This is a genomic window from Plantactinospora sonchi, assembly GCF_036422035.1.
Lineage (GTDB): Bacteria > Actinomycetota > Actinomycetes > Mycobacteriales > Micromonosporaceae > Plantactinospora > Plantactinospora sonchi.
The window spans coordinates 1-57,671 of the sequence record NZ_JAZGQK010000033.1 but is presented as its reverse complement, the minus strand read 5'-3'; the positions used below and the strand labels follow the sequence as shown (position 1 = coordinate 57,671).

General features: G+C 72.6%; 48 protein-coding genes and 1 pseudogene (1 of these 49 running past the window's edge). 20 read left to right on the top strand and 29 right to left on the bottom strand.

Annotation, left to right across the window (positions count from 1 at the left end):
- A pseudogene (locus tag V1633_RS31180) lies at positions 1-360 on the top strand (sensor histidine kinase); its annotated part reaches 786 nt to the left of the window's first position; the annotation flags it as partial.
- 219 nt (positions 361-579) lie between these two features.
- A complete protein-coding gene (locus tag V1633_RS31175; RefSeq protein WP_331217889.1) occupies positions 580-1,500 on the top strand; it encodes a phosphotransferase in 921 nt (306 codons plus the stop codon).
- A 76-nt stretch (positions 1,501-1,576) separates the two neighbouring features.
- On the opposite strand, the gene V1633_RS31170 is transcribed toward V1633_RS31175, so the two are convergent.
- Positions 1,577-2,467 (bottom strand): DUF2637 domain-containing protein, encoded by an 891-nt coding sequence (locus V1633_RS31170; RefSeq protein ID WP_331217888.1) that lies wholly within the window; start codon positions 2,465-2,467, stop codon positions 1,577-1,579.
- Positions 2,468-2,726: 259 nt separating this feature from the next.
- Between V1633_RS31170 and V1633_RS31165 the strand changes: the two genes are divergently transcribed.
- From V1633_RS31165 to V1633_RS31155, 3 genes are all read left to right on the top strand, one after another.
- Entirely contained in the window at positions 2,727-3,122 is a 396-nt protein-coding gene (locus tag V1633_RS31165; RefSeq protein ID WP_331217887.1) for a VOC family protein, read from the top strand.
- A 197-nt stretch (positions 3,123-3,319) separates the two neighbouring features.
- Positions 3,320-3,907, top strand: coding sequence for a GNAT family N-acetyltransferase (locus V1633_RS31160; RefSeq protein WP_331217886.1), 588 nt, complete (start codon positions 3,320-3,322; stop codon positions 3,905-3,907).
- A 72-nt stretch (positions 3,908-3,979) separates the two neighbouring features.
- Positions 3,980-4,549: a hypothetical protein gene (locus tag V1633_RS31155; RefSeq protein ID WP_331217885.1), complete on the top strand. Its 570-nt coding sequence runs from the start codon at positions 3,980-3,982 to the stop codon at positions 4,547-4,549.
- On the opposite strand, the gene V1633_RS31150 is transcribed toward V1633_RS31155, so the two are convergent.
- On the bottom strand, positions 4,503-5,369 hold the full coding sequence (locus tag V1633_RS31150) for an NAD(P)-dependent oxidoreductase (RefSeq protein WP_331217884.1): 867 nt from the start codon (positions 5,367-5,369) through the stop codon (positions 4,503-4,505). The genes V1633_RS31155 and V1633_RS31150 overlap by 47 nt on opposite strands.
- 196 nt (positions 5,370-5,565) lie before the next feature.
- On the opposite strand from V1633_RS31150, the gene V1633_RS31145 reads away from it, so the two are divergent.
- Positions 5,566-6,546 carry an ion transporter gene (locus V1633_RS31145; protein ID WP_331217883.1) on the top strand — a complete coding sequence of 327 codons (981 nt, stop codon included), beginning with the start codon at positions 5,566-5,568 and terminating at the stop codon, positions 6,544-6,546.
- Between the two features lie 174 nt (positions 6,547-6,720).
- On the opposite strand, the gene V1633_RS31140 is transcribed toward V1633_RS31145, so the two are convergent.
- The 4 genes from V1633_RS31140 to V1633_RS31125 all read right to left on the bottom strand — a co-directional run bounded on the left by V1633_RS31140 (position 6,721) and on the right by V1633_RS31125 (position 12,789).
- Positions 6,721-8,301: a pectate lyase family protein gene (locus V1633_RS31140; RefSeq protein ID WP_331217882.1), complete on the bottom strand. Its 1,581-nt coding sequence runs from the start codon at positions 8,299-8,301 to the stop codon at positions 6,721-6,723.
- A 177-nt stretch (positions 8,302-8,478) separates the two neighbouring features.
- A complete protein-coding gene (locus V1633_RS31135; RefSeq protein ID WP_331217881.1) occupies positions 8,479-9,276 on the bottom strand; it encodes a class I SAM-dependent methyltransferase in 798 nt (265 codons plus the stop codon).
- A 167-nt stretch (positions 9,277-9,443) separates the two neighbouring features.
- A complete protein-coding gene (locus V1633_RS31130; RefSeq protein ID WP_331217880.1) occupies positions 9,444-11,510 on the bottom strand; it encodes a 3-hydroxyacyl-CoA dehydrogenase NAD-binding domain-containing protein in 2,067 nt (688 codons plus the stop codon).
- Between the two features lie 55 nt (positions 11,511-11,565).
- Positions 11,566-12,789: a thiolase family protein gene (locus tag V1633_RS31125; RefSeq protein WP_331217879.1), complete on the bottom strand. Its 1,224-nt coding sequence runs from the start codon at positions 12,787-12,789 to the stop codon at positions 11,566-11,568.
- A gap of 234 nt (positions 12,790-13,023) precedes the next feature.
- Here V1633_RS31125 and galE point away from each other — a divergent pair, with 234 nt between their 5' ends.
- Positions 13,024-14,034, top strand: coding sequence for a UDP-glucose 4-epimerase GalE (gene galE, locus V1633_RS31120; protein ID WP_331217878.1), 1,011 nt, complete (start codon positions 13,024-13,026; stop codon positions 14,032-14,034).
- Between the two features lie 103 nt (positions 14,035-14,137).
- Here the strand turns inward: galE and V1633_RS31115 are convergent, their stop codons facing one another.
- The 3 genes from V1633_RS31115 to V1633_RS31105 form a co-directional block, all read right to left on the bottom strand.
- Positions 14,138-14,836, bottom strand: a complete 699-nt coding sequence (locus tag V1633_RS31115; protein ID WP_331217877.1) for an MBL fold metallo-hydrolase — start codon at positions 14,834-14,836, stop codon at positions 14,138-14,140.
- An 88-nt stretch (positions 14,837-14,924) separates the two neighbouring features.
- Positions 14,925-16,247, bottom strand: coding sequence for a ribonuclease D (locus V1633_RS31110; protein WP_331217876.1), 1,323 nt, complete (start codon positions 16,245-16,247; stop codon positions 14,925-14,927).
- A gap of 205 nt (positions 16,248-16,452) precedes the next feature.
- The gene (locus V1633_RS31105; protein ID WP_331217875.1) at positions 16,453-17,025 is read right to left on the bottom strand and encodes a DUF3000 domain-containing protein; all 573 of its coding nucleotides are present in this window, start codon (positions 17,023-17,025) and stop codon (positions 16,453-16,455) included.
- Positions 17,026-17,292: 267 nt separating this feature from the next.
- Here V1633_RS31105 and hemE point away from each other — a divergent pair, with 267 nt between their 5' ends.
- From hemE to hemQ, 3 genes are all read left to right on the top strand, one after another.
- Positions 17,293-18,375: a uroporphyrinogen decarboxylase gene (gene hemE, locus V1633_RS31100; RefSeq protein ID WP_331217874.1), complete on the top strand. Its 1,083-nt coding sequence runs from the start codon at positions 17,293-17,295 to the stop codon at positions 18,373-18,375.
- A gap of 96 nt (positions 18,376-18,471) precedes the next feature.
- Complete coding sequence (gene hemG / locus V1633_RS31095; RefSeq protein ID WP_331217873.1) at positions 18,472-19,914, top strand: protoporphyrinogen oxidase; 1,443 nt, start codon at positions 18,472-18,474, stop codon at positions 19,912-19,914.
- Positions 19,911-20,627, top strand: a complete 717-nt coding sequence (hemQ, locus tag V1633_RS31090; RefSeq protein WP_331217872.1) for a hydrogen peroxide-dependent heme synthase — start codon at positions 19,911-19,913, stop codon at positions 20,625-20,627. The genes hemG and hemQ overlap by 4 nt, the downstream gene beginning before the upstream one ends.
- A gap of 101 nt (positions 20,628-20,728) precedes the next feature.
- Here hemQ and V1633_RS31085 read toward each other — a convergent pair whose 3' ends face one another.
- The 3 genes from V1633_RS31085 to msrB are packed head-to-tail and all read right to left on the bottom strand — an operon-like array spanning position 20,729 to position 21,978.
- Positions 20,729-21,220 carry a GNAT family N-acetyltransferase gene (locus tag V1633_RS31085; protein ID WP_331217871.1) on the bottom strand — a complete coding sequence of 164 codons (492 nt, stop codon included), beginning with the start codon at positions 21,218-21,220 and terminating at the stop codon, positions 20,729-20,731.
- A gap of 28 nt (positions 21,221-21,248) precedes the next feature.
- Positions 21,249-21,509: a Prokaryotic metallothionein gene (locus tag V1633_RS31080; RefSeq protein ID WP_331217966.1), complete on the bottom strand. Its 261-nt coding sequence runs from the start codon at positions 21,507-21,509 to the stop codon at positions 21,249-21,251.
- A gap of 34 nt (positions 21,510-21,543) precedes the next feature.
- Positions 21,544-21,978 (bottom strand): peptide-methionine (R)-S-oxide reductase MsrB, encoded by a 435-nt coding sequence (gene msrB / locus V1633_RS31075; protein ID WP_331217870.1) that lies wholly within the window; start codon positions 21,976-21,978, stop codon positions 21,544-21,546.
- Positions 21,979-22,135: 157 nt separating this feature from the next.
- Between msrB and V1633_RS31070 the strand changes: the two genes are divergently transcribed.
- Together V1633_RS31070 and ligD are read left to right on the top strand one after the other, a co-directional pair.
- On the top strand, positions 22,136-22,615 hold the full coding sequence (locus tag V1633_RS31070) for a hypothetical protein (protein ID WP_331217869.1): 480 nt from the start codon (positions 22,136-22,138) through the stop codon (positions 22,613-22,615).
- A 107-nt stretch (positions 22,616-22,722) separates the two neighbouring features.
- Positions 22,723-23,760, top strand: coding sequence for a non-homologous end-joining DNA ligase (ligD, locus tag V1633_RS31065; RefSeq protein WP_331217868.1), 1,038 nt, complete (start codon positions 22,723-22,725; stop codon positions 23,758-23,760).
- A 58-nt stretch (positions 23,761-23,818) separates the two neighbouring features.
- On the opposite strand, the gene V1633_RS31060 is transcribed toward ligD, so the two are convergent.
- Positions 23,819-24,340, bottom strand: coding sequence for a GNAT family N-acetyltransferase (locus V1633_RS31060; protein ID WP_331217867.1), 522 nt, complete (start codon positions 24,338-24,340; stop codon positions 23,819-23,821).
- A 136-nt stretch (positions 24,341-24,476) separates the two neighbouring features.
- Between V1633_RS31060 and V1633_RS31055 the strand changes: the two genes are divergently transcribed.
- A complete protein-coding gene (locus V1633_RS31055) occupies positions 24,477-25,109 on the top strand; it encodes a hypothetical protein (protein ID WP_331217866.1) in 633 nt (210 codons plus the stop codon).
- A 444-nt stretch (positions 25,110-25,553) separates the two neighbouring features.
- Positions 25,554-27,299: a cellulose-binding domain-containing protein gene (locus V1633_RS31050; RefSeq protein ID WP_331217865.1), complete on the top strand. Its 1,746-nt coding sequence runs from the start codon at positions 25,554-25,556 to the stop codon at positions 27,297-27,299.
- 118 nt (positions 27,300-27,417) lie between these two features.
- Here the strand turns inward: V1633_RS31050 and V1633_RS31045 are convergent, their stop codons facing one another.
- On the bottom strand, positions 27,418-29,010 hold the full coding sequence (locus V1633_RS31045; RefSeq protein ID WP_407952134.1) for an alpha/beta hydrolase: 1,593 nt from the start codon (positions 29,008-29,010) through the stop codon (positions 27,418-27,420).
- A gap of 214 nt (positions 29,011-29,224) precedes the next feature.
- Positions 29,225-30,322, bottom strand: coding sequence for an ATP-dependent DNA ligase (locus V1633_RS31040; RefSeq protein ID WP_331217864.1), 1,098 nt, complete (start codon positions 30,320-30,322; stop codon positions 29,225-29,227).
- Between the two features lie 131 nt (positions 30,323-30,453).
- Between V1633_RS31040 and V1633_RS31035 the strand changes: the two genes are divergently transcribed.
- Positions 30,454-30,678 (top strand): hypothetical protein, encoded by a 225-nt coding sequence (locus V1633_RS31035; protein WP_331217863.1) that lies wholly within the window; start codon positions 30,454-30,456, stop codon positions 30,676-30,678.
- Positions 30,679-30,810: 132 nt separating this feature from the next.
- Here V1633_RS31035 and V1633_RS31030 read toward each other — a convergent pair whose 3' ends face one another.
- Both V1633_RS31030 and V1633_RS31025 read right to left on the bottom strand, forming a co-directional pair.
- Positions 30,811-31,014: a hypothetical protein gene (locus tag V1633_RS31030; protein WP_331217862.1), complete on the bottom strand. Its 204-nt coding sequence runs from the start codon at positions 31,012-31,014 to the stop codon at positions 30,811-30,813.
- Between the two features lie 214 nt (positions 31,015-31,228).
- Complete coding sequence (locus V1633_RS31025; protein ID WP_331217861.1) at positions 31,229-32,389, bottom strand: FAD-dependent monooxygenase; 1,161 nt, start codon at positions 32,387-32,389, stop codon at positions 31,229-31,231.
- Between the two features lie 98 nt (positions 32,390-32,487).
- Here V1633_RS31025 and V1633_RS31020 point away from each other — a divergent pair, with 98 nt between their 5' ends.
- Positions 32,488-33,165, top strand: coding sequence for a TetR/AcrR family transcriptional regulator (locus V1633_RS31020; RefSeq protein WP_331217860.1), 678 nt, complete (start codon positions 32,488-32,490; stop codon positions 33,163-33,165).
- 426 nt (positions 33,166-33,591) lie between these two features.
- Here the strand turns inward: V1633_RS31020 and V1633_RS31015 are convergent, their stop codons facing one another.
- The gene (locus V1633_RS31015) at positions 33,592-34,623 is read right to left on the bottom strand and encodes a glutathione S-transferase family protein (protein ID WP_331217859.1); all 1,032 of its coding nucleotides are present in this window, start codon (positions 34,621-34,623) and stop codon (positions 33,592-33,594) included.
- A 79-nt stretch (positions 34,624-34,702) separates the two neighbouring features.
- The gene (locus tag V1633_RS31010; RefSeq protein ID WP_331217858.1) at positions 34,703-35,521 is read right to left on the bottom strand and encodes an isocitrate lyase/PEP mutase family protein; all 819 of its coding nucleotides are present in this window, start codon (positions 35,519-35,521) and stop codon (positions 34,703-34,705) included.
- 114 nt (positions 35,522-35,635) lie between these two features.
- Here V1633_RS31010 and V1633_RS31005 point away from each other — a divergent pair, with 114 nt between their 5' ends.
- A complete protein-coding gene (locus V1633_RS31005; protein WP_331217857.1) occupies positions 35,636-36,637 on the top strand; it encodes an ArsR/SmtB family transcription factor in 1,002 nt (333 codons plus the stop codon).
- Positions 36,638-36,951: 314 nt separating this feature from the next.
- On the top strand, positions 36,952-41,361 hold the full coding sequence (locus V1633_RS31000) for a S8 family serine peptidase (RefSeq protein WP_331217856.1): 4,410 nt from the start codon (positions 36,952-36,954) through the stop codon (positions 41,359-41,361).
- 185 nt (positions 41,362-41,546) lie between these two features.
- On the opposite strand, the gene V1633_RS30995 is transcribed toward V1633_RS31000, so the two are convergent.
- From V1633_RS30995 to V1633_RS30950, 10 genes are all read right to left on the bottom strand, one after another.
- Positions 41,547-42,467 carry a DNA-3-methyladenine glycosylase family protein gene (locus tag V1633_RS30995; RefSeq protein WP_331217855.1) on the bottom strand — a complete coding sequence of 307 codons (921 nt, stop codon included), beginning with the start codon at positions 42,465-42,467 and terminating at the stop codon, positions 41,547-41,549.
- A 344-nt stretch (positions 42,468-42,811) separates the two neighbouring features.
- Positions 42,812-43,822 (bottom strand): Pecanex-like protein 1, encoded by a 1,011-nt coding sequence (locus V1633_RS30990; RefSeq protein ID WP_331217854.1) that lies wholly within the window; start codon positions 43,820-43,822, stop codon positions 42,812-42,814.
- Between the two features lie 1,285 nt (positions 43,823-45,107).
- Positions 45,108-45,854, bottom strand: a complete 747-nt coding sequence (locus V1633_RS30985; RefSeq protein ID WP_331217853.1) for a zf-HC2 domain-containing protein — start codon at positions 45,852-45,854, stop codon at positions 45,108-45,110.
- Positions 45,851-46,540, bottom strand: a complete 690-nt coding sequence (locus V1633_RS30980) for a sigma-70 family RNA polymerase sigma factor (RefSeq protein ID WP_331217964.1) — start codon at positions 46,538-46,540, stop codon at positions 45,851-45,853. Before V1633_RS30980 ends, V1633_RS30985 begins: the two co-directional genes overlap by 4 nt.
- A gap of 267 nt (positions 46,541-46,807) precedes the next feature.
- Positions 46,808-47,665 (bottom strand): spermidine synthase, encoded by an 858-nt coding sequence (locus tag V1633_RS30975; protein ID WP_331217852.1) that lies wholly within the window; start codon positions 47,663-47,665, stop codon positions 46,808-46,810.
- Positions 47,666-47,729: 64 nt separating this feature from the next.
- Complete coding sequence (locus V1633_RS30970; RefSeq protein WP_331217851.1) at positions 47,730-48,740, bottom strand: hypothetical protein; 1,011 nt, start codon at positions 48,738-48,740, stop codon at positions 47,730-47,732.
- Positions 48,737-51,220 (bottom strand): SMC family ATPase, encoded by a 2,484-nt coding sequence (locus V1633_RS30965; RefSeq protein WP_331217850.1) that lies wholly within the window; start codon positions 51,218-51,220, stop codon positions 48,737-48,739. Before V1633_RS30965 ends, V1633_RS30970 begins: the two co-directional genes overlap by 4 nt.
- Positions 51,220-52,365, bottom strand: a complete 1,146-nt coding sequence (locus tag V1633_RS30960; protein ID WP_331217849.1) for an exonuclease SbcCD subunit D — start codon at positions 52,363-52,365, stop codon at positions 51,220-51,222. The genes V1633_RS30965 and V1633_RS30960 overlap by 1 nt, the downstream gene beginning before the upstream one ends.
- Before the next feature lie 16 nt (positions 52,366-52,381).
- A complete protein-coding gene (locus V1633_RS30955) occupies positions 52,382-54,139 on the bottom strand; it encodes an ATP-binding protein (protein WP_331217848.1) in 1,758 nt (585 codons plus the stop codon).
- Positions 54,140-54,277: 138 nt separating this feature from the next.
- Positions 54,278-55,039, bottom strand: coding sequence for a pyrimidine reductase family protein (locus V1633_RS30950; RefSeq protein WP_331217847.1), 762 nt, complete (start codon positions 55,037-55,039; stop codon positions 54,278-54,280).
- Positions 55,040-55,188: 149 nt separating this feature from the next.
- Here V1633_RS30950 and V1633_RS30945 point away from each other — a divergent pair, with 149 nt between their 5' ends.
- A complete protein-coding gene (locus tag V1633_RS30945) occupies positions 55,189-55,734 on the top strand; it encodes a plasmid pRiA4b ORF-3 family protein (protein WP_331217846.1) in 546 nt (181 codons plus the stop codon).
- Between the two features lie 574 nt (positions 55,735-56,308).
- Positions 56,309-57,622, top strand: coding sequence for an extracellular solute-binding protein (locus V1633_RS30940; RefSeq protein ID WP_331217845.1), 1,314 nt, complete (start codon positions 56,309-56,311; stop codon positions 57,620-57,622).
- Positions 57,623-57,671: the final 49 nt, after the last annotated feature.

The following is a 57,671-nucleotide window of genomic DNA, read 5'->3' as shown; positions in this document are numbered from 1 at the left end:
GCGTTGGCGCCGGCCCCGGTCGTCGGCGATCCGGGGCTGCTGGAACGGCTGGCCGGCAACCTCGTCGAGAACGCGGTCCGCTACAACCATCTCAACGGCCGGATCTGGGTGCGGACCGGTTCGAACGCCGAGCAGGCGTGGCTGGTGGTCGGGAACACCGGTTTCGAGGTGGAGCAGGCGGACGTGCCGGGGCTCTTCGAGGCGTTCCGGCGCGGCGGCCGGGAGCGGACCGGCGCCCGGGGATCCGGTCTGGGACTGTCGATCGTCCGGGCCGTCTGCGACGCGCACGGCGGCACGGTCAGCGCCATCGCCCAGGACGGGGGCGGACTGGAGGTGACGGTGACGTTGCCGGCGGCCGAGGCCACCCCGGTGGTCGCCGCCTCGGCGGCGGTCACCGCCGTGCCGGCGGCGACGACCGTACCGGTGACCCCGACCGTACCGGCGGCCCCGGCCGCAGGTGCGCCCACCGCGACGCCCCAGGCATAGACGCCCGGCCTGCGGAAAGGTCTCGGTTCGCTCGCCCGGGTAGCCCCGGACCTGGCCTCCGGTGCGTCCGGTGCCTGTGGCACAGTCCTGAGCGTGCCGTTGGACGAGCTGCCGAACTGGTTACCGGCCTGGTGTCTTGACCATCTGGGTGGCGAACCCGTCGGCGTGCTGTTCCAGTCGCAACAGGTCTCGCTGGTGTTCGGTCTGCGGCTGGCCGACGGCAGGGACGTCGTGGTCAAGGCCCGCGCCGACGACGGCCGGGCCTCGTCGTGTGTCGCGGCGCAGGCCCGGCTGGCCGAGCGCGGTTTTTCGTGTGCCCGGCCGCTCACGCCGGTGGTCGGCGTCGGTGCACTGGCCGTGCACGCCGAGGAATTCCGGCCCGGAGGCGAGGTGTTGCACGGGAATTCGCCGGACATAGCCGTGCGCTGCGCGGAGGTGTTCGCCGGGCTGATGGGCGAACTTGCCGGCGTGAGCGTCGCCCCGCCGCTGCCGAATCCGCCTTGGGTGCGCTGGGACCACCTCGATTCCAGGGTGTGGCCGGCGATCGACTTTCTCGACAGCCGGGACCCGTCTGTCGTGCCCGAGCACCTTGTTGAGACAGCTGAGCGGGCCCGGGGGCGGCTGCTGGCGGCCGGCTTGCCGTGCGTGCTCGGCCACGCCGACTTCGAGGCGCAGAACCTGCGGTGGCAGGGCGGGCAGGTGTGGGCGGTGCACGACTGGGACAGCCTGGCGTGGCAACCGGAGGCGGCGCTGGTGGGAGCGGCGAGCGGGGCGTTCGCCAGTGCCGGGCCGCCGACACTGGCGCCGATCGAAAGCTCCGAGGCGTTCCTGGTGGCTTATCAAGACATTCGAGGGCGCTTGTTCACGGCCGTCGAGCTGGAGGTCGCGTGGGCGGCCAGCTTGTGGATGGCGGCGTACAACGCCCGGGAGATGGCACTGTGCGGCGGCGCCCCGGCGGGCGGCGATGCGCTGCGGGCGCAGGCAGCCGAACGCCTCCGCCGGGCCAATGCGTGACCGTTTGAAGTGGGCCGGCAGATCTCGGTCGCGGTGCTGCTCGCGCAGCCGGGGCGGCCCCGTCCTGCGTATCCCCTCAGGCGACCGGCTCCAGTTCGCGGACCTCACGACGGATCGCCCGGAGCCGGGCGGTGGTGATGCCCAACTCCTGGGCCACGTCGGCGTCGCTCGCCTCGGGCCGGTTCGCCTGGATCTCGGCGGCCAGGGCCGCCGTCTCGGTGATCGGCCGACGGGGTCGGGCAGCCGGTTTCGCCGACCGGCCGCTGGCCGAGGGCCGCTTCTGGGTCGCCCCGGTCGCGGCCCTCGGCGGCGCGGCGACCGGTCGTGCGGACCTCTCGGAGCTGACCACGACGGTCGTGTCCCCGGTGCCGGCGCCGATGGCCACGGCGGGTGGTGCCGGCGTGCCGGTCGCGGTTGACGCCGCGACGGGCGTCGCCCGGGTGGTCCTCCGGGCCACCTCCGACCCGGTCACCTCGGGCGCCCGTGCGGCCTGGCTGACCAGGTCGGCCTGCTCGGGCGACTGGGCCTGCTCGGCTTGGGCGGCCTGCTCGGTCGACTGGGCCTGCTCGGCCTGCGCGGCGGAGATCCGGCCACCCAACTCGACCAGGCAGATGCTGGCCACCACGATCAGGCCGTCGACGGAGAGCGGCAGGAGGTACGGCGAGGCGCCGGTCTCGCCGTACCGGGCGGCCACGCCGACCATGTGCCAGTACGACACCCAGGCGGCGATCCCGGCGATGGTGGCGGTGGCCACCCAACGGGCGACCGCCAGCGCTCGGCGGTGCACCGGCACCCGGGAGATCAGTTCCACGGTGAGCAGCAGGGCCAGCGGCGGCCACGCGGCGATCGGCTGGCTGATCGGGTTGTCCCGGGCGTGCAGGACGTTGGCGACCACCGAGGCGGCCACCCCGAGGGTCAGGGTGGCGCGGACGGCCCAGCGGACCCGGCGAAGCTGTGGGAGGGGCACTCGTCGCTCCTTGCCTGTCGTACGTCCTCTCGATCCCGGCCCACCGCCGGTCATCCCCACGGCCGGCTCTGGGGGAGCTTACGGCCCCGGCTGATCGGCCGGTAGGACGATGTTCACCGGCGGAGCGTCCGGTTCCACCGCCATCCACGGTGCGTCCCGGCGCCGATCACGGACAGCGTCGAAGCGACCGGAGACGCGGAGGGCGACGGCGGGTGAGCCGGTCCGGATGTGGGCTCGATCGATGTGCAAGGTTGGGCCCATGGTTTCGAGAGTGCGATGGATCGATGTCGACTGTGCCGACCCGTTCACGGTGGCGAGCTTCTGGGCCGAGGCCACCGGACTGCGTCACCATCCGGACAACCGGCCGGGGGAGGCGGAGTGCGTCTTGCTCTCGGGTGCGGACATCATCGAGGGCGGCATGCTCTTCCAGCGCGTCCCCGAGCCCAAGGTGACGAAGAACAGGGTGCACCTGGATCTGCAGCCGACCGACCGTACCCGTGACGAGGAGATCGAGCGGTTGCTGGGTCTGGGCGCGTCGCTGGTCGCCGATGAGCGGAACCCGGACGGCACGGGTTGGGCGGTGCTCGCCGACCCGGAGGGCAACGAATTCTGCGTGGAACGCAGTGCGGAGGAACGTGCCGCCACCGGCGGCTGACCGTAGGTGCGTACGCGGCATCGCCGACATCCTGGGTACGGCCCGTGCGACCGGCTCGACCCCGGCCGCCGCCCGCCACCTCGCCGAGCGGCGCATCCGGGACGGTCGACGCCCGGCCGCCGAGGGCCGGTGACCCCCGTGGACCGTGGCGCGGCGTCCGCGGAGGGCGGCCGTACCGCCATGAAAGGATCAAGACCATGGCGGGTCATCGGTTTGACAACGAAGAACTGCTGACCGCTCGGTTGTCCCTGCGACGTCCCACCCCGGCCGACATCGACGCGATCTACCGCATCCACCACGACCCGAAGGCGTGCGCGCACAACCCCGGTGACATGCTCGTCAGCCGTGGGGACGCCGCGGAGCGCTTCCACCGATGGCATCAGCACTGGCAGGACCACGGCTTCGGCTACTGGGTGGTCCACCCGCGCGCGGCCGGCGACGAGGAGTCGGTGCTCGGCTTCTGCGGGCTCAAGCTGATGCGTCTGGCCGGTCGGGACGTACTCAACCTCTTCTACCGCCTGGACCCGGCCGCCTGGGGCGACGGGGTGGCGACCGAGGCGGCGACCGCCGTCGTCGATTGGGCCACCGCAGAGATGGGTGGCCGGCCGATCATCGCCCGGGTCCGGCCGGCCAATGTCGCCTCCGCGACGGTCGCCGTCCGTTGCGGACTGCGACGCGCCCCGTACCTCGACGCCCAGGGGGAGGACGGCCTCGACTGGATTTTCACCAGGAACTGGTCGGTGGCCCCGGGGCCGTCGCCCGGCTCGCCCGGCAGCGCGGACTGACCGCAGCAACCCACGTCATCGCGCGTTGCGTAGGGTGCGGTGGATCGGACAGGTGTCGTCGGCCGTACTGCCGTGGCGATGGTGTTGGGGCTGGCAGGAATCGGGCTCGGCGGCTGTGGCAGGTTGGGCGACGTCGTCTCGGACATCGGTTCCGCCCGCGACTGCCACCCGGATTCGGAGACGGTCGCCGCGCTGCGTCAGGAGCCGGTGTTCACCCAGGCGCCGCCCGGCGCCGACCTGGCGGCTGCCGCCGAGACCGTCAGCTGTGGTTGGGAGGGTCCGGAGACCCCGAGTCTCGGGATGATCGACCGTGCGGTCACCGGTGCCGGTGCCGCCGACGAGGTGTCACGCTTCTACGCCGACCTCGCCCGCTCCAGCGGCTGGCGGGCGTACGACCCGGGCAGTCACGTCTTCGACGCCTCGAAATCGGACGGGACCGGCTGTACGTGGCGACTCCAGGTACTCGGCACCGCCGAGGAGACCTACCAGGTGCAGATCACCTACACGCCTCGGGATCTCCGGCCCACCTGTCTCCGAGGCGCCGTGAACCTCCCGGCGCACCGCGATCCCGGCCCGGGAAACCGGTCGCCGGGCCCTACCCGATCGTCGCGGTCAGTCCCTCGGCGCCGCGGCCGTCCGTGACGAGCGCTTCGATGCGCGCCGCCACGGCTGACAGCCCTCCGTCGCCGAGACGTCCGCCGGCCCGCAGCTCGATGAGGTGGCGGACCACCGTGAGGTGTTCGGTGAGATCGGCGGGGCCGGGAGGGTAGCTGGCGTCGTGCATCTCGGCGGCGGTGCGGGAAACCGCCGCGACCACGTGACCGAGCTGGGCGCCCGCCGGGTGGGCGAAGTCGGCGACGTCGATGCCGGCTCCCCGTACGGTGTCGAGGGCTCGCAGCAGGCCGAGTTGGGCGTCGTACCAGAGTCCGAAGAGGGCGAGATCCCAGATGGCGGCCGCCTCCGGCGCCTCCCCGACAAATCGTGGCGTGCTCAACAGCCGGAGGGTCGCCCGGTGCCGTTCGTAGGCGGGCCGGGAGCCGCTGTAGACGATCGTCGCGGCGTCGGTGCCGATCATCTCGGGGGAGGCCTGAATCCCCGCGTCGAGATATTCCGCGCCCAGGCTCGTGACACGTCGGGCCGTCAGTCGCGCGTCGTCGGCGGTGCCCGTGCACAGCACGATGATCGTCCGCCCGGCCAGGTCGATGTCGAGGTGGGCCAGGCACTGCCCGACCGCCGCGTAGTCCTTGAGGGTGAGCAGCACGAGCGGGCTGGACAGGGCCGCGTCGCGGACGGACCCCGCCTGCCGGGCCCCCGCGGCGACCAGTGCGGCGGAACGACCGGCGGTGCGGTTCCACACCACGACCTCGTGCCCGTCGGCGAGTAGCCGACGGGCCACCGCGCCGCCGATGGCTCCCGTGCCGATGACCGTGACCCGCGCTGCCGATCTCGTGACCTCCACCATGCCTGCATGATGAAACATCAACCATGCTTGAGGTCAACCGGGCGCCCGCACCGGCACTGCCGTTCCGCCGGCCGAGGGCGTCGCGGCTTACCGGGTACCAGCGCCGACCCGCCGGCGGTGCCCGCCCCGGCGCCCGGACGTGGGCCGCGAACTACGCTGGCCGCCGACAGTTGTCGTCCACAGGGGAGAGAACGGCGTGAGGGAGCTTCCGGCTGCCGTCGGGACACGGGTGGCGGGCTGGTGTACGCGGGTCGTCGAGGCGGACTGGTTCAACACCGCCTCCTTCGGCCTGATCATCGTCAACGCGGTGGTACTCGGGTTGGAGACGTACGACCGGGTGGTCGACCGGGCCGGCGGCGCGCTGTCGGCCGTCGAGTACGTCTGCTTCGCCGCGTTCGCGGTCGAGCTGGTGCTGCGGTTCGGCGCCCAGCTCACGACTCCCGGCCGGTTCTTCCGTGATGGTTGGAACGTCTTCGATCTGGTGATCGTCGCCGCCTCGCTGGTGCCCGGCGCCCGGGAGAACGTCACCCTGCTGCGGCTGCTCCGGCTGGCCCGTGTCGTCCGGGCGGTCCGGCTCTTTCCCGGCCTGCGGGTCATCATCGGCGGTGTGCTGCGCAGCCTGCCGGGGCTGGGCGGTTTCCTGATGGTCGCGACGCTGACCATCTACCTCTACGCGATGGTGGGCTGGATGACCTTCGGCGCCGCCTACCCGGAGCGGTACGGCACCGTCGGCCAGGCGATGCTCACCCTGTTCCTGCTGCTCTCGCTGGACGGCATCACCGACACCCTGGAGGCCGGCCGGCTGGTCTCGGAGTGGAGCATCCTCTACTACGCCTCGTACATCGTGGTGGCGTCGTACCTGTTGACGAACCTGCTGGTCGGCATCGTGCTGAAGGCGCTGGACGAGGCCCACCAGGCGGAACGCCCGACGCCGGGTGCGCCCGCCGTGCCGGCCCTCCCGCCGCCGCCGGACCCGGTGGTGCCGACGCGTGCGACGCCGCCCCCGCCTCCGCCGGCCGATCTCGCGGTCCGGCTGCGCGAGCTGCGCGCCGCGATGGACGCGTTGGAGGCCGAACTGGCCCGGCAGCACCAGGTGGGCGGTGCTGGTGCCCCCGGTCGGCCGGCCACCGGGCGGCGGTCGAAGGCCCAGCGCCGGGCGGCCAGGCTGCGCGCCTGAGCCCGGATGTCCCTTCCGGTCCTCAGCTCGGCCCACCGCTCTGACCTGGCGGCTGCGGCGTCCTGGCGCGGTGCGGCGAGCCTGGCTGTGTGCTGAGGCGGGTGACCGGCCGCGTCCGTCCGGGTGGGCCGGTCAGGCCGGCTCACCCGGGCGGACGGTAGGACCGCGACGTCACTACCCGGCGTACGTCTCGAACTCGGCGAGTCGGGGGGCGCCGTTGGAGCTGGTGATGTCAAACGTGATCTTGCGTAGTGTGGTCGACGGGAAGGTGATGACACCCGCCCCGCTGCCGGAGGTCAGCACGGCGCCGGTGTCGGCGTTGACGACCCGCCAGGACCCGATGCCGCCGGTGGAGCCGGACGCCTCCCTGATGTTGATCCTGGACACCGTGGTGGCGGAGTTCCACTTGATCGAGACGTAACCGGTCGAACCGGCCGGTGACCAGTAGGTGCCCATGTCGTCGTCCCGCACGTTGCCGTAACTCGTCCCGCTGGCCTTGCTGGAGCCGTCGGCGCCGGCCCCGAGGCTGAGGTTCGTCCCGCTGGGCGTGGTCGGGCTCGGCGTGGGGCTGGTCGGGCTCGGCGTGGTCGGCCGGGGTGTCGGGCTGGTCGGCCCGGTCGTCGGATTCTGCGGCACGCAGTTGCCGTTCGACACCTGCAGTCCCTTGTTGGCGCCGGCCGTCTGGCTGACGATGCTCGGCACGCAACTCGCCCCGTCGAGGCTGTACGAGTACGGGATGCTGACCGTGGTGTTGGACTGCGGGTTCGGGCCGGCGGGGTTGGTGTCGTCGCCGGGGGCGGACCAGGTCACGTTGTCGAAGATGTTGCCGCTGACCTGCCAGTAGCCGGCCTCGGAGGTGTAGAAGGTGCCCAGCACGTCCTTCGAGTTCCGGAAGTAGTTGTTGTCCACTCTCGCCCGGGCGCCGGCCCGGGAGTTGATGCCGGACTCGTGCAGGCTCACGTAGTGGTTGTTGTAGATGTGCGCGATGCCGCCACGCAGCAGCGGCGTACGGGAGTCGATGTTCTCGTACAGGTTGTGGTGGTAGGTGATGAAGCCGTTCGAGCGGTCGCTCTCACTCGACCCGACGAGGCCACCCCGGCCGGAGTTGCGCAGCGTGCTGTACGAGAGGGTGACGTACTGGACGTTGTCCTTCAGGTCGAAGAGGCCGTCGAAGCCCTCCGACTCCCCGCCCGACGCCTCCAGGGTGACGTGGTCGACCCAGACGTTGCGGACGGTGCTCTCCATACCGATGGCGTCACCGCCGTTGGACGTGGGTGAGCCCGACTTCTTGACGTTCCGGACGGTCACGTTCTGGATGATGATGTTGCTGGAATCGCGGATGTGGATGCCCAGTTGGTCGAAGACCGCCCCGCCGCCGACCCCGATGATCGTGACGTTGCTGATCTCCTTGAGCTCGATCCTGTCGGCGGCGGTGTTGCAACTGTCGCCCGACACCTTCGTGGTGTTGCCGTGGTTGATGGTCCCCGAGACCTCGATGATGATCGGGGTGCTGCTGCTGGCCCGGCCGCACAGCGCCGTGTGGATCGCGGTTCCGGTGGTGGCCCGCACGGTTTGCCCGCCCGCGCCGCCGGTGGTCCCACCGTTCTGGGTCGCGTACCCGGTGACGCCGCCGACCGCCGCGGATGCCGGTGACGTCGGCACCGCGACCACTAACGGCAGCGCCACCGCGATCGCGGCTCCGGTGGCCGCCGTGGCCAGTGCCGCCTGGACCCGCAGCGCGACTGGTCGTCTCATCTCGCCCCACCTTCGTTGTCGAATGGTGTGGCCGTACCGCCGGCATGCCGGTAGTGGCGTCGCTCGATATGAGCCCGCCTGACCACAGAACGAAACATTGATGAGACGCAATCGTAGGAAAGCGGTTTCCCAAAAAGCAACAGTTGATGTGTGCAGAATGTTTGCAGTGTGTGCGGCTCAGCCAGCCACCGCCGCGCCAGCGTTCTCGGCGGCGTCGCGTGACCTCTCCGGTCCACCAGCGAGCAGCGTGAACGTGTTCGGCAACTGTCCGCGCCAGGCCGCCGCCGAGACGTCGTCCGGTCGCCAGTAGGGCTCGGCGTACTCGGCCAGGTGCAGGACCGTCAGCCCGGCCGAGACCACCGCGTTGACCACGTCGCCGAGGGTCCACTGCCACTCGGTCGCGCCGCCGCCGGGAAAGGTGTCGTTGACGTGCGAGCGGGCGAAGTAGCCCCGGTCCGGGCGGATCCTTGGCCGGTCCTCGTCCCAGCTCCAGAGCGGCACCGCCGGATGCGACTCGTAGACGAAGAGGTGCCCTCCGGGACGGAGCAGCCGGGCGAGGTCCCGTGCCCAGGCGGCCAGGTCCGGCATCCAGATCAGCGCACCCTTGCCGGTGTAGACCAGGTCGGCGCAGCCGTCGCGCAGCGGCACACCGGGCAGCTCGGCGAGGACGTACCGGCAGGCGGCACCCAGCTCGTCCGCGCGGCGCCGGGCCGCGTCGACCGCGACCTCGCTGAAGTCGATGCCGGTGACGGACCGGGCCCCCGCCCGGACCAGGGCGATGTCGTCGAGACCGTGCCCGCTCTGCGGATGTACGACGACCGGTGCCGACCGCAGCAGCGGGCCGAGCAGCTCGCGTTCCCGGGGAAAGAGCGAGGTGCCGGCCCGGGCCTGCGCCAGAAGCTCCGGGTACTCGCGGTGGTGCTTCTCCGAGGCCTGCTCCCAGGCGGCCCGGTTACGCCTCGTCACGATGTCCATACGGTCCACCGTGGAGGGTCGGCCCCGGCCCCGTCCAGCGGGTTCCCGCGATCGCGGTGGTCAGACACCCCGTCCGGCGTGTGCGACGCACGCCGGCGGGGGCCTGACCACCGCGCCCGGGGGGGGGGGGCCACACCCCCGCGACCGGGTTGGGGGAAGGAGAAACGTCAGGCGGGCAGGGTGGCGATCCCCGGCGGCAGGAACCGGCGACCGGTGACCCGCTCCGAGGTGCCGGTCCGGTCCAGGTACGGGGTGATCCCGCCGAGGTGGAACGGCCAGCCGGCACCGAGGATCATGCAGAGGTCGATGTCCTGCGGTTCGGCGACCACACCCTCGTCGAGCATGAGCCGCGCCTCCTCGGCGAGCGCGTCCAGCGCGCGTTGCCGTACCTGCTCGGCGGTCAGCGGCGTGTCGCCGACGGCCAGCAGCTTGGCCACCTCGGGGTTGACCTGGTCGTCGACCAGCAGTGGCTGGCCGGACTCGGCGATCAGTCGCAGGTTCTCGCTGACCCCGAACCGGTCCGGGAAGGCGGCGTGCAGCGTGCCGCCGACGTGGTACGCCACCGCCGGCCCGACGAGTTGCAGCAGCGCCAGCGGCCGCATCGGCAGGCCGAGCGGGTCGAGCGCGGTGTCGGCGACCTCCGGCGGGGTGCCGGCGTCCACGGCGGCGAAGATCTCCCCGAGGAAGCGGGTGAGCAGCCGGTTCACCACGAAGGCCGGCGCGTCGGCGACCAGTACGCAGGACTTCCGCAACTCCTTGCCGACCGCGAACGCGGTGGCCAGGGTGGCCTCGTCGGTCCGCTCGCCCCGGACGATCTCCAGCAGCGGCAGCACCGCGACCGGGTTGAAGAAGTGGAAACCGACCACCCGCTCCGGGTGCTCCAGGTCGGCGGCCATCGCGGTGACCGACAGCGACGAGGTGTTGGTGGCGAGCACCGCCTCCGCGGGCACGATCTTCTCCAGCTCCGCCCAGACCTGCTTCTTCACCGCCAGGTCCTCGAAGACCGCCTCGATCACGAAGTCGGCGTCGGCGAAGACGCCCTTGTCGACCGAGCCGCTGACCAGGCCACGCAGCTTGGCGGCGGTGCCCTCGGCCAGCCGACCCTTGCCGACCAGCTTGTCGATCTCGGCGTGCACGTACGCCACGCCCTTGTCCACCCGGGCCTGGTCCAGGTCGGTCAGCACCACCGGCACCTGGAGCCGACGGACGAAGAGCAGCGCCAACTGCGAGGCCATCAGACCGGCCCCGACCACGCCGACCTTGGTCACCGGGCGGGCCAACGCCTTGTCCGGCGCGCCGGCCGGCCGCTTGGCCCGCCGCTGTACCAGGTCGAACGAGTAGAGACCACTGCGCAGCTCCGGACTGAAGATCAGATCGGCCAGTGCCTCGTCCTCAGCCGCCGTACCGGTGCCGAAATTGGCGTCCTTCGCGAGGGCCAGCAGGTCCAGCGCCCGGTACGCGGACGGGACCGCCCCGTGCAGCTTCTCGTCGAGCAGCTTGCGGGCGAAGTAGAGCACCCCGTCCCACATCTCCCGGTCCACCTCGGGCCGGGTCACCTCGACCTCACCCCGGACCACCCCGGCCGCCCACTCCAGCGAGCGCTCCAGGAAGTCCGCCGGCTCGAAGAGCGCGTCGGCGATGCCCAGTTCGGCGGCCTGCTTCGGCTTGAGCATCTTGTTCTGCATGAGCGGGTTCTGGATCACCACCTGGGCGGCCCCGGCGATCCCGATCAGGTTCGGCAGCAGTTGGGTGCCGCCCCAGCCGGGGACCAGTCCGAGGAACACCTCGGGCAGGGCGAGCGCGGCCGCACCGGCGGAGAGGGTCCGGTAGTGGCAGTGCAGCGCCAGTTCCAGGCCGCCGCCCATCGCCGCGCCGTTGACAAACGCGAACGTCGGCACGGCGCTGTCCCGCAGCCGGGCGAAGACCCGGTGACCGAGCCGGCCGATCTCCAGCGCCTGGTCCCGGTCCGCGATCAGCGGCAGCCCGGTCAGGTCGGCACCGACACTGAAGATGTACGGCTTGCCGGTCACCGCGACGAACGCCGGCTCGGCGGCGAGCGCGTCGGTGATCGCGGCGTCCAGACCGGCCAGCCCGGTCGGGCCGAAGGTGTTCGGCTTCCTGTGGTCGAAGCCGTTGTCGAGGGTGATCAGCGCGGCCGGCCGGTCCAGGCCGGGTACGTCCACCAGCCGCAGCAGCGCCTTCGTCACCACCTCGTTCGGGCTCTCCAGGCTCACTGTGCCACCGTCCGTTCGTGCCGCGGGGCTCGCAGAACCCGCTCACTGCTCGCACTCACTTGTCGTCATCCTCCCGCTGAGTCGGCTGGCTGGACTCCGTCCAGGCCGGGTTCTCCCAGATGACCGTGCCGCCCATGCCGATACCGATGCACATCGCGGTGATGCCGTACCGCACCTCGGGGTGCTCGGCGAACTGACGGGCGAGCTGGGTCATCAGCCGTACGCCGGAGGAGGCGAGCGGGTGGCCGATGGCGATCGCCCCGCCCCACTGGTTGACCCGGGGGTCGTCGTCCGCGATGCCGAAGTGGTCGAGGAAGGCGAGCACCTGCACCGCGAACGCCTCGTTCAGCTCGAACAGGCCGATGTCGTCGATGGTCAGCCCGGCGATCCGCAGCGCCTTCTCGGTGGACGGGATCGGGCCGAAGCCCATCACCTCCGGCTCCACCCCGACGAAGCCGTACGACACCAGCCGCATCGCGATCGGCAGCCCGAGTTCCCGGGCGACGTCCTCGGCGGCGAGCAGGCTGGCGGTGGCGCCGTCGTTGAGCCCGGCCGCGTTTCCGGCGGTCACCTTGCCGTGCGGGCGGAACGGGGTCTTCAGGGTGGCCAGTTTCTCCAGCGAGGTGTCCCGGGGCGCCTCGTCGGCGGTGGCCAGTCCCCAACCGGCCTCCGGGTCCCGGGTGGCGACCGGCACCAGATCGTCCTGCAGCTTGCCGTTGGCGTACGCCTTGGCGGTCTTGACCTGCGAGGCGAGCGCGTACGCGTCGGCCCGTTCCCGGGTGATGTGCGGGACCCGGTCGTGCAGGTTCTCCGCGGTCGAGCCCATCACCAGGGCGGACGGGTCGACCAGCTTCTCGGCCAGGATCCGGGGGTTCGGGTCGACACCCTCGCCCATCGGGTGCCGGCCCATGTGCTCGACACCACCGGCGATCGCCACGTCGTAGGCGCCCATGGCGATGCCGCCGGCGACCGTGGTGACCGCGGTCATCGCGCCCGCGCACATCCGGTCGATGGCGTAGCCCGGGACCGTTTTCGGCAGCCCGGCCAGCAGTGCGGCGGTACGGCCGATGGTGAGGCCCTGGTCGCCGATCTGGGTGGTGGCGGCGATCGCCACCTCGTCGACGCGCTCCGGCGGCAGCTGCGGGTTGCGCCGCAGCAGTTCGCGGATGCAGCGGATCACCAGGTCGTCGGCGCGGGTGTGCGCGTACATGCCACCCGCCTTGCCGAACGGGGTGCGGACGCCGTCGACGAAGACGACGTCCCGGACTTCACGGGGCACTGGAGCCTCCTTTTCGACCATGATCCGACCTTCGGTGCCGACGTACGGCACCACGGACCGGAGTACGGTCGCCGGCACGGGCGTGTACCCCGGATGCTACTAGCCGGTAACTAACGTCGGTCGCGCCGCCACTGTGGTCCGGGCCACACCGTCTCCGGCCGGACCATCGGGACGGTCCGGTAGGTTGACCGCGAAACGTGGACGGACCCCGGATGTGGGCGGAGAGGATCAGGCGTGAAGGTACTGGTTGCGGGAGGCGCCGGTTTCATCGGCAGCACGGTGGCGTCGGCCTGCCTGGACGCCGGCATCGAGCCGGTGATCCTGGACAATCTGGTCACCGGGCGGGTCGAGTTCACCCGGGGACGGATCTTCTACCAGGGCGACATCGCCGACGGGCCGCTGCTGGACCGGATCTTCGCCGAGCACCCGGAGATCGGCGCCGTGGTGCACGCGGCGGCGCTGATCGTCGTACCGGAGTCGGTGGCCGAGCCGCTGCGCTACTACCGGGAGAACGTCGCGAAGTCGATCGACTTCATCGAGCACCTGCTCCGCAACGGCGTACACCGCTACGTCTTCAGCTCGTCGGCCTCGATCTACCAGACCAACGAGGACTTCTCCGTCGACGAGGACTCGCCGCTCGCGCCGACCAGCCCGTACGCCCGTACCAAAGCGGTGATGGAGATGATCCTCGCCGACGCCGCGGCGGCCACCCCGTTGCGCGCGCTGTCGCTGCGCTACTTCAACCCGATCGGTGCCGACCCCGAGCTGCGGACCGGGCTGCAGACCGCACGTCCGACCCACGCCCTCGGCAAGATGATCGGCGCCTACGAGAACGGCGAGGAGTTCCTGATCACCGGGACGGACTGGCCCACCCGGGACGGCTCCGGCATCCGGGACTACGTACACGTCTGGGATCTGGCCCGGGCGCACGTGCAGGCGCTGCTGAAGTTCGACGAGGTCCTGCCCGCCGACGGCGACCGCTCGGTCGAGGTGATCAACCTCGGCACCGGTGAGGGGACCACCGTCCGGGAACTCGTCGCCGCCTTCACCGAGGCGGCCGGCCCGCTGCGGACCGGCGAGGCGCCGCCGCGTCCCGGCGACGGCGCCGGCTCGTTCACCCGCAGCACCCGGGCGCGCGCCCTGCTGGACTGGAAGCCGGAGTTCTCCGTCGCCGACGGCATCCGGCACTCGTTGGCCTGGGCCCGCAAGCGCACCGAGGTCCTCGGGCCCGACACCGCCGCGTAGGCCGGTACGCCGGGCGCCGACCGGAGGGGGGTCACCACCCGGCCCGGTCGGCGCCCGGACCGTTGCGGGGGTCGGTTCCCCGGCGGGCCACCCGGACCCGGGGTCACGTCGTGACGAGGGCAGCCGCCTCCCGCAGCCGCGCGGAGGCGTCACCGAGCACCGGCTCGCCGTGGCCGAAACAGGCCACCTCGACGTCGAGCTCGGCCAGTCGGCGCAGCGACTCCGCCGCCACCGCCCGATCGAGGTGGAACACGCCGAACATCACCTGTCCGCCGTGCTCGGCGGCGATGTCCCCGGTGAGGAGCACGCCGTGCTCGGGCAGGTGCAGGGCCAGACTCCCGTCGGTGTGCCCGGGCGTCGAGATCACCCGTGCGCCGCCGCCGAAGTCGAGCACGTCGCCGTCGCGTACCTCGTCGTCGACCCGGACCGGCGGGGCCGGGACCAGCCCGGCGGCGACCTGGGCGTGCAGGTCCCGCTCGAACGGCGTGAAGTTGGGCGGCGGCCCCGGTCGTTCACCGCGGACGACCGGGGCGTCCAGCGCGTGCGCGACGATTCGCACCGGACCCCACGAGGCCAGTTCGGCGGCCGAACCGGTGTGGTCGTCGTGGAAGTGGGTGAGCACCACGCGGTCGAGATTTCCCGGGGTCAGGCCGAGTTCGGCCAGTCCGGCGGCGATCGCCGGACCGGAACCGGCCTCGCCGGTGTCGACGAGCGTGACCGACGCACCGTCCCGCCAGGCGTAGGCCTGGTATCTGCCCAGCCGTAGCCGGTACAGGCCGGGCCGCAGTTCACTGATGATCATCTTTTCGACCCTACGGGCCGGGTGGGGTGGTATCGCGCCGTTTCGCCGTCAGGGGATCCGCTGACGGCGAAACGGCCACCCGTCCCGTTCAGGCCGACGGTTCGACCAGCGCCGTCGCCAGTTCGTCGGCGATCAGCCCCACCTGCCAGCCCCGGGCGCCGTAGCCGCGCAGCGTCTCGGCGACGGTCTCCGGGGTGATCTCCTCAGGCGGTATCCAGGCCAGCCGGCGGACCGAGTCCGGGGTGATCAGGTTCTCCGGCGGCAGGGTGTGTGCGGCGGCGATCCGGGTCACCACCTCCCGGCAGCGGGCCAGTCGGGCCGCCGCCACCGGATCCCGCTCCGCCCAGCGGTGCGGCGGAGGCGGACCGTCGACCGTCGGGGCGACCGGCAACGCGTCGTCGGGAAGCTGCCGTGCCTCGGCGAGCGCGTCCAGCCAGATCCGGGCGAGCCGGCGTACCGAACGGCCGCCGAAGCCGGGCAGCATCAGCAGGGTGCGTTCGTCCTTCGGATCCATCTCGGCCGCCGCGATGATCGCGGCGTCGGGCAGCACCCGACCGGGGGCGGAGTCGCGGCGGGCCGCGATCTCGTCCCGGGCGTACCAGATCGCCCGGACCCGGGCCTGGGCCCGCGCGCCCCGCACCCGGTGGATGCCCGAGGTACGTCGCCACGGGTCAGGACGCTGCCGCGCCGGCTGGGCGCCCCAGGCCACCAGGGCGGCGAACTCCTCGGCCGCCCACTTCTCCTTGCCCTGCCGCTCCAGTTCCAGCGCCAGCGCGTCCCGCAGGTCGGTGAGCATCTCGACGTCGAGCGCGGCGTAGGTCAGCCAGGACTCCGGCAGCGGCCGGCTGGACCAGTCGGCGGCCGAGTGGTGCTTCTCCAGGGTGAAGCCGAGTAGCTGTTCGGTCAGGGCGGCCAGACCGACCCGCTCGAATCCGGCCAGCCTGGCGGCCAGTTCGGTGTCGAAGAGCCGCCGTGGTCGCAGGCCGAGGTCGGCCAGGCAGGCGAGATCCTGGCTGGCGGCGTGCAGCACCCACTCGGCGTCGGCGATCGCCTCGTCGAGGGTGCTCAGGTCGCCGAGCGGCAGCGGATCGATCAGCGCCGTACCGGCACCGGCCCGGCGCAACTGCACCAGATAGGCCCGTTGGCTGTAGCGGTATCCGGAAGCGCGTTCGGCATCCACCGCGACCGGGCCGGTGCCGGTCGCGAAGCGGCCCACCACCTCGGCCAGACCAGCGGAGGTCTCGACGGGGGCAGGGGTGCCGTCGCGGGGTGTGAGCAGCGGTACGGGCCCGCCGGGCGTTGGGTCGGGCCCCACTGTCTCGGGCACCGGCGCGGGCGCCGGCAGGCTGTGTGGCTCGTCCCCTGCTCGGCGTTGCGCGGCCCGACGGCGCAGGGGTGGTTCGTCGGTCACCTGACAACCCTAGTCTTCGCCCGGATCGCCCCGACGCAGCCGGTCCGGCGTTTCGGGCCCACTGCGGCTCCTGGTGTCGGTGAAGCGATTGAGGCGATCTGCGGACGGTGACGGTGACGACACTCAGGTGGCCGTCGGCGGCCGGTCGGGTCGAACGGCGCCGGCCGGTCCCGGTGGTCCGGGCGGGTGCGACCGGGCGCCCGGGTCAGGCGGCGCCGGCCGGTCGGGAGTGCGGCAGTGCCGTGACGCCCGGCGGCGGAAGCCCGGCGGTGGAGGCCAGCAGGGTGCACCAGGCGAGCAGGTGCGCCCGCAGGTCGTCGTCGGTCGGGGTCCAGGAGGCGCGGATCTCGATGTCACCGGCGGCCGGCGGGCCGGCCAGATCGCCGAACCGGGTCGACATGGTCTGGGTCACCGTGCCGCCGATCGCCCGGTATCCGGCCTCCCGCGCCTCCAGGGCATCGGTCAGCCAGGTCCAGCCGACCCCGGGAAGCAGCGGATCGGCGGCCAGGTCGATCTCCAGTTCGGCGGTGACGTAGGTGACCAGCCGCAGGGTCCCCTCCCACGCCTCGTGGCCGGCCGGGTCGTGCAGCAGGATGAGCCGCCCGGTCGCCACCTCGTCGCCGTCGCGGTGCACCGTGGCGCTGAGCGCGAAGGCGTACGGGGCGAGCCGCTGCGGCGCCCCGACCTCCTCGAGGACGATCTCCTCGCGCGGCACCGCCGAGCGCAACCCCGCCACCGCACGGGCGAAGGTCTCGGGCTGCACGATCGGGGGGGCCATATCCGCAGCCTAAGCCGATCGTGGGCGCGGTGGGGGAGCGCCGCGCCGTAGTCGGGACCGTGACGGGGGAGCGGCGCGCCGTAATGCCGCCCCGGCAACCGCTCCGCCTAGCCCGGTCGGCACTGCCGCCGATCCGGCATCGGCCGGCCCGGCCGCCCCGCCACGGGTCGCGGTCGCCGGAGGTCGGTCCCGGCCGGTGAGCCGCCTACGCCACAAAACCCGGCGCTGCGCGACGCCCCTCCCGGCCCGCGTGGCACGATTGCGCCGATGAGCGCCACGAGTAAGGGCAATGCCGCCCGAGACGACAAACCGGCCGTGTCCGGGCCCGCCGATTCGCCGTTCGTCCGGGCCTGTCGGCGGCAGCCGGTGCCGCACACCCCGGTCTGGTTCATGCGGCAGGCCGGCCGGTCGCTGCCGGAGTACCGCAAGGTACGCGAGGGCATCGGCATGCTGGACTCCTGCCGACGTCCCGAACTGGTCGCCGAGATCACCCTCCAGCCGGTCCGCCGACACGGCGTCGACGCGGCGGTCCTGTTCAGCGACATCGTCGTACCGGTGGCGGCGGCCGGGGTGGACCTGGACATCGTGCCCGGGACGGGACCGGTGGTGGCCGAGCCGGTGCGGACCCTCGACGACGTGGCCCGGATCCGGGTCATCGACCCCACCGACGTGTCCTTTGTGGACGAGGCGGTACGCCTGCTCGTCGCGGAACTCGGCGACACCCCGCTGATCGGGTTCGCCGGCGCGCCGTTCACCCTCGCCAGCTACCTCGTCGAGGGTGGGCCGTCCCGCAACCACGTACGGACCAAGGCGCTGATGCACGGCGCGCCCGACGTCTGGCACGCGCTGCTGGGCCGGCTCGCCGAGATCACCCTCGCCTTCCTCCGGGTGCAGATCGCTGCGGGCGTCTCCGCCGTGCAGCTCTTCGACTCCTGGGCCGGAGCGCTCTCCGAGGCCGACTACCGCCGGTTCGTGCTGCCGTACTCGACGACCGTGCTGAACGGGCTCGCCGACGCGGGCGTACCGAGGATCCACTTCGGGGTCGGCACCGCCGAACTGCTCACCGCGATGGGCGAGGCCGGGGCGGACGTGGTCGGGGTCGACTGGCGTACCCCGCTGGACGCGGCGACGGTGCGGATCGGGCAGGACAAGGCGGTACAGGGCAACCTCGACCCGGCGGTGCTGTTCGCGCCGTGGCCGGTCGTCGAGGCCGAGGTGCGCCGGATCCTCACCGAGGGGACGGCCACCCCGGGGCACGTGTTCAACCTCGGTCACGGGGTACTTCCGGAGACTGATCCCGACGTACTGACCCGGGTCGCAGCCCTGGTCCACGAGGCGTCCGCAGGCTGAGCGGAGCGAGGTGGGGGGCGTGAGCGAGCGGAGCGAGCGAACGGGTTGGCTCAGGGTTCGGGCTCACGACGACGCCGAGCGGAGCGAGGTGGGGGCGTGAGCGAGCGGGCGGTGCGGATCGCGGTGGTCGGCGGCGGTATCGCCGGGCTGGCCGCAGCGGTACGGCTGCGCGACCGGCTGCCCGCCGACACCCGGATCACCGTGTACGAGCAGTCGGGCGCGCTCGGCGGCAAACTCCGTACCGGCTCACTGGCCGGTTCGACGGTCGAGTTCGGCGCCGAGGCGTTCCTGGTCCGTGATCCGGCCGGTGGCGACTCCGCCGCGGTGGCCCTGGCCCGACGGGTCGGGCTCGGCGACGCGCTGGTACACCCGGCGACCGGGCGGGCGGCGCTGGCGATCGGTGGCGAGCTGCGTCCGGTGCCCCCGGGCACCCTGGTCGGCGTACCGGGAGACCTGGCGGCGGTGACGACGGTGGCCCGCCCGGAGACGGAGCGCGACCACGACGGCGGTCGGCCGCTGCTCGGCCCGGACGAGGACGTCACGGTCGGCGACCTGGTCCGGCGCCGGCTCGGCGCCGAGGTGGTCGACCGGCTGGTCGACCCGATGCTCGGCGGGGTCTACGCCGGCCGGGCCGACGAACTGTCGCTGGCCGCCACGATGCCGGCGCTGGCCCGGGCGGCCCGGACGGAGGCGACGCTGAGCGGTGCGGTCCGGGCGGCCCAGGCGGCGACGCCCCGGCCCCCGGGGGCCCCGGTCTTCGCCACCGTCGCCGGCGGGGTGAGCCGACTGGTGGCCGCCGCCGCCGAGGCGAGCGGTGCCGAGATCCGGCTGAACGCGGCGGTCCGGGAGCTGATCCCGGTCCCGGGTGGCTGGCGGCTGGTCATCGGCCCGACCCGGGATCCGGAACTGGCCGAGGTCGACGCGGTGGTGCTGGCGCTGCCGGCCCGCCCGGCGGCCCGACTGCTGGCCGGGGTCGACGTCGCGGTCGGCGCCCTGGTCGGCCGGCTCGACTACGCCAGCGTGGCGCTGGTCAGTCTGGCCCTGCCCGCTCCGGCCGCCGATCTGCTGCCGGCCGACCTCTCCGGCTTCCTGGTGCCGCCGGGGGAGGGGACCCTGATCAAGGCGGCGACGTTCTTCACCACCAAGTGGGCGCACCTGCGGCGGGCCGACGGTACGGTGCTGGTCCGCGCCTCGGTCGGCCGGTACGGCGAGGAACACCTGCTGCAGCGGGCCGACGACGAACTGGTCTCGACCGTGCACCGGGAACTCGGCACGCTGGTCGCCGGCGGTGCCGGGGACGGGGCACGGCTGCCCGTACCGGTCGCCAGTCACGTGCAGCGCTGGGGCGGCGCCCTGCCGCAGTACACCCCCGGCCATCTGGACCGGGTCGCCGCCGCCCGGACCGCGTTGCGGGACGCGTACCCGACCCTGGCGCTGGCCGGCGCCGGCTACGACGGGGTGGGGATCCCGATCTGCGTACGGTCCGGTGAGACGGCGGCGGAGGACATCATCAAGGTGTGGGGAGCATCGAGAGCATGAGTGCGGAACAGACGTCGGAGCAGAGCAACGCGGCCCGGCTGCGGGAGTTGAACGCGAGCATCCGGTACACCATGTGGTCGGTGTTCCGGGCCACCGGCCCGCTGCCGGAGGCCAGGGACGGCATCGTGGCCGAGGTCGAGTCGCTGGTCGAGGAACTGGCCGGCAAGGACGTGGTGGTCCGGGGCAGTTACGACGTCTCCGGGTTGCGCGCCGACGCGGACCTGATGATCTGGTGGCACTCGTCGTCCAGCGACGCGCTCCAGGAGGCGTACGGGCGGCTGCGGCGGACCGCGCTCGGCCGGCACCTGGCCCCGGTCTGGTCGCAGATGGCGCTGCACCGGCCGGCCGAGTTCAACAAGAGCCACATCCCGGCGTTCCTGGCCGGTGAGCCGGCCCGGAACTACATCTGCGTCTACCCGTTCGTCCGTTCCTACGAGTGGTACCTGCTGCCCGACGTCGAGCGTCGGGAGATGCTGGCCGAGCACGGCATGTTGGCGCGCGGCTACCCGGACGTCCGGGCCAACACGGTGGCCTCGTTCGCGCTCGGCGACTACGAGTGGATGCTCGCCTTCGAGGCCGACGAGCTGCACCGGATCGTGGACCTGATGCGTGACCTGCGGGCCTCCCGGGCCCGCCGGCACGTCCGCGAGGAGGTGCCGTTCTACACCGGTCGCCGCCGGGGTATCGGCGAGCTGGTCGACACCCTGCCCTGAGCTGCCGTGTAAGGAAGGGCCCCTTCTTATCGCTTCTTGTATAGGAAGGGGCCCTTCCTAACACCTCAGGTTCGGGGGCGTCGTTGTCGAGCCGCGGGCGGTCAGGCCGGTTCGCGCCGCATCGGTACGTGCGCGATGCCGTCCTCGACGTACTCGGGGCCGCTGGGGGTGAAGCCGAAGCGGGCGTAGAAGCCGACCAGGTAGGCCTGTGCCTCCAGGACGCAGGGCCGGGCGCCGACCACGGTCAACGCCTCGGTCATCAGTCGCCCGGCGAGACCCTCACCCCGGGCCTGCGGAGCCACCACCACCCGGCCGATCCGGGCTACCGCGCCGGGCTCCCCGGCGGGACCCGGATCGGCGAGCAGACGCAGGTACGCCAGCGGCACGCCGTCCCGGGCGAACCACAGGTGCCGGGTGCCGGGCTCGACGTCCCGCCCGTCCAGTTCCGGGTAGGCGCACGCCTGCTCGACGACAAACACGTCCACCCGCAGTCGTAGGAGGTCGTGCAGGGTGTGGGTGGAGAGGTCGGCGAAGGAGGCGATCCGGAGGTCGAGGTGGCCCGAGGGCGGTGTCTGTGTCGGCTGGGCGTGCATTCCGGAATGGTAGGCAGCGCCGGGCGGCTCAGGCGGGTCGGGCTCCGACCGCGTCCCGGATCTCCGCGCCGCGTTCGCCCTCGACCACCCGGGCGCAGTGGCCACAGCAGAAGAAGCGTCCGGAGACCTCCACCCCGTGGCCGAGGATCCGGACGCCGCAGTGTTCGCAGACCGGGGCGAGCTTGTGTGCCGCGCACTCGAACGAGTCGAACGTGTGCACGTCGCCGCTCACCGTACGGATCTCGAACGCCATCCAGTAGTCGTTGCCGCAGACCTCGCAGGACGCCATGACAAATCCCCCGTTTCGGACATCTGTCACGATCCTACGGGGTTGACGGGTCCAGGCGCATGGAGATCGAGTTGATGCAGTACCGGGCGTTCGTCGGTGTGTAGCCCTCGCCGTCGAACCGGTGCCCGAGGTGGGAGTCGCAGCGGGCGCACCGCACCTCGACCCGGACCATGCCGAGCGAGCGGTCCTCCAGGTAGCGGATGGCGCCCGGCAGTGCCTGGTCGAAGCTCGGCCAGCCGCAGTGCGAGTCGAATTTCGTGTCGCTGGAGAAGAGTTCCGCGCCACAGGCCCGGCAGTGGTACATGCCCCGGGTCTTCGTGTCCACGTACTCGCCGGTCCAGGCGCGTTCCGTGCCGGCCTGGCGTAGCACCCGGAACTCCTCCGGGCTGAGCCGTACCCGCCACTCCTCCTCGCTGGTGGGCAGCCCGCTGCCCTGGTCGAGCGGAAGATCCTTGTTGTCGGCAGCCATACCCCTACGGTACGGCGGCGATCTTCCACCCGGTAACGACCCTGGGTGATTCGGATCTCGACCGGTGGCAATCACCGGCCGCCCGGCGACTCGTTGACCAGACATGCGGGCGGCCACTCGGCCGGGTGGTATCAGACGGAGGCGGCACCGACGACCGGTGCTGGCCGAATACCGGCTGACCTGGCGACAGGCGCTGACGCACGGGCTCCGCGCGGGCGGGCTGGGCAGCGCGGTGCTGCTCGCCGCGGTCGCCGTGGCACCCGGCGCGCGGGACCTGCCGGACCTGGCCTGGGTCCTGATCCTGGCCCCGCTGCCGTCCGGACTGCTCTGCGGCACGGCGCTGCGCTCCTGGGCCGGTACGACGCTGGACGGGGCCGGGGTGCGGAGCCGGAGCTACGGCCCGTACGCCTTCGCGCCCTGGTCGCGGGTGGTCGACGTCCGGGCGGAGCGCCGCCGGGGACGTACCCTCGTCGCGGTCTACCTCGCCGACGGCGCGGTGCTGCGACTGCGCGTGCCCTACGACGGCGGCCCGCTCGACCGGGACCCGCGTTTCGAGCAGAAGCTCGTGATGATCGCCCAGCTCTGGGAGGAACACCGGTACGGCTGCGCGTCCGCCGACGCCGGCCTCCGGCCGTGAACGCCGCCCGGACCGGGGTGGAACCCGACCCCGGCTCCGGTTCCGTCGCGGGCCGCCATCCCCGCGTCGGGCGGCTCGACGTCACACCGGTGGCATAGGGTCGGCGCATGGCTGGTGGTGGCACCGCGAAGGCGAAGCCCGTCGAGGTCGAGGTGGCCGGGCACACGGTACGGCTGAGCAGCCCGGACCGGGTCTACTTCCCGCGCCGGGGCTTCACCAAGAAGGACATGTTCGACTACTACCTGGCGGTCGGCGAGGGCATCATGCGGGCCCTCGGCAACCGGCCGACCGCGCTGCAGCGCTTCCCCGAGGGCATCGAGGGGGAGATGTTCTACCAGAAGCGGGTGCCGGCCCGTGGCGTGCCGCCGTGGATCCAGACCGCCAAGATCCAGTTTCCGAGCGGCCGGAGCGCCGACGAACTCTGCCCCGCCGACCTCGCGCACGTCGCCTGGGCCGCCCAGATGGGCACCGTGGTCTTCCATCCCTGGCCGGTCCGGGGCAACGACGTGGACCGCCCCGACGAGCTGCGCATCGACCTCGACCCGCAGCCCGGCACCGACTTCGCCGACGCGGTGGAGGCGGCCGGCGAGGTGCGGGCGCTGCTGGCCGAACTCGGCGCGGTCGGCTGGCCGAAGACCTCCGGCGGCCGAGGTGTGCACATCTACCTGCGGATCCCGCCCCGGTGGACCTTCACCGAGGTACGTCGATCGGTGATCGCCTTCGCCCGGGAGATCGAACGACGTCGCCCCGACCTGGTCACCACCTCATGGTGGAAGGAGGAACGCGGCGAGAAGGTGTTCCTGGACTACAACCAGATGGCCCGGGACCGGACCATCGCCTGCGCCTACTCGCTGCGCGCCAACGCCCGGGCCACCGTCTCCACCCCGGTCACCTGGGACGAGTTGCCCCACGTCGAGCCGGACGACTTCGACCTGCGGACCGTGCCGGAGCGGATCGCGAAGATCGGCGACCCGCACGCCGGGATCGACGACAGCCCGTGGGACATCACCCCGCTGTTGGAGTGGGCCGACCGTGACGAGCGGGACGGCGCCGGCGGCGACCTGCCGTACCCGCCCGACCATCCGAAGATGCCGGGCGAACCGAAGCGGGTGCAGCCCTCCAAGGACCGCGACCGCAGAGCCTGAGCCGGCCGGACGTGCGTCCGGCCACCAGCGGAGTCACCTCTGCCCGCCCGGTGCCGCCTCAGGCGGTGGTGAGCGGGCCGCCGGCACGGGCTCCAGGGGTGTCCGTGATCCTCGGTGGCGCCAGTTTCATGCCCTCGTGGCTGTCCTCGAAACCGAGCGACGTGTAGAACCGGTGCGCGTCCGTACGCCGCTTGTCGGTGGTCAACTGGACCAGCCCGCAGCCGCGCTCCCGGGCCTGGTCCACCGCCCAGGTGATCATCCGTCGGCCGATCCCGATCCCGCGCAGGTCGGCGCGGACCCGTACCGCCTCGATCTGCAGGCGTTCGGCGCCCCGTCGGCTCAGCGACGGGATGAAGGTGAGCTGCATGGTGCCGACCGGCTCGCCGTCCCGTTCCACGACGATCAGCTCGTTGCGCGGGTCGGCGTCGACCGCCTCGAAGCCGGCCCAGTAGGCGGCGTCGATCTCCTCGCTCACCGGATGGTCGGGGTCCCGGGCGGCGCTCACCTCGTCGTCGAGCAGCATCGCCACGATCGCCGGTACGTCCGCACGGCGCGCGGTACGGAAGATCAGCTCAGTCATCGGGTCAGCCTGACACACCCGACTTCATGATCACGATGCGGTCGTCTTGCAACCACCGGGCATACGGGTTACATTTCAACTGCATTGCAAAACGCCGGCCGGCCCGGTGTCCCTGCGGCGAAAGCGAGGCAGTGCGGTGGAACGCTCGTCCCTGGTCCGAACGGCCGTCGCCTACGAGTCGGCCATGTGGCGCAGTCTCTTCCGCTGGGTGCTGCGCCGCCCGGTCTCGTACCCGCCCGGGGCGGTGACGTTCAGCTACCTCGGGGTGGTGCGGCCGATCCTCGTCATGTTCATCGTGCTCTCCGCCGTGGAGATCCCGATCTTCGATCTGATCATCGCCCGGCTCGTACCGTGGCAACCGGCCCGCTACCTCGTCCTGGCGTTGGGCGTCTACGGGTTGATCTGGATGCTCGGGCTGTTCGCGATGCTCCAACTCCACCCGCACGTCCTCGACGACACCGGCATCCGGGTACGCAACGGCATCAGCCTCGATCTGACCATCCCGTGGGACGGTGTCGCGGCCGTGCACAAGCGGTACCGGTCGTTGCCCTCCGGCAAGGGCGTCCAGGTCGAACGCGACGACAGTGGACCGATCGTGAACCTCGGTGTGGGCAGCCAGACCAGTGTGGACGTCGTGCTCCGGGAACCGGTCCGGCTGGCCCTGCCCAAGGGGCCCAGCGAGCCGACCGACCGGGTCCGCATCTACGCCGACGATCCGGACGCGTTCGTCGCCTCCGCGCGGCGCCACATCACCGCGCCGACCCGCTGAGAGCGCCCCGCGCGGCCCCGCGTCGACCGCCCGGTTCGGCGGCGGTCGTGGGTCGACGATCCGTTGTCCGATGGTGCTGATCCGCGCCGCCCGGCTGAGCCCGGCGGCGCGGTTTCGGGTCCGTCCGGCGGGGCGACGCCGCGGCGACGGTTGGCCGTGATCTTCGACGCTCGACCGTCCGCGCTGGTCAGGGCACGGTTCAGTCGGCCGGACCGGGGTCTGCCCGGCGCGCGTTGACAGCAACGAAACGGTCAGTAACATAGATAGAAACATTTCGATGGATGCGCTCCCATCCTCGCCGAACGGTCCGCACCGACGCCACTCGACCGGCGCGGACCGTGCTCACCCCAGAGCAGGTACGCCCGCTCCGTACCTTCCCGACCGGTCCCCGTCCCGAGGGAGCACCCCGTCGACCCATCCCGCCTTCGTTTGGAGGATCAGGAGATGCGTATCCACCGCTATCGGTCCCGGCTGTGGTCAGCCGCGACGGTAGCCGCCGTGGTCGCCGCGAGCGGGGCGGCCATCACCGTCGCCGCGCCCGCCGCTGCCGCCGCCGGCTGCCGTGTGACCTACTCCGTCGGCTCACAGTGGCAGGGCGGCTTCACCGCTTCGGTCGCCGTCGCCAACCTCGGCGACCCGGTCAGCTCCTGGACGCTCACCTGGAGCTACCCGTCCGGTCAGCGGGTCACCCAGGCCTGGAACGCCACCGTGTCGCAGAGCGGCAGCCAGGTCACCGCCCGCAACGCCACCTACAACGGCAGCCTCGGCACCGGGGCGAGCACCTCGTTCGGTTTCAACGGCACCTGGACCGGCAGCAACACCGCGCCGACCGAGTTCTCGATGAACGGTACCGCCTGCACCGGTGCGGTCGGCGAACCGACCACACCACCGACCACACCCCCCACCGGCCAACCGACCACCCCGCCGACCACGCCACCGACCACCGCACCGCCCGGGCCGGTGACCTGGGGCACGGCGCTTCCGCCCGCCGGCGCGGTCAACAGCCGGGCCTACGAGCTGATCGCGACCGCGAACGACAAGGGTTACCAGCCCCGGTCCGGCGAGTGCTCGGTCGAGATCCACGCGCGGTACTGGACGTACGGGCCGGACGGCAAGGTCTACCCGACCTGGCACCCGACCCGGGACCCCGGTGGTTGCAACTTCGGCCACGAACACGGTGACGACCCCCGGCCGTCCGACCTGTACAGCACCGTCGGCTGGCCGGCGTTCGGCTACACCAGCGAGGTGATGCTGGACAACATGGCCGAGCACAGCCACCGGCACGAGGACCACGTCGGGCACAAGGTGCTCACGGTCAACAACGTCAACGTGATCCAGGGTGACAACGGCACCAGCTTCTTCCCGCCGCAGGGCACCACGATCGCGACCTGCGACACGCTGCTCAAGTTCCACCAGGGCACCCACTCGCCGGACGCGTTCAGCAACAACGTCCACGAACTGCTCTTCAACCAGCGCTGCACCGCGAGCAACGGTGGCCAGGTCACCGAGGCCCGGTACAACGCGATGATCCCGCTCGGGCGGGCCGGGGGATTCAGCCCCAGCGAATGCCCGGGCTTCGGCGGCCAGTTCATCAACGTCACGCCGCCGGTGCCGGCGGACTCGCCGTCGGACACCCGCTCACTGGGTCGGCTGATCACCGAGCCGGGTTGTGTGCAGGCGATCCGCGAGGGCCGCACCCACTACGACCCGCTCTACCCCAACCCGGTGCCGTTCACCGTCTCCGACATGGACGACTTCTGGTTCTCCGACTTCTCGGTGACGGGCTCCGGGCTGAACTTCCGGCTCGCGCCACTGTTCTACGTGGTCAACCCGTCGCGCTACTACGACCCGACCAAGCCGAACAACCTGGGCCGGATCGTGGACCTGTGCTACACGAACCTCGCGGGTGGCGACTACTGCAACCAGGCCCGCCAGGCCGGGCAGAACCTCGCCTGGGACGACCCGCGCTCACCGTTCAAGGGCACCCTGCGGGAGTTCCGGCCGGGCACCTTCCAGGTGCAGAACAGCGGCCCGACCACGGTCTACACCGACGTGTACGGCCGCAACGCCGCCAGTACGCCGTTCGCCGGCTCGATCAAGCAGTACTTCTCCGGCAGCCAGTCCTCGACCATGTACGTCCGGGGCGCCACCAGGGACTGGAACGCCACCGGGGTGCACGCCCCCAACTGACGGATCCTCCACGGCGGGACCGATCCCACGGCGGTTCCGCCACCGGGGATCAACCACGGCGGGGCCCCCCCCGCCCCGTGTGTGGCCGCCGGCACCGGCGCGGCGGTCGGAAGCGTGGTCAGCGCGCCGGGCAGCGCTCGCCCTCGGCCGGCACCTTCAGGTCGACCAGGTAGGCGTCGACCGCGTCGGTGATGCACCGGGTCTGCGGATACGCGGTGTGCCCTTCACCCTCCCAGGTCAGCACCCGGCCGACGCCGAGCATGTCGGCCAGCTTCGCCGTCTGCTCGTACGGCGTCGCCGGGTCACCGGTCGTGCCGACCACCACGATCGGCGGCGCGCCGACCGCCGCCCCGGTCGGATACGGATCCCGCTGAGCCGGCCAGAACTCGCAGCTCAGCATCCCCACCGCGAGCGGGGCGCCGAACAGCGGATACTTCGTGCGCCACTGCGACTGCAGGGCGCGGATCCGGTCCACCCCGGGCCGGGACTCGTCGTCGGCGCAGTTCACCGCGAGATTGGCGTCGAAGAGGTTGGTGTAGTGGCCCTCGGCGTCCCGTTCGGCGTACGCGTCGGCCAGGTCGAAGACGCCCTTGGGGTTGCCGCCCCGCAACGACTCGATCGCGGCGGCGAGCTTCTCCCAGCCGGACTCGGTGTAGAGCGAGGAGATCACCGCGTAGAAGACCCAACCGGCGGTCGCCTCCCGGCCGCCCTCGCCGCGTACCGGGGAGGCCTGGGCCTTGTCGAGCGCCTCGGTCACCGCCGCCCGCGCGTCCGGGGCGATCGGGCAGTCGCGCGGCGTGCGCGCGCACCAGTTCGTGAAGTTGTCGAACGCCCGCTCGAACCCCTTGGCCTGGCTCTCCGAGCCGGCGATCAGATCCTGTCTCGGGTCGACCGCGCCGTCGAGCACCAACGCCCGGACGTTGCGGGGAAAGAGCTGCGCGTACGTCGCCCCGAGCAGGGTGCCGTAGGAGAAGCCGAGGTAGTTGAGCTTCTCGTCGCCGACCGCGGTCCGGATCGCGTCCATGTCCCGGGCCGCCTGCTCGGTGGAGAAGAGGCGCAACCGCTCGCCGTACCGGTCACCGCAGGTTTCCCCGATCCTGCGGTTCAGCGCGACCAGGCCGTCGAAGCTGGCCTGGCTCTCCGGGTCCGGCTCGTAGCCGAAGGTGCTGTCCAGGTCGGCGTCGGAGATGCACTTGACCGGCGAGGAACGGGAGACGCCCCGGGGGTCGAAGCCGATGATGTCGAACCGCCGGGTCACGTCGTCGGGCAGCCCGCCGAAGGAGGGCCCGAACGACAGGTAGACCGCCGAGTCGATGCCGGAACCGCCCGGGCCGCCCGGGTTGATCAGCAGCGAGCCGATCCGGTTCTGCTGCTTGCTGGAGCGGACGCGCAGCAGGGCGATCTCCAGGTTGCTGCCGTCGCCGGTCGCCTTACCGGTGGTCGCGTTCCAGTCCCCGGGTACGGCGATCGTGGCGCAGTCGTACCGCATGTTCGCCGCGCCACGTCCGACAAGCTTGCGCGGGATGTCCGGACAGGGCTTCCAGTCCGGGGCGCCGGCGGTGCTCGCCGGGCCACGCCGGTTGTTGTCACCGCCCCGGTCGAACCCCGGCAGGGTGCAGCCGGCGGCCAGCAGGACAACCGCGAGGAAGCCGGCGACGGGCAGGCGACGGAAACCGGCGGTGGAGAACCGGCGAGGGTGCGTGCGAACCAAGAGAATCCTCCGTGATCTTCTCCGATCGCCAGGTTACGCGGTCCGGGCGAACGGCGGGGTGCGACCGCCGAGCCCCGGCGGGCCGGGGCGGCGGGCGGTGTCCAGGGTCAGGGGCGGGGAGCGTCCGGTGTCCGGCGCGGTCCCGGGTCAGGGACCGCCGGGGTGCGACGGTGGCCGGCTTCCGGCTGCCGTCCGGGGCCAGGGCGGGCCGGGGTCAGGCGGTGGTCGTCGGGTCGCCGCGCAGCACCTGGTCGACGTCGAACCGGATCGGGCGGTCGAGCTGGTCGTATCCGCAGGAGCGGGGCTGCCGGTCGGGCCGCCAGCGGACGAACTGGGCGGTGTGCCGGAACCGGTCGCCTTCCATCGCGTCGTAGCCGACCTCGGCGACCAGCTCCGGCCGCAGCGGCTCCCACTCCAGGCTCTTGGTGCCGGACCACCGGCTCGGCCCGCCCGGGACCCGCTGCCCGCCGGTGTGGTCGCCGTGCAGCCACGGATGCGTGGCGGCGACCTCGTCACCCCGGTACGGCGCCAGCTCGTCCAGCAGTTCCTTGCGCCGGGTGGCGGTGAACGACGCCGACACGCCGACGTGGTGCAGCACCCCCGCCTCGTCGTAGAGCCCCAGCAGCAGCGAGCCGACCACCGGGCCGGACTTGTGCCAGCGGAAGCCGGCGACCACCACGTCGGCGGTCCGGGTGTGCTTGACCTTGAACATGAGCCGCTTGCCCGGCTCGTACGGGATGTCGGCCGGCTTGGCGACCAGCCCGTCCAGCCCGGCCCCCTCGAAGATCTCGAACCAGCGGTGAGCGGTCGCCAGGTCGGTGGTGGTCTGGGTGACGTGCACCGGCGGGACCACCGCGCCGAGTGCCTCGACCAGCCGGGCGCGGCGCCGCTCGTACGGCTGGTCGAGCAGCGCCTCGTCGTCGAGGGCGAGCAGGTCGAAGGCGACGAAGTCGGCCGGGGTGGTCTCGGCCAGCATGTTCACCCGGGAGGCGGCCGGGTGGATGCGCTGGCTCAGCAGCTCGAAGTCGAGCCGGGGTTGGCCGCCCGGGCCGTCCCGGCGGATCACGATCAGCTCGCCGTCGACCGCGCACCGGGTCGGCAGCTGTGCGCGGGCCTGGGCGACGACCTCGGGGAAGTAGCGGGTGAGGGTCTTGCCGCCCCGGCTGGCCAGCTCGACCTCGTCGCCGTCCCGGAAGACGATGCAGCGGAAGCCGTCCCACTTCGGCTCGTACGTCATGCCGTCGCCGGTCGGGATCTTCGGCACGCTTCTGGCCAGCATCGGCTCGACCGGCGGGTTGATCGGCAGCTTCACCCGGCCAAGTCAACCAGATCGCCGCGACCCGGTGGGGTGGCTCGGGCGTCCCAGCCGCCCCGAACGCCCCACCAGCACCGTACCGACCGGGTGATGAGAAGGTTTTCGCAGGTCAGGGCTATGTTCGCGGGATGCGGGGCTGGGTGTGCTCCTGCTGCGGACGGTGGCAGGTGAGTGTCGAACGGGTCGGTGGGCGGTACCTGTACCGGTTGGCGTACCGGTACCGGCGGGAGGTCGGCGGGGTGGACGTGGTCGGCGAGGTGGCTGACGTGGCCGGCCTGGAACGCCTGCTGGCGACGCGTACCCCGGTGCGGCTGGCCGACCTGCGGGAGATGCCGGCGACACGGGTCGGCTGACCGGCTGCGCGACCCGCTCCGGGCATTGGTCTGACGGGGCTGCGGTTCGATCGGCTCACCACGCCGGGCGGGACGCCTCCCCGCGTACCGGGTGAGCCGATCGGCCGTTGGTACTACTGGGCCTGGCTCCTGTTACAGGGTCTTCGCGATCTCCGCCAGCACGTCGGCCGGAACCTCCACCGCCGTCTCGTGTGGCGGAATGTCGAGCTGGGAGAGGGCCTCAGGGTCGGAGATCCGCCAGCCCTGGACGACGAAGGTGCCACGGTCGGTGCGGTACAGCGACGGGCAGTTGTTGACCTGTGACTGAGCAGTCTTGCGAACAAAGGTGAGCTTCACATTCGTGCCTTTCGCTCCTTTACGCCGCTTCAGCCTGATGCCTGGCGACCTGTGACGCATTATGCAGCTATTCCGGATGATCGGGCACGGATCACCGCACCGTTTGGGCATGAATCTAGCTGAATTTTGATTCATCCACGGATCGCCCATGCTCACAGGGCGTGTCGGACTGTCCAACGGCTCGTCCGGCGCGCTCGGCAACCGCCGAAACACGCTACGTCGCTGGCGGCGGGCGCCAGCCGGTGAACCTGTTCATCGACCGCAGTGCCGTGTCCGACGGGGTGAGTCGTAGCGTGAGGTTGCGGAGCGTGACCGCGATTCGACTTTCCAGTTGTTGTCCGAACCGGCCGATCCGATATGACGCCCGGGCAATCATCTGGGAACGCGGGCGCCGCTCCCGGTCGTACCGAAGGAGCGCATTCGACACCTCGTCGGCCCCGTCCAGGAACGCGCCGAGCACCACCGCGTCCTCGATCGCCTGTGCCGCGCCCTGGCCCAGGTTCGGTGTCATCGCGTGTGCCGCGTCCCCGAGCAGCACCACCGCGCCGCGCACGTACGTCGGCAGCGGGGTGCCGAGGTGGTGGATGTCGCCGCGCAGCACGGTCGACGTGGCGTCGAGCAGTGCCGGGATCGGCGGGTGCCAGTCGCCGAACCGGTCCCGTACCGCCTGGAGTTCGTCCGGCGCGCGCTGCCCGGCCGGCGCGTTCAGCGCGGCGAACCAGTAGACCCGGCCGTCGCCGAGCGGAACCATCCCGAACTCCGCCCCGGGAGCCCAGGTGATCGCGGTCAGCAGCTCCCCACGCCAGGGGTGGTCGGTGATGCCGCGCCACGTGGTGCTGCCGACGTACGTCGGGCCGGGCACCTCGGGCCACAACCGGGAGCGGACCGTGCTGCGCAACCCGTCCGCGCCGACCACCAGGTCGGCCCGGAGGGTGTGTCGGACACCGTCGCGCAGGTACCCGACCTCGGCCGGTGGCCCGGCGAGCACGTCGACCACCTCGGCCCCGGTGACGATCGAGTCGGCCGGGAGCGCGCTGCGGAGGAGTTCGTGCAGGGTGGCCCGGTGGATGCCGAGCGACGCCGTGCCGAGCCGGTCGGCGAGGGTTGCCGCCTCGACCCGGAACAGCCAGCGACCGTCCGAGGTGCGGGCCCCGCCCGGTGTCTCGACCGCGCCGGCCGCGCGGATCCGTTCGCCGACGCCGAGCGCGTCGAGGCCGGCCAGCGCGTTGGACATCAGGGTGATGCCGGACCCGACCGTGCCGAACTCGGGTGCCCGCTCCAGGATGGTGACCCGCCAGCCCCGGGCCCGCAGGCCCAGTCCGGCGCAGAGCCCGCCGATCCCGGCGCCGACCACCACCGCCGTCCGCTCCGTCATGCCGATGCCTCCGTCCTGGTCCGCGCGCTCGTCGCGGATCCTTCTACGTCTGTAGAAAGGCATACTACGCCGGGAGCACCAACGGAGCGGAGGAGCGGTTGGCGAACACAGGTCCCGTCCGGTTCGCCGCGATCACCGACGCGGCGATCGACCTGCTGGCGGAGCAGGGGATGCGGGGACTCACCCACCGTGCGGTGGACGCCCGGGCCGGACTGCCGCTCGGCTCCACGTCGGCGTACTTCCGGACCCGCCGGGCGCTGATCGAGGCGGTGGTACGCCGCCTCGCCGACCTCGACCGCGAGGACCAGGAACGGAGTCAGCTCCCCGCCGACGAGCAGGACGGGTTCGGCGCCGCCCCGCTCGGGCCGGCCGGGCTGGACCTGCTCGCCGAACGGATCGCCGCCCTGCTCGACCACTGGCTGACCGCCGGGCGCACCCGCACCCTCGCCCGGTACGCCTGCCTGCTGGAGGCGACCCACCACCCCGAACTGCGGGAGATCCTGGCGTACGGCCGGGCGTCGAGGGCCCTGGCCCGGACGATGCTGGCGCAGGCCGGCGCGGCGGACCCGGAACGGCGGGGCGACCACTTCGTCGCCTTCGTCGACGGGCTGCTCTTCGACCGGCTGGTCGGGGCCGGGGCGCTGACCGCTCCCGCGCCCGGCAGCGAGCAGAGCCGGACCGACCTCCACCTGGCGGTCCGGACCGTGCTCTACGCGCTGACCGGCCGGGCGGCCCCGGACACCGCTGTCGTGCCCGGGCCCGCCGAACCCGGCTAGGTGCCGGTCTCTGGATCTTCGTGCCGTGTCCCTGTCGCCGTCGAGGTCCTGCCGCGACCCCGAGAGCCTTCGGAAGAGCGCCTCTCCGTCAGGTCCGCATCGTAAAGTCCCGGGGACTGACGACGCTGGCGGCGGGCGGCGTCCTGGTCGCCATCCTGATCCAGCGAAACTGGGCCCGGCGTACCAGCACCACGCCACGGGTCGCCTCCGTGACGGACGGGCGGGCGGTCGACGAACACGGCGCCCACGCCCAGCCGCGTGCCTGGGCGGTCACTGGTCAGGTGGCCTTCGTGCTGCTGCTGGTCGCGATGACCCTGGCCGCGCTCTTCGCCGCCGAGGGCCGGGACGGCACGTCGGCCCGGGCGCCGGCGGCCACCCGAGCGGCCGTACCCGCTCGACCCCGCCACCGCCCGGGCCTCCAGACGGTCAGGCGACGAGCGGGGTGTGCCCGGCCGGCACCACCTCGTCGGCGCGCGGCGGCGGCGGGGGAGTGCCGTCGCCGAACGGACGCCCGCCGAGTTCCTCCCGGCCGTGCGGGTCGAGCCAGCCGGCCAGGTCCGGCCCCACCGGTACGATCCCCGTCGGGTTGATGTCCCGGTGCACCTCGTAGTAGTGCCGCTTGATGTGGTCGAAGTCGATGGTGTCGCCGAACCCCGGGGTCTGGAACAGGTCCCGCGCGTACGCCCACAGCACCGGCATCTCGGCCAGTTTCTGCCGGTTGCACTTGAAGTGGCCGTGGTAGACGGCGTCGAACCGGACCAGCGTGGTGAAGAGCCGGACGTCCGCCTCGGTGATGGTGTCGCCGACCAGGTAGCGCTGCCCCGCGAGCCGCGCCGACAGCCAGTCCAGCCGGTCGAAGAGCCGGTGGTACGCCCGCTCGTACGCCGACTGGCTGCCGGCGAAGCCGCACCGGTAGACGCCGTTGTTCACGTCGGTGAAGATCACCTGGTTGACCTCGTCGATCTCGGCCCGCAGCGACTCCGGGTAGAGATCCGGCGCCCCCGACCGGTGGTAGGCCCGCCACTCGCCGGAGAAGTCCAGCGTCATCTGGGCGTAGTCGTTCGTCACCACCTGCCCGGTCGGCACGTCGACGATCGCCGGCACGGTGATCCCCCGCTCGTATCCGGGGAAGCGGGCGAAGAACGCCTCCTGCAGCCGCTCGATCCCGAGCACCGGGTCCCGGCCGCCCGGATCCAGGTCGAACGTCCAGCTCCTGGCGTCGTGGGTCGGCCCGGCGACCGCCATCGACAGGACGTCCTCCAGGCCGAGCAGTCGGCGGACGATGATCGTGCGGTTCGCCCAGGGGCAGGCGCGGCTCACCACCAGCCGGTACCGCCCGGGCTCCACCGGATAGCCGTCCCGCCCGTCCGCGGTGATCCGGGTCGCGATGTAGCGCTGGTCGCGGGTGAACTCCCCGCCGGGGTTCACGTAGCTGCCGCCCTCTGCTGTCTTCGACATACCGCCATCGTCGCGCAACCGGCGGACCGGCACGACAGCAGGCCGGATCCGTGCGACCCAGGACTCGTCCCGGTGGTGGTCACCGTCGCATCAGCGCGTTGATGGAACCGTAGTCCAGGGCGTCGGCGAGGGCGTGGTAGGTGCCGTCGCCGAACGCCTCCTCGGCGGCCCGCCGCGCGACCCCGTACGCCGCCTCGGCCACCGACGAGCCGAGGCTGACCCGGGCCACCCCGAGCTTCGCCAGCTCCGGCACGGACGGGGCGCCGGGTCCGGCGAGGATGTTGACCGGTGCCGGGACCTCCGCCACGAGTGTCGCGATCGTCTCCGGATCGAGCAGCCCCGGTACGAAGATCCCGTCGGCGCCGGCCGCCAGGTAGGCGGTCGCCCGGGACACCGTCTCGGCCAGACCGCCCAGGCCGCGCAGGAAGGTGTCGATCCGGGCGTTCACGTACAGCGCCACGCCGACCTCGTCCGCGGCGGTGCGGGCGGCGGCCAGCCGGGCGCACTGCGCGGCGACGTCGCGCAGTGCCGATGTGCCGTCGGCGAGCCCGTCCTCGATGTTCACCCCGACCGCACCGGCGGCCAGCACCGCCCGGACCGTCGTGCCGACCTCGTCGGGCGTGGTGCCGTAGCCGGCCTCGATGTCGGCGGTGACCGGCACCGAGACGCCGTCGACCACCCGCCGGACGAGTGCGGTGGCCAGGTCCCGGGCGAGGACGTCGCCGTCGGGCGCGCCGAGGCTCCACGCCACCCCGGCACTGGTCGTCGCCACCGCGTGGGCGCCGGCCGCCTCGACGATCCGGGCACTCGCCGCGTCCCAGGCGTTGACCAGGACGAGCGGGGTGCCGGGGGTGTGCAGTGCGCGGAACCGGGCGGCGCGGATGTGTTGATCAGTCATGTCGGCCAGTCTCCGGCCTCGCCGCCCGTCGCCGTACTCTTTGAGTTCTGGCTAAAACGTGGGGTCAGCGCCGGGCCGGAGCCCGGTGGGTACGGAGTCTGACGAAGGGGCGCCGTGGTCTCGATCGGTCTGTCCGCCGCCGCCGTGGCCCGGATCCGGTTCGCGGTCTCCTGCCTGTGGGAGGTCGCCGCCAGCGTGCGGGTGCTGCGCGACACCGGCGACCACGCGATCCACCTGCCGTGGGCGAACCGGGTCCGCCCCCGGCTCGTCGCGGCCGGCCTGGTGGGCGCGGACTCCCACGGCACGCGCTCCGACGGCGGCCTGTTGTGGCAGCTCGTCCCGGCCGGGCCGAGGTACCTGCCGGACTTCCTGACCCCGCCACCGCAGGGGCTGACCCCGGACCTCACCACCGAGCTGGCCGTGCTGCGGGCCACCCCGCCCGAGGTGGTCCGGACCGACCTGGACCTGTACGACGGCACGCCGTCCCCGGCGGTGCGTGCCCTGCGCGCCGACCCGGCGGAGGGGCTGCGTCGACTCGCCGACGAGATCACCGAGTACTGGCGGATCGCGCTCGCCCCGGACTGGGCGCGGATCCGGCTCCTGCTCGACGCCGAGGTCCAGCACCGGGCCCGCCGGCTGGCCGAGGACGGCGCCGGAGGGCTGCTCAACGACCTCCATCAGCGGGTCCGCTGGGAGGGCGAGACACTGTCGATCGCCCAACGCCATTGCACCGCCGCCGACGTACCGGACGGCAGTGGGCTCGTCCTGGTCCCGTCGGTTTTCGTCTGGCCCTCGGTGCTCAGCGTGGCCCAGGGCGCGCTGCCGCAGCTCGCGTACCCGGCCCGGGGCGTCGGCACCCTCTGGGAGGCGGGCCCGCGCGCCTCCGACGCCCTCGGCGCGGTACTCGGCCGGGGCCGGGCCCGGCTGCTCGTGGAGATGCGGGCACCGGTGTCGACGACGGAACTGGCCCGGCGTACCGGGATCTCGGCCGGCGGGGTGTCGCAGCACCTGGCCGTACTGCGGGCCGCCGGGCTGGTGGCGACCCACCGGGCCGGCCGGAGTGTGCTCAACGTCCGGACCACCGTCGCCGACGCGCTGCTCTCGGTCGCCGGCTGATTCGGCGGGCCGCACGGACCGGCGGTGGCGGTGCACAGACCGACTCCAGCCAGGTCGCACGTCGGGCACCGAATGCCCGGTCGACCGGGCACGCTCCACCGTGGCCGGCGCTGAAAGGCGGGTCTGGTCCGGCCTCCGCCCACATTCCGTAACACCGGATGTCTTGATCATGATCTGCTCCGCCCACAAGATGATCAAGCTCCGGTGTGGACGGCCCCTGGCGGCCGGGCACCCCGGGCCGGCGGCACCGGGCATCCCGGCGCGCCGACGCCGGCGCCGCGAACCGATCGGGCGCCGCTGGAGTGGGAGGAACGTTGTCAGTACGACGATCACGTCGAGGACCGGGTCGGGGTGTACTCCGACCCGCGGTCGCCGTCGCGGCGGCCGTTGTCCTCGGCCTGACGGCCCAACCGCCGGCCGCGAACGCGGCCCCGGCAGGAGCCACAGTGGACGGCCAGGTACGCGCCGAGCTGTCCGCCAAGGGCCACACCAGCTTCCTGGTCTACCTCAGGGAACGGGCGGAACTGGACGCGGCGGCGGGACTGCCCGACCGCGACGCCCGGGCCGTCGAGGTGCACCGGCAGCTCACCAGCACCGCGGAGCGTACCCAGAAGGGACTGCGTGGCCTGCTGACCCGCAAGGGGGCGAAGTACACCCCGTACTGGATCGCCAACGCGGTGCGGGTCGAGGGTGACCGGGCGCTGCTCGACACCATCGCCGCCCGTCCCGAGGTCGCCCGGATCGAGCCGGTACGGTCGTACCGCCTCGAGGAGCCGCAGCCGGAGAAGACCACGGACAGGGCCGCCACGACCGGCGCCGAGTGGGGCGTCAAGAGCGTCGAGGCACCCCGGGTCTGGGACGAGTTCGGTGACCGTGGCGAGGGCATCGTCGTCGCCAACATCGACGGCGGGGTGCAGTACGATCACCCGGCCCTGGTCGGTTCCTACCGGGGCAACAACGGTGACGGCACCTTCAGCCACGACTACAACTGGTACGACCCGAGCGGGGTCTGCGGCCAGTTCGGGTTCGCGCCGTGCGACACCGGCGGCCACGGCACCCACACGATGGGCAGCATGGTCGGTGACGACGGCGCCGGCAACCAGATCGGCGTCGCCCCCGGCGCCACGTGGATGGCGGCCAAGGCCTGTGAGCGCGAATGGTGTTCGGACGCCTCGCTGCTGCTGGCCGGCCAGTGGATGCTCGCCCCGACCGACCGCAACGGCCAGAACCCCCGGCCCGACCTGCGGCCGGACATCGTCAACAACTCGTGGGGCGGCGGCCAGGGCGCGCTGTGGTACCGGGAGACCGTCGACGCCTGGCGTGCCGCCGGCATCTTCCCGGTCTTCTCCGCCGGCAACTCCGGCCCCGCCTGCAACACCGCGAACTCGCCGGGCGACTACCCCGAGTCGTACGCGGTCGGCGGCTACAACTCGGCCAACCAGGTCTACCAGCAGTCCAGCCGGGGCAGTTCGGCGGTGGACGGCGGGATCAAGCCGAACATCTCCGCGCCCGGCGAGAACGTCCGGTCCAGTTGGCCCGGCGACGGGTACGCGACGATCAGCGGTACCTCGATGGCGGCCCCGCACGTCTCCGCGACGGTGGCCCTGGTCTGGTCCGCCGCGCCGAACCTGCGCCGGGACGTCGCCGCCACCGAGAAGCTGCTGGGCGAGACCGCGACCGACGTCGACGCGACCGAGTGCGGCGGCACCGCCGCCAACAACAACGTCTTCGGCGAGGGGCGGCTCAACGCGTACCAGGCGGTGCTCAAGGCGCCGCGCGGCGCGGTCGGTCGGGTCACCGGCCGGGTCACCGACTCGGCCACCGGCGACCCGCTGCCCGGTGTGGAGTTGGCCGCCGGCGACACCCGTACGGTGAGCGGAACCGACGGCGACTACACCCTGACCCTGCCACTCGGCGAGCACACCGTCACCGCCACCGCGTACGGCTACACCGGCCAGAGCGTTGCGGTGACCCTGCCCGAGCGCGGCGCGACCACCGCGAACTTCGCGCTGGCGCCCCGGGCGATGGTGACCGTGTCCGGAAAGGTGGTCGACGGCTCCGGACACGGCTGGCCGCTCTACGCCACGGTCGAGGTCGCCGGCCGTCCCGGCGGGCCGGTCCGCACCGACCCGATCACCGGCAGGTACTCGTTCACCGTGCCGGCCGACAGCACCTACACCGTGACCACCACGGCGAGCCGGTCCGGCTACCGGAAGGCCACCAGCACGGTGAAGGTGGCCGGTGAGGACAGGACCCTCACCGTCAAGGTCCCGGTCGACCACGGCTGCACCGCCGCGGGCTACTCCGGCAGCTGGTCCGCGCCGCTGTCCGGCACCGAGACCTTCGACGGCACCGACGCGCCGGCCGGTTGGTCGGTGGTGAACCGGACCGAGCATCCGGGCTGGACCTTCAACGACCCGGGCCGGCGGGGCAACCAGACCGGCGGCACCGGCAACTTCGCGATCGTCGACAGCTTCGTCCAGGGGCTCGACGCCAGCCAGGACACCGACCTGGTCTCCCCGGTGTACGACTTCACCGCCGTCCGGGCGCCGTACCTGCGGTTCAACAGTGACCTGTACGCGACCGCGGGCGACGACGCGGGTGACGTCGACGTCACCACCGACGGCGGAAAGACCTGGACCAACGTCTGGCACGGGGACGACTGGCGACGCGGTCCGGTCCAGGAACTGGTGCCGCTGGAGGCGGCCGCCGGCAAGGCGAAGGCGCAGCTGCGGTTCCGCTACGGCGCGACCTTCGGCTGGTGGTGGGGGGTGGACAACGTCGAACTGGTCGACCGGGTCTGCACCCCGACACCGGCCAGCCTGGTCGCCGGCTTCGTCACCGACCGGAACACCGGCGCGGGGCTCAACGGGGTCACCGTGGTCAGCCCGGACGCGCCGGCCGAGCGGGCGGTCACCCTGGCGACCCCGGAGGACCCGAACATCGACGACGGGTTCTACTCGTTCGTCTCCACCCTGACCGGGACGCACCCGGTCGAGGCGAGCCTGCTGCCGTACCAGCCGGAGCCGAAGGACGTCGTGTTCACCACAGACCGGCTGAACAGGGCGAACTTCGCCCTCAAGGCGGGTCGGATCTCGGTCAGCCAGAGCGGCGTCGAGGTGAACCAGCCGTACGGCAGCACCCGGAGCACCACGCTGACCGTCAGGAACACCGGCAGCGCCCCGGCGACGGTCGAGACGCTGGAACGGGCCGGCCGCTCCGAGGTGCTCGCCCAGCACGGGGCACCGCTGGCGGACCGGAAGGTCACCGGCGTGAAGAGCATGACCGGGTTCGGTACCGGTACCGGGGCCACCTCCCCGGCCGCGCCAGCCGGCACGTCCGCCACGGACGAGCTGGCCTGGAGCCGGATCGCGGGTGCTCCGGCGCAGGTCTTCGACAACGCCGCCGTCACCATCGGCGGCAAGGTCTACTCGGTCGGCGGTGGCGCCGGCACCGGGACGGAGCGGTCGACCTGGGTCTACGACCCGGCGACCAACATCTGGAGCGGCCTGGCGCAGATGCCCCGGGGCCGGAGCAAGCCCTCCGCGGCAGCGGTGGACGGCAAGCTCTACGTGATCGGCGGCTGGTCCGCCGACGGCGTACCCGTGCCGACCGTGGACGTCTTCGACCCGGCACAGGGCACCTGGAGCACCCTCGTCGGCCTGAGCAACCCGGCCCCCCGGGCCGCGGCCGGTACGGCGGTGGTCGACGGCCGGATCGTCATGGTCGGCGGCTGCGCCGACGGGGACTGCACCGAGAGCGACGACGTGCTGATCTTCGACCCGGGCAGCCGTACCTTCCGCACCGGGGCGGACTATCCGACGGGTGTGGCGTACCTGGCCTGCGGTGGCATCGGCGGTGCCGTGTACTGCGCCGGCGGGGTCGCCGACCGGACCTACCGGAGCACGTACGGCTACGACCCGGCCACCGACGTCTGGACACCGCTGCCGGATCTGCCGTTGGACCTGTGGGGGGCGCAGACCGCCGTCGCCGGCGACCTGCTGATCCTGGCCGGCGGCATGACGGCCAACTCGACCGTGGTGACCAACCGGACCGTCGGGTACGACCCGGTCGCCCGGGCCTGGCGGGACCTGCCGAACGTCGGGGTCGCCGTCTACCGGGGCGCCATGACGTGCGGGGTGTTCAAGATCGGTGGCGGCAGTGACCTGGTCACCGCCGAGGCCGAGCGGCTCACCGGCCTGGGTGACTGCGACACCGGCGGCCTGTCGTGGTTGGCGACCACCCCGACCGGCTTCACCCTGGCCCCGGGCGCGTCGAAGACGGTCACGGTCACCCTGACCGCGACCGCCGAGGCGGGCATCGGCCAGCCCGGCACCTACCGCGCCGAGTTCGGGTTCACCTCCGACACCCCGTACGCCACGCCGGCGGTCGCGGTGAAGGTCGGCGTCTCGCCGCCGGCAGACTGGGGCAAGATCCAGGGCACCGTCACCGGACAGAGCTGCTCCGGCCAGCGGCTGTCGCTGCCGGCCGGTGTCCGGCTCAACCTGGCCGGTGGCGGTGGCGCCACCGGGTACTCGACCCAGGCGGACGGCCAGGGGCACTACGCCTACTGGCTGCCGGCCGGGACGTACCAGGTGGTGGTCAGCCGGGACGGTTGGCTCCCGACGGTCAAGCGGCAGACGGTCAGCGCCGGCTTCACGCTGACGTACGACGTCATGCTTACCCCGTCCTCGCCCTGCCCGACCCGACCGGGTGGCATCTGACCGGGTCACCGGTCCGGTGCTGACCCTTTCCTGACGGCGACGCCGCTCTCCTGACCGGAGGCCGTCGCACCGGTGGCCGCCGGACCCGCGGGTCCGGCGGCCACCGTCGTACGCCAGCACGGCCGGCAGGCCCGCGTCGACCCGACGGTGACGCGGACCGGTCACCCGGGGAACGGCCGACCGGCTCAGTAGCGGGCGAAGGAGCGGATCGGCATCCGGGGGCCGAACCGGGGCGCGTGCAACCCGCCCGCCGTCAACAGCAGGCAGACCCGCCCCCGGTGACCCTGGTACGGCGCCAGCAGCGCCAGCATCCGGCTGTCGTCGCCGCGTGCCTCGCCGGCCAGCGCCCAGGCGACCATGTTCGGGATGTGGTAGTCGCCGACACTGACCGCGTCCGGGTCCCCGAAGACGGTCCGGACCACCTCGGCCGCCGTCCACGGCCCGATCCCGGTGATCGCGGTCAGCCGCCGGGTCGCCTCGACCGCGTCGACGCAGCGCTCCAGCCGGTCCGCCACGGCCGCCGCCCGGCGCAGCGTGTCGGCCCGCCGCTGCTCCACCCCGAACGGATGGAACACCCAGTACGGCGCGGCGGCGATCGCCTCCGGTTCGGGTGGGGTCCAGAGCCCGCGTACCGGGCCGGGAGCCGGTGCGCCGAAGTGCCGGACCGTCGCCGCGTACGCCCGGTACGCCTCCTGGCCGGTGACCTTCTGCTCCAGGATCGCCCGGAGCAGTCGTGGGAAGAGTCGGCCGGTCGCCGGCAGTCGGAGTCCACGGTGGGTCCGGGCCAACTGGTCCAGTACCGGGTGTCCGGCGACGAGTTCGGCGAAGCCGGTCAGGTCGTCGCGGAGCCCGGCGACGGCGTCGGCCCGCTCGACCACCCATTCCGCCCCGGGTCCGTACCCTTCGGCGACCAGTTCGGCACCGACCCGGCGCAGCCCGAGCGTGCCCGGCCCGGCCGGGGTACGGGTGGCCCACCAGAAGGTCCCGTCGACGAACCGGGCACACGGGTCGTGTACGCCCATCGCCAGGAGCCGCAGCGAGCCGGCGGCGTGGTAGCCGGCCGGTGGCTGCAGTACCCGACCCACCGTCGGCGCTGTCCCGGTCACCCGGACACTCTGCCACGCCGGGCTGCCCGGACGTGTCACGGCGCCGGGACGGTGACTCTCGGCGCCCCGGCCGAACCCGGGGCCGGGGCGCCGAGAGTTCCCGGACAGGTCAGGCGGCACAGACAGCACGGCACCGGAACGCCTGTCGCGTTCCGGTGCCGTCCGGCCTGGAATTGGTCAGGTGTCTCCGACCCGGTCCGTCGGTGCCGTCCTCCCCTCGGTGCGCTGTCGTCGGACTCACCTGGCGGCGGTGACGGTGGGGACCAGCAGACCGCCGGGATGGGGGTGCGGGATTCGCCGAAGCGTTTCGCCGCCCAGGCCGGGCCGGGCTCAGCCGGCGTGGGTCACCGGACGGTGACCCGGACCACGTCGAACGCCGGGACCTGGTTGGCGCGGGCCATCATCGGCACCCGGTGCGAGCCGTCACCGGCCCAGACCGCGCACTGCGCCACGCCACGCTCGGTCAGGCCCGGCACGGTCACCGTCACGGTGTCCGGCTCGGCGCCGCCCTGGCCGTCCTCGGTCGCCACGAAGAACGCCGGGACCGGCGCCGGGTCGGGCGCGTTCCGGTTGCTGGTCAGCATCCGGCAGGCCGAGTGGAAGTGCCCACGGACCAGGCCGTCCTCGGTCAGGAAGGAGCTCTCCAGGTAGTAGCCACCCCGCCCGGCCGGCAGGAACCGGTCACGGACCAGGTTGCGGGTGCTGACCTGGAGGGTGAAGGACTGGTTCCGGCGCACCGACTGCGGCGCGGAGGTGATCAGCAGCGACGGGTTCTTCTCCGGCGCGGCGACCTCACCGAACGCGGTGCCGACACAGCGGTCGCCGTTCTGGAAGCCGTCGTGCGCCTGCAGATCGCTGCCGGAGCAGTTGTTGCCCAGCGGCTCCAGCGGAGGAGCCGGGCTGGCCGGCGTGGTGCTGGTGGAGGACGTCCCGGGGCTGGGCGCGCAGTTCGCGCTGCCCGGGTTGCCGCCCCGGCCGCGCTGGCCCAGCGGGGCACCCCCCTGCTGCCCGTCACCAGGGTGCTGGATCGCGCCGTGGTCGTGGTACGACCCGGTGGCCGGGCTGGCGGCGGTGCCCGGGTTGCTGGCCGTGGTCGACGCCGAGGGGTCGACAGCGGGAGCGTTCGCGTCCGCCCCGGCCGCCGCGGACGGGGACGGCGCGGCGGTGGCCGGGTTGCTCGCGGTCGGGCACGGTTTGGCCTTGGGTGGGCGACCGAAGGTGCCCGCGTTGGAGACCTGGGTGACCGCGATGATGGCGCCGAACACGCCCAGCGTGGCCAGCACGGCGATCAGGCGCTTGTTACGGGGGGGACGGTTCGAGCGCCGCCGTGAGGAGCGGACGGGGGTGTTCTTCACGTGGTGCCACCTCTTTCTGCAGAGGGTTCGGTGAGCGCGGTCGGTTCAGCCGGACCTGGCGGGACGCCGACGGCCAGGGAAGCCGCCGGACTCGGAATGTGGAGCGTGGCGCCGGCCGGGAGGGCAGCGGGGATTTGTACGCCGACGGACGCGTCAGGGGGTGCGTCCGGGCCGGTGCCCCGGCGGCAGGCGAACCGGGCGACCGGTTGGCGGGGTCGTCGATGACGATCGTGGTCGCCGGGCGGCAACCCGTAAATCGTCACCATCTTCCTGCCTTCCGAAAATAATCGATCGGTAACGCTGCGAAAAACCTACGGAATACGTCGCCGGAGAGTCAAACCGAGGTGGCCCAGATAGGGATTATTTAGGGTCCACTTAAAAGGAATTTATGTTTTGGTCCGGCCGGGGTCGACGCGGCCGGTGGCGGGCCGCCCGGGGGTGCCGTGACGCCGGCCGGAGACCGGTCCGGCGTCACGGCCGGGGGAGGCGGACGTTGCCGCGTGCCGCGCCCCGGATCGTGCCGGCGGCCGGCCGCGCCCACTGTGGCAACGACCGGCCGCCGGAGCTGGCGGACGGTGCCTGGTCATCCGGTGCCGGCGGTACGGCTCGTCCGTCGGCGTCGTGACCGGCGGTGACCCGTGTCGTACCGTCCGCTCTGGACCCCGAATCGCCCCGGCCGGCTGCGGCCCGATACGTCCGCTGGCGCCCTTGTTCCGGGCCGATTTGGTTATCCGGCCACCCGTGGGGCCGAGGCGGACACGATCCGTCCACAGCGGACGCGACGGCGGCCTCGACGGCCGTACGGTGACGTCCGGTGCGGCCGGCGGGGTGGTGATCGTGCCACCCGTACGACCGGGGCCGACCGCGACGCCGGCCGGCTCGGCGGCGGAGGATTCGCAGGTCGCGGACGTGACCGGTGCGCGGCCGGCCGGGACGGAGTCGTCGCGTCCCAGCGCTGCCACGTGGTCTCCTCCCGCTCACCCGGTCGTCGGCAGGTACGCGACGCGGCGGCCACCGGATCAAATGATTCACCGTGGACAATCTCACAGCGAATCGTTGAACCGGCTGGCCGGCGGATACGTGTCCATTAGGTGGCGTCGGGGTCGTCGCCGCATATTCTCATTGGTGCCGGTGGCGGGTTGTCCACCGATTTCACGGGCACAATTATCCGCCGGGTGTCCGCACTGACACGATCCGTGTCGCGGTGCGCCCGGCGCCCGGCGCCGAGCCGACGGACGGGTCGGGCCTGCGGGAGCCCGGGGCGGGCGGCGCGGCCCGGGGCCGATCAGAGCGACAGCGTCACCAGTGGTGTGGCCTCACCCCGGTCGTTGACCTCCTCCACCCGGATCCCCTCGATCCTGGTCCGCTCGGTGGCGCTGGAGGCCTGGAGCATCAGTGGTTGCTTCTGCGCCGCGGTGCCGTACCCGGCGGGCGGCACCGACCAGCTGGAGATGACCTCGGCCGGTCCGGACTCGGGAAGCAGCACCAGCCGGCAGACCCGCGGCCCGGAGAGGCCGCTGAGCGCGAAGAAGACCCGGGTGCCGAAGGGCCGCGACTCCACGACGAAGTCGGCGTGCACCCCGGAGGTCCGGTCGGTGGTGTCGAACCGCTCACCGTCCGGCGAGCCGGGACGACCACTCGGCCACGGATCACCCGGAGTGCCGGGCGGCTGGGCGGTCACGTCCGGGCCGACGGACCGGGCGCCGGCGAAGAACCCCAGCCCGGTCAGCATCGCCAACAGCACGATTCCGGCCGCGAGGGTGTAGAGCCGTCGGCTGCGGGCCCGCCGCCGGTCCTCGCCGACCGCTGCCAGCACCCGCTCGAAGTGCGGGCTGTCCGTGTCGTACTCCTCGACTGCCACGAGGTCCCGGCCGTCCACCTCGCCGAGCAGGTCGACCACCGGCAGCAGCGACTCCAGCTCCACGGCGCAGGTGTCGCACCCGGCCAGGTGCTCTTCGAACCGGCTGCTGTCCCGCTCGTCCAGCACGCCGAGCGCGTACGACGCGACGTCCCGGTGCGCCTCCCCGGTCACCCTGTCACCCCCCGCTCCTGCAGGGCGGAACGCAGCGCGCGCAGCGCGTAGTAGACCCGGGACTTGGCGGTCCCGAGTGGCAGTCCCAGCTCGGCGGCCGCCTCCGGCACCGTACGTCCCTGGAAGTACGTCGCCACCAGCACCTCCCGGTGCGGCTGGCTCAGCGTACGCAGGGCGTCCGTGACCGTCATCGTCCGAAGTACCCGGTCGGTGGCGTCCGATTCGGAGAACCCGTCCAGGTCGCGGTCGTACGTCTCGGCCGGACGGGCCTGCTCGCTGCGGTGGTCGTCGATGACGATCCGCCGTGCGACGGTGACCAGCCAGGGGCGCAGGGACTGACCGTTCGCGCCGAGCCGGTCCGCGTTGCGCCAGGCCCGGAGCAGGGTCTCCTGCACCACGTCCTCGGCCCGTTGCCGGTCACCGCCGGTCAACCGCAGCACGAACATCAGCAGGGGCTTGGCGTGTTCCTCGTACAGCAACCGGACAAGCTCGTCGGAATGCTGGGTCTTGGCCGGTTCTGCGTGGTGGCGGCCGGCAGCCGGTCGCGACGTCACCGGCTCATCATTCCGGTCCACGGGCCGCGCGTCGAGACCTTTGCGGTACCGAATTGACCGGCGATGCGCCGTCGAGCACATTCGCCCCGGCATGACCCGGTCGCCGCGCCAACCGTCGGCTACCGCCTGCATCACAGCCATACCTCCGCGTCGAACATGTCGTACGCCACCGGTCCGGGCCCACGGTGGGGCCGTCCCTGCATACGGATTTCGGGCCGGCTCGGATCAACGGCCGCGCCGGGAACTTCACCGGGGCTCCGGTGGCGAGGCGTCGGCGGTCCGGAGCCCGGCCGGCGGCGCCGGGGCAACTCCGGGCCCGGGGGCCGGGGGCCGGACCAACGGTCGACGTGGCGGGTGTCCCGTGGGGTCAGCGGGCGACGTGAAGGGTGTCCGGCGGGGTCAGCGGGCGACGTGGAAGGTGCCGGGCGGCGGCGGCATCGACGGCTGCGCGGCGCTGTCGGGGACCACCCGGGCCTCGGCCGCGAAACGCTCCAGCTCGCCGCCGTGCAGCACCCGGCCGGGAAACCAGTCCCCGGCGGCGCGCCGGGTCAGGTCGGCCACCGGCAGTCCGGTCCGGGCGGCGACGAGGACCAGGTTGCCGTACCGCCGGCCGCGCAGCACCGCCGAGTCGGCGACCACGCAGATCTCCGGCAGCACCGTCCGCACCGTGGCGACCTGGGCCCGGACGTGTCGCAGCGGCGGCCCGTCCGCGATGTTCACCAGGTAGGTGCCGTCCGGCCGGAGCACCCGGGCCGCCTCGGCGGCGAACTCGACCGACGTCAGGTGTGCCGGCGTCCGCGCACCGGCGAAGACGTCCGCCACGACCAGGTCGTACGCCGCGTCCGGTGCCGAGGCGAGCACCGCGCGGGCGTCACCCACCCGGACCCGCAGCCGGGGGTCGGCCGGCCAGGGCAGCTCCCGCCGGACCAGTTCCACCAGCGCGGCGTCGACCTCCACCACCCGCTGGGTGGAGCCCGGTCGGGTGGCCGTGACGTACCGGGGCAGGGTCAACGCGCCACCGCCGAGGTGCAGCACCCGCAGCGGCTCCCCGGGCGGGGCGGCGAGGTCGATGACGATCGCCATCCGGCGGACGTACTCGAACTCCAGATGGGTCGGGTCGGTCAGGTCGACGTGCGACTGCGGCGCCCCGTCCACCAGCAGGGTGTACGCGTGCGGCCGGTCCGGGTCGGGGGAGACCTCCGCCAACCCGCCGTCGACCCGTGCCGCGATCAGATCGGTCCGCCTCTTCCGCCCCACTGATCAAGTGTACGGAGGAAAGCGCCTGGTCAACCGAGCAGGACCGGAAGTGGCCCTTGCCCGGTCAGCGGATGGGGGCGGCCCGGCCGGGCGGACCGGCGGTGGCGAAGGTCAGCGCCCGGTGCAGCAGTCGGCCGTCGCCGAGCCGGGCGCGCAGCCGGCGCTCCAGCCCGGCGATCGGGATCAGGTTCTGCGGGGCCCGGGGGTCCTTGTAGGCGGTGGAGGCGAACCGGGGGAGCGTGACCAGGGACAGGTCGGCGAGTTCGATCGCCTCCCGCTCGTCGAGGTCGGCCGAGCACTCCACCCGGACGATCCCGGCCCACGGACCCCGGGCCGCTCCGGGCAGCCGCAGGTACCACGAGTAGCCGCCCCACGCCGTGCCGAGCCGGAAGACCGGGGACCGTTCCCGGGCCCGCAACCCGGTCACCACCGCGCTCAGCCGGGCGTCCAGGTACTGGCTGTGCTGCGTCTTGATGTAGCCGATGGTGCGGGGCAGCTGCCGCCGGTTGCGCAGCGGCCCGTCGACGACCAGCAGGTCGCCGTCGTCGCGTACCGCGCCGGACACCTTGACCTCCAGCGCGGTCAACGGACCCTGGACCGCCGCCGGCAGCTTGCTCAACTCGCCGCTGCCGCCGAGCCGGTGCACGGCGTACCGGATCTGCCCGGCGAGCACGTCCCCGGCCGACGGGCTGGCGGTGAACAGACCCCGCTCGACCTGTGCGCCGGCCAGCTCCGCCGCGCCCCGGCGCAGGTCGCACCGGACCACTCCGGCCGCGTACGAGGCGGCGATCCCCGGGTACGCCCCGCCGTCCGGTTCCTCGATCCACAGGCTGGCGTCGATCCGGCGTACCCCGTCCACCAGCAGGACGACGTCCGGCGCCTCGACCCCGTCCGGTGCGGGTACCGGCCGCCACTCGTCCGGTGGCAGTTCCACCCCGGCGTCGACCTGGGCACTGCTCGGCGCCGCCGGACCGCCCGCCGCCTCGAACGACGCGCCGTACGCCGGGTCCCAGGCATCGACGTAGAGCCGGGGCCGGTCGGTCCGGAAGCCCGGCTCCGCGCCGCCCGGGTTCACCGGCCGACCCGTTCCACGTGGGCGCCCCGGGCGTCCTTGCGGACCTCGAAGCGCACCGGGATCCGTTCGGCCAGTGCCGGTACGTGGGTGACCACCCCGACCATCCGGTCGCCCCGGGCGGCCAGGTTCTCCAGGGTGGCGGCGACGGTGTCCAGGGTCGCCGCGTCGAGGGTGCCGAAGCCCTCGTCGAGCACGATCGACTCCAGGCTGGCGGTGGTGGTCGACATCCCGGCGAGCTGCTCGGAGAGGGCCAGCGCCAGCGCCAGCGATGCCTGGAAGGTCTCCCCGCCGCTCAGCGTCCGCACGTTGCGGCGCAGCCCGGCGTCGTGGTGGTCGACCACGAAGAACTCGCCCTTGTCGTGACCGAGGTCGTACTGCCCGCCGGTGAGTTCCCGAAGGATCCGGGAGGCGCCGTCGACCAGCAGGTCGAGCGCCTCGGCGAGCAGCCAGCGTTCGAAGTTGTTCGCCCGCAGGTGTCCGGCGAGGGTCCGGGCGACCTGACTCTCCCGTTCGTGACCCGCGCGCTGCTCGGTCAGCTCCCGGGCCTGCTCGCGGCGCTCCTCCAGGCGGCGGTGTTCCGCCTCGGCCCGTTCCACCGCGACCGCCGCCAGCCGGACCGGGTCGTGGTCGGTGGCCGGCGCGTCCAGCCCGGCGGCGGTGAACAGCGCGCCGATCCGGGCCAGCACGGCGTCGGCCTCGGCGTGCGCCGCGTCGACCGCCTCGACCGCGGTGGCCCGGCCGGCCCGGCGCTCGTCGGCGGCCCGGGCCGCCCAGTCGCAGAGCCCGGTCCAGGCGGCGGCCACGTCGTCCCGCTCGGCGGCCGGCGGGCCGAACCGGGCGACCGTGTCCCGGACCGTGTCGAAGGTCCGCCAGACGCCGCGCAGCCGTTCCTCGGCGGCGTCGACGCCGGTCCGCGCCCGCCGGGCGGCGTCCCGGGCGGCCCGGACGGCGCCCCCGGCGGCCTCCAGGTCCCGACGCAGCCGGTTGATGCCGTCGAGTTCCCGGCGCAGCGCGGCCGGGCCGGGGGAGCCGGCCAACCGGTCGTCCAGTTCGGCGAGCCGGGCGGTGAGCTGCTCGTGTCGGGCCCGGGCCGCGTCCAGGGTGCGTTCCAGGTCGCGGGCGGCCCGCTCCCGTTCGGCGACCAGCCGGTCCGCCGCGTCGGCGGCGGCCCGGGCGGCCTTGCCGGCCGCCTCGGCGGCCGGCACCGCCGAGCCCGCCGGCAGCGCCGGCACCTCGGTCACCGGCTGGGCACAGACCGGGCATGCCACGCCGGCGTGCAGGTGCGCCCGGAGCGCGGCGGCCCGGTCGGCGGTCTGCGCCTCCTGGTACGCGGCCCGGGCCTCCTCCAACTCTTGGGCGGCCCGCCCGGCGGCGGACCGGGCCTTCTCGAGCGCGGCCGCCGCGGCCCGGTGGTCGGCCTCGGCGGCCGCCGACGCCTCGGCCAGCGCGGTCGCCTCGGCGGCGGTCCGGTCCCGGTCCGCGTGCTCCTGCTGGCGCAGCCGCAGCGCGGCCGGGTCGCCGGCGGCAGTGAGTTCGCCGCGAAGTTTCTCCTCGCGTTCCTCGGCGACCGCCACCGCGGCGGTCGCCTCGGCTGCCTCGGCCCGCGCCGACGCGACCGCCTCGGCGACCGTGGCCAGGTCGGCCGGGGGCCGGACCCGGGCGAGTTCCGCGAGTTCGGCGTCGAGCGCGGCGAGTGCCTGCTCGGCGGCGCCGGCCGCCGTCCGGGCCCGCCGCAGTTCGGGTACGGCCGCGTCGACCTCGGCGGCGAGGCCGCGTACCTCCTCGACCCGGGTCGACGCGGCGGCCAACGCCTCGTCGTCGGCCCCGGTGAGTCCGGCGAGGACCCGGTCGACGGCGGTGAGTGCCGCCTCGGCCTTTCCGGCCCGGGTGGTGGCGAGCTTCTGAATGTCCTCGTAGACGCCGAGGCCGAGCAGGTTGACCAGGATCTGCTGCCGGGTGGCCGGCTTGGCGTGCAGGAAGTCGGCGAACTGGCCCTGCGGCAGCAGGACGCAGCTGGTGAACTGCTCGTACGGCAGCCCGACGGCGTCCAGCACCGCCTCGTCCATCTCGGCCGGGGTGCCGGCGATCACCTCGCCGAGGTCGTCCGGGCTGAGCCCGGTGTCGAGCTTGGTCACGTCGAAACCGGGCGGCATCAGCTGCAGCCCGGCGTTGCCGGTCTTCACCGTGCCCCGGCTGTCCCGCCGGACCACCCGGGTCGCCACGTACCGGGCGCCGGCCGACTCGAAGACCAGCCGGACCCGGGCCTCGCTGGCGGACGGGGCGAGCGCGTTCGCCAGCCCCCGGGCACCGCCCCAGCGTGGCACCGTCCCGTAGAGCGCGAAGCAGATCGCGTCGAGCACGCTGGACTTGCCGGCCCCGGTCGGGCCGACCAGGGCGAAGAAGTCCGCGTCGGTGAAGTCGACGGTGGTGGCGTCCCGGAAGGCGGTGAAGCCGGCCAGGTCGAGCCGGAGCGGACGCACTATTTGGTCGCCTCCTCGTAGAGCTCGTCGAACAGTTCGCGGACTCCGTCGTCGGCGTGCCCCCGGCTGTCCAGGTAGTCGCCGAAGAGTTCCCGGGGCGAGCGGCCGGCACGCTGGGCCGCCCGGCCGGCACCCGGCGCGGGCAGCAGGTCGGGGTCGATCCGTACCTCCAGTGCCCGGGGGAGCAGTTCCTGCACCTCCTCGCGCAGCCCGGCCCGGGGGGCCTCCCGGACGTACACCCGCAGCCAGGCTGTGGGGTCGGCGAACCGCGCCAACTCCGCCAGCGTGCCGCGTACGGTGCGCAGCGGCGCGGCGCCGGTGATCGGCACCTCCCGCACCTTGGCCGAGGTGGCGGTGCTCACCTCGACGATCGTCACCGACGGGATGTTCTCCTCCTCGCCGAAGTCGACGGCGAGCGGGCTGCCGCTGTACCGGATCGGGCAGGGGCCGAGCACCGGCTGGGCCCGGTGCAGGTGGCCGAGTGCCACGTAGTGCGCGCTGCCGGGGAAGACGGTGGACGGCACCGCGTAGTTGAGTACGGTGTGCGCCTCCCGCTCACCGCCGCCGGTACGGGCCCCGGCCACGGTCAGGTGCGCGGTGACCAGGTGCACCCGGTCGGCCGAGTCGAAGCCCTCGGTGAGCCGGCCGAGCAGCCGCCCCACGTGGTCGGCGTACGTCTGCACCGCCTCGGCGGCGGTCAGCTCGTACATCTCGACGGCGCGGACCGCGTACCGCTGGGACAGGAACGGCAGGGCGACCAGCCGCCACGGCTCCCCGTCGGCGGTGCTGCCGTCGATGACGTGCTCGGCCGGGGTGTCCCGGACCCCGCCGCGCAGCGCGATCCCGGCGGCCTCGGCCCACGGCCGCAGTGCGTCCAGCGCCGGACCGTTGTCGTGGTTGCCGCCGATCGCCACTACCTGGGCGCCGGTCCGGCGCAGCGCGGACAGCGCCCGGGTGACCAGCCGGGTCGCCTCCGGGGTCGGCGCGGCGGTGTCGTAGAGGTCACCGGCGACGATCACCAGGTCGGGTGACTCGGCCTGGGCGACCTCGACCAGTTGGGCCAGCGCGTCCTTCTGCTCGCCGAGCCGGGACTGTCCCTTGAGGACCTTCCCGACGTGCCAGTCGGAGGTGTGCAGGATCTTCACACGCGTCCCTAGGGGGCTAGAAGGGGATGTCGTCGTCGGAGAGCGCCCCGGCGCCGGAGCCGACCACGACGAACGGGTCGGCGGCCTGGGTGATCGAGCGCAGCGTCCCGGACGGGGTCGGCCCGGCCTCGGAGACCCGGGTCGCCCAGGCCGGGAAGGGGAAGTCCAGGCAGAGCGGCACCGGGATGTCCGGCTGGTTGACGAACATGGTGCCGGGGCGGGCCAGCAGCGCCCGCTGCCGCTGGGCGGTGGGGAGGAAGCCGTACTCCGGGCGGGACGCCTCGGCCGGGTCGAGCCGGCCGACCACCCGGATCGCCGAGTTGGTGACGATCCGCCGCTCCACCTCGCTCGCGGTCTGCTGCGCCCCGATCAGGATCACGCCGAGTGAGCGGCCCCGCTCGGCGATGTCGAGCAGCACCTCCTTGATCGGTGACGAGCCCTCCCGGGGGGCGTACTTGTTGAGCTCGTCGAGCACGACGAAGAGCAGCGGCTTGGCGGTGCCGGCCTTCTCCTTGCGCTCGAACTCGCTCTTCAGCGTCACGCCGACGACAAAACGCTGTGCCCGGTCCGGCAGGTTGTGCAGGTCGACCACGGTTACCTGGGCGGATTCGGAGGTGTTGATGCTGTGCGGCCGGCGGGTGGCCAGGTCACCCCGGATCAGCCGGGCGAGGTCCTTCTTGCTGCCGATCAGCCGCCGGGCGAAGGCGTTGACCGTGCCGGTGTTGATCGCACTGCCGGCCCAATCGGAGCGGGTCTCCTCGTCGGTGAGCCGCTCGACGACGAAGTCCACCAGATCGGGGTACGAGTTGATCCTGGTCCCGTCGATGCTCACCCCGCCGTCCGCCGGTTGGGCGTACCGGGCCAGGTGGGCGGCGACCGAGTGCACCACCATCGTGTACTGCTGGCGTTCGTCGTCGGCGTCGGCGAAGACGTACGGCAGCAGCCGGTCGGCGCAGAATTCGGTCAGCGTCCAGTAGAAGCTGTCGACCCCGGTCAGGCGGCTGCTCACGTCCGGGGTGCCGGAGGAGTCCCCGGCCCGGGGCGGCGCGTAGACCCGGACGTCCGGGAACGCCCCGGCGCTCAACCCGAGCTTGGCGTACGTCGCGGTGGTCGCCTCGTCCAGCCGGCTGTTCGGGTGGTCGAGGAAGAGCAGGTCCTCACCCTTGACGTTGAAGATCAGTGCCTTGGCGTTGACCGCGTCGCCGCCGAGCACCCCGGAGCGGAAGACCGAGTAGAGCAGGAAGGTGGCGAAGCTGGTCTTGGTCGCCACACCGGAGATGCCGGAGATCGAGACGTGTGCGCCCCGGGTGCCGTCCAGGAAGTCCGCGTTGAGGAAGACCGGTACGCCGTCCCGGCCGATCCCCATCGGCACCCGGCGTTCCATCCGGTCGAAGTGCAGTGCCGCCGACCGGGCGTCGCCCTCGGCCCGGAACACCGGGGCGCCGGGGGAGGGCGGGACGTAGAGTTCCGGGTCCACCCGGGTGGTGGTGATCTCGGCGGCCTCCTGGACCAGGGCGGGCAGCGTGCCGTCGGCGATGGCGAAGACGTCGGAGTCGAACTGGGCGCCCTCGTGCCGGGCCCGAACCTGGGTGACCACTCCCGCGATGGTGACCGGCTCACGGTCCGGCAGTTCCCGCCGGGTCACCACCACGTCGTCGAGCTGCAGGTAGCTGCCGGGGGTGACCGCGGTCCAGAACTGCAGCGGGGTGGCGTCGGCGGTGCCGAGCACCCGACCGACCGCCGTCTCGGGCGCCGCCGGCGGGGTGTCGGTCACCGCAGCGACCCGGTCAGGGTAGGAATCTGGTCAAGACACACGAGTCGCATCCTGCCTCACCGGTACGACAGCGCGCCACGCGACGCGGCGTCCGGGGTGTGCCGGTCACACTCCCACCCGGCCGCCGGGTGGCCGCGATCAGTCGTCGGCCCGGGTGTACCGGAGCAGCAGCGAGTCGTCCCCACCGGCGAGGACGTGGCGCAGCGCCATACCGCGGGGTGGGGTGGTCGGTCCGGCGGTGATCCGGGCGGCACCTGGTCCGGTCAGCAGCGGTGCCACCGTCAGGCAGATCTCGTCCACCAGGTCGTCGGCGGTGAGTGAACCGAACAGGTGCGGGCCGCCCTCGCAGAGCAGTTGGCCGTGGCCCCGGCGTCGCAGTTCGGCCAGCCCGGCGGCCAGGTCGACCCGCTCGTCGCCACGACGTACCAGGTCGGCGACGGCGTCGAGACCGCTCGGCGCGGTGGCCCGGGCGTGGGTCAGCACCACCGGCCGGACCGGCGCGTCGGCGAACGCCGCGGATTCCGGGTCGAGGTTCAGCGTCCGGGAGACCACGACCAGGGTGGGGTACTCCGACAGCCCCTGTTCCCGGCGCCAGGACCGGCGGCGCTCGTCGAGCCGGAGCGCCCGGTACGCCTCGTGCCGTAGCGTGCCGGCGCCGACCACCAGTGCGTCGCAGAGCATCCGCAGCAGACCGAACACCCGCTTGTCCGGGCCGTTCGGGGGACCGGAGAGTCCGGCCGAGTGTCCTTCCAGTTCCACCGCGCCGTCGATGCTGGCGACGAAGTTCACCCGCAGGTGCGGCATGGCGAGGCGGGGATAGAGCCCGGCCAGCGTCGGGTCGTCCAGCGGACCCGCGTCCGGAAGGGGCCAGAGCCGGGTGATCGCGACATTCTCCGTCATTCGCTGGCCGGACCAGTGACCGGAGGCGTCGGTACGGGGGTACGGTGCTGGCAGTCGCACCAGTTGCGGCCCCGGCAGTTGTCGTGCCGTGCCTCCCGGCACGCTCGGCAGATCATGCCGGTAAGCCTATGCCGGGAGGGTCGGAGACCGTGTCGCGACAGATCTTCCAGCTCAGGGTGGCCCTGGCCGACGTCACGCCGGAGGTGTGGCGGCGGGTGCTGGTGCCGGGCGGCTACACGCTGGACCGGGTGCACAGGGTGTTCCAGTGCGCGATGGGCTGGCAGGACTGTCACCTGCACTCGTTCGACATCAACGGGACGCAGTACGGCGAGCCGGATCCGGACGGTGAGCTGACCTTCCGTGACGAGCTGGAGACCCGGCTCGACGCGGTGGCGACCAAGGGGGCCCGTTTCCTCTACACCTACGACTTCGGCGACTGGTGGGAGCACGAGGTGGCCGTCGAGGACGTCTTCGGCGCCGATCCCGAGGAGCGGTACCCGCTCTGTGCCGGCGGGGCGGGGGCGTGTCCGCCCGAGGACGTCGGCGGGCCGTTCGGCTACCGGCAGTTCCTGGCCGCGTGGGTCGACCCGGGTCATCCGGAGCACGAGTCGATGCGGAGTTGGCTCGGTCGGGCGTTCGAACCGACGGATTTTGACGTCGACCGGGCGAGCACCCTGGTCCGCCGGCTGAGCTGACCCGGTCGCCCGGTAGCTGGTGCACCGCCGGCCGAGTTGACCCGGTCGCCCGGGGCCCTGACTGACCGCCGGGCACCGGGCAGGTCGGTCCGGCCGGTCTGGAGACCCCGTCGACCGGCGAATCCGGCCCGGCCCGTCGGCCTTCCGGCGGAACCTCGTCGGCCGGGTTGGATCGTGGACGGGACCGTGCGGTCCCGTCGATGGCCCGGTACGGGTCGTGGTGGCCGTTACCTCGGGGATAACGCCCGCTTTGCGGGTGAGTGACCGGGCGCCGTCGGTAACGAAATGGGAACGCTCCCACTGGCCCATTGACACTCCGGTAACCCGCCGGCAATCTCATGGGAGCGCTCCCGGCGGTTTGTGGTACAGGCCACACAGCACGTCGCGGCAGCGTCCCAAACCGAGATCCCACCGCACGGCTCCGGGGCGACAGCCCCGGAGCCGTCGGCGGGCGGAGACACCGAAACGATCCGCGACACCCGAAAGATCCGGAACACCCCCGGTGCCACCGGGCACGGTCACACGTACGGCACCACCACCACACCACGAGTTACCCACCTGAGAGGGGTCAGGGATGAGCGTCATCAGGCGCCGACTCCGCACCGCCGCGGTCGCCGCGGTCGCCGTGAGCATGGCTCTCGGCAGCGCGGCGTGTAGCAAGAGCAACGACGGCGAGGGCTCGACCGGCGAGGGCGGCCAGGTCAAGCTGGTCCTGCAGACCTTCAGCAACTTCGGCTACGACCAGGCCATCAAGGACTTCGAGGCGGCCAACCCGAACATCAAGGTCGAGCACCAGCGGATGGGCGAGCTGCGCGACTTCCAGCCCAAGCTGGTGCAGTGGCTGGCCGCGGGCAGCGGTGCTGGTGACGTGGTCGGCCTCGAAGAGGGTGTGCTGCTGCAGTACGTGCAGAACCACGACAAGTTCGCCAACCTGCTCGACCTGGGCGCCGCGGACATCAAGGCCAACTGGCCGGAGTGGAAGTGGAACAACGCTCTGACGCCGGACGGCAAGAAGCTGATCGGTCTCGGCACCGACGTCGGCGGCCTGGCGATGTGCTACCGCAAGGACCTGTTCGAGCAGGCCGGTCTGCCGACCGAGCGGCAGCAGGTCTCCCAGCGGATGTCCACCTGGCAGGACTACGTCGCGCTGGGTCGGGAGTACAAGGCCAGCGGCAAGGCCAAGGCGGCCTGGCTGGACAGCGCCACCAGCCTGATGCAGCCGTACATCATGCAGAACTCGGAGACCTTCTTCTTCGACAAGGACAACAAGTTCATCGGTGACACCAACCCGGTGGTCAAGCAGGCCTGGGACCTTGGTCTGCAGATGGCCGCCGACGGGCTGACCGCCAAGGCGCAGCGCTGGAGCGCCGACTGGGACGCCGCGTTCAAGAACTCCGCGTTCGCCACCATCCCGTGCCCGGCGTGGATGACCGAGGGCATCATCGCGCAGAAGTCCGGCCCGTCGAACGCCGGCAAGTGGGACATCGCGACCATCCCGGGTGGCGGCGGCAACTGGGGCGGCTCGTACCTCGCCGTTCCGGAGCAGGGCAAGCACAAGAAGGAGGCCTTCGAGCTGGCCAAGTACCTGACCAGCAAGGCCGGCCACCTGGCCGCGTTCACCGAGGCCGGGGCCATGCCGTCCAGCATCCCGGCGCTGGAGGACCCGGCGTTCAAGGACAAGAAGAGCGAGTACTTCAGCGACGCTCCGATCGGCCAGATCTTCAGCGACAGCGTGAAGAACATGAAGCCGGTCTTCCTCGGTGCCAAGCACCAGCAGGTCTGGGAGACCATCGTGGAGCCGCAGATGCAGGCGGCCGAGCGTGGCCAGATCGCCGCGGACGCCGCCTGGGCCAAGGCCATCGAAGAGGCGAAGAAGGCGACGAGCTGAGTCGCCGGTGACCTGCCGAGTCCGCGGGCGTACGCCGCCCGCGGACCGG

What these genes read in the sequence shown, in the direction of transcription:
- V1633_RS31080 (WP_331217966.1), bottom strand. Translation starts at nt 21,509, where the DNA reads ATGGCGTCCTGCGAGGTCTGCGGCAACGACTACTGGATGGCGTTCGAG.
- V1633_RS30940 (WP_331217845.1), top strand. Translation starts at nt 56,309, where the DNA reads ATGAGCGTCATCAGGCGCCGACTCCGCACCGCCGCGGTCGCCGCGGTC.
- ligD (WP_331217868.1), top strand. Translation starts at nt 22,723, where the DNA reads ATGGCTGGTGGTGGCACCGCGAAGGCGAAGCCCGTCGAGGTCGAGGTG.
- V1633_RS31015 (WP_331217859.1), bottom strand. Translation starts at nt 34,623, where the DNA reads ATGTCGAAGACAGCAGAGGGCGGCAGCTACGTGAACCCCGGCGGGGAG.
- V1633_RS30980 (WP_331217964.1), bottom strand. Translation starts at nt 46,540, where the DNA reads ATGCAGGCGGTAGCCGACGGTTGGCGCGGCGACCGGGTCATGCCGGGG.
- V1633_RS31050 (WP_331217865.1), top strand. Translation starts at nt 25,554, where the DNA reads ATGCGTATCCACCGCTATCGGTCCCGGCTGTGGTCAGCCGCGACGGTA.
- msrB (WP_331217870.1), bottom strand. Translation starts at nt 21,978, where the DNA reads ATGGCTGCCGACAACAAGGATCTTCCGCTCGACCAGGGCAGCGGGCTG.
- V1633_RS31060 (WP_331217867.1), bottom strand. Translation starts at nt 24,340, where the DNA reads ATGACTGAGCTGATCTTCCGTACCGCGCGCCGTGCGGACGTACCGGCG.
- V1633_RS31165 (WP_331217887.1), top strand. Translation starts at nt 2,727, where the DNA reads ATGGTTTCGAGAGTGCGATGGATCGATGTCGACTGTGCCGACCCGTTC.
- V1633_RS31105 (WP_331217875.1), bottom strand. Translation starts at nt 17,025, where the DNA reads ATGGCCCCCCCGATCGTGCAGCCCGAGACCTTCGCCCGTGCGGTGGCG.
- hemE (WP_331217874.1), top strand. Translation starts at nt 17,293, where the DNA reads ATGAGCGCCACGAGTAAGGGCAATGCCGCCCGAGACGACAAACCGGCC.
- V1633_RS31135 (WP_331217881.1), bottom strand. Translation starts at nt 9,276, where the DNA reads ATGGACATCGTGACGAGGCGTAACCGGGCCGCCTGGGAGCAGGCCTCG.
- V1633_RS31160 (WP_331217886.1), top strand. Translation starts at nt 3,320, where the DNA reads ATGGCGGGTCATCGGTTTGACAACGAAGAACTGCTGACCGCTCGGTTG.
- V1633_RS31115 (WP_331217877.1), bottom strand. Translation starts at nt 14,836, where the DNA reads ATGATCATCAGTGAACTGCGGCCCGGCCTGTACCGGCTACGGCTGGGC.
- V1633_RS31150 (WP_331217884.1), bottom strand. Translation starts at nt 5,369, where the DNA reads ATGGTGGAGGTCACGAGATCGGCAGCGCGGGTCACGGTCATCGGCACG.
- V1633_RS31025 (WP_331217861.1), bottom strand. Translation starts at nt 32,389, where the DNA reads ATGACGGAGCGGACGGCGGTGGTGGTCGGCGCCGGGATCGGCGGGCTC.
- hemQ (WP_331217872.1), top strand. Translation starts at nt 19,911, where the DNA reads ATGAGTGCGGAACAGACGTCGGAGCAGAGCAACGCGGCCCGGCTGCGG.
- V1633_RS31085 (WP_331217871.1), bottom strand. Translation starts at nt 21,220, where the DNA reads ATGCACGCCCAGCCGACACAGACACCGCCCTCGGGCCACCTCGACCTC.
- V1633_RS30950 (WP_331217847.1), bottom strand. Translation starts at nt 55,039, where the DNA reads ATGACGGAGAATGTCGCGATCACCCGGCTCTGGCCCCTTCCGGACGCG.
- V1633_RS31035 (WP_331217863.1), top strand. Translation starts at nt 30,454, where the DNA reads ATGCGGGGCTGGGTGTGCTCCTGCTGCGGACGGTGGCAGGTGAGTGTC.
- V1633_RS31010 (WP_331217858.1), bottom strand. Translation starts at nt 35,521, where the DNA reads ATGACTGATCAACACATCCGCGCCGCCCGGTTCCGCGCACTGCACACC.
- V1633_RS31140 (WP_331217882.1), bottom strand. Translation starts at nt 8,301, where the DNA reads ATGAGACGACCAGTCGCGCTGCGGGTCCAGGCGGCACTGGCCACGGCG.